Here is a 57,348-nt window from a genome sequence, read left to right on the forward strand (position 1 = left end):
CCAGTCCCAGAAGCGGGTGTTGTCGATCTCCTCGGAGGCGTTGCAGTGCCCGAGCCGCGCGTCGGCGAAGACCCCACGGGTGGGCAGCGTGATCAGCCGTTCGTCGAGCACGCCCGGGTCGTCCTCGGCGGGTTCGAGCACGCCGGCGATGCGGGTGCGCCACGCCTCGTCGGTGCAGGGGAACGCGATGAAGTCCCCGTCGCCGGTGCTGACGAACTCCAGGGGCCGGTTCTCCACGTGGTCGAGCACGCCGGAGCCGTCGGCGAGCCGGATCGTCTGCAGGTACCGGGCCCGCTCGCCGGGGTTCTGGTGGAACATCACGGCACGCCCGTAGTGCGCGGCGTTCTCGCGCAGGTGCGCCAGCAGTTCCAGCGTCCTCGCCTGATCGTCGAGAACGTCGGCCGGGTACCCGGGCGGCGCCGGCGGCGCGGGAGGCGGCGGCAGCAGCGGCAGGGTGAGCTGCGTGCTCTCGCTGATGACGAGATGGCCGTTCGCGTAGCTCTGGTCGAGGACGACGTGTTCGTGGCGGCCGGGGCTGTCGACGCCGATCACCTTGATGTGCTTGAACGAGATGAACGTCCGGCTGAGATTGACGGCCAGCGCCATGCCGTCCAGGTCGGCCCAGTTGACGGGTCCCGGCGCCTGCGGCATGGCCACGAACCGCTCCACCGCGTCCTTCTGGCCGAACGCGCCCGGCGGGTCCAGCTTCGGGCTCGGTCCGCCCGCGGCCGCCTGGTTGACCAGTCGCACCGACGCACTGCCGAAGAGGCTGGCCTCGATGTCGACGTCGGCGTCGGAGCGGTCCTCGACGGCGATTCCGCCGACGGTCATTTCGAAGATGAAGAACCGGAACCGCACGGCCGGCGCCGGTGGGGCGGCCGGCAGCGGCGGCAGCGCGCCACCCCGACGGATCCACCGCTGCGCCGCCTCGAACGCCGGGTCGAGGCGCGGGTCCAGCAACGAGGCCCGCAGCGCCGCCTGGTGCCGCACGGCCGTCCGCGCGGCGTCCAGGTCGGTGCCGGCGAAGTGGTCGGCGCGCACCTTCACCAGCACGGCGGGGCTCTGCGCGGTCAGTTCGGTGACCAGGCGCAGGTGTCGCAGCACCTCGTAGTAGAGGATCGTCAACGCGTGCGAGTGGTTGTAGTTGACCACCGTGCGGGTCTCGATCGCCTCCTTCTCGCTCTGGTTGGCGTGCACGACGACGGTGCTGCGCAGCTCCCGCGACGCGGCACTGGCCTGCGCGACGCGGTCGCTGAGCTGCTGGACCGTGGTCGCGCTCAGGTCCCGGCTGCCGCTGCTGTCCGACGAGGCGCCGCCGATGGCGCCCGAGAGGCCGAGCGCCGCGCCGGCGACCCCGATGCTGCCGCTGGCGCCGGCGGATGCCGCGAAGCCCGCCATGGAGCTGCTGCCCGCCTGGTACTCCCGCAGCGCCGCGTCGACCGTCTCGGTGATGGCCCGCTCGCGGTGCTGGCTGTGCACGAGTTGCTCGTCGACCTTCGTGTCCTCGGTGCGTTCGGCGTCGGTGGTGTGGGACCAGTCGACGACCGCGATGTTGACCGACTCGCCCGGCGCCAGCGGCAGGCTGTAGAGGATCGGGCCGAGCGAGTGCCCGAGGTGGAACCAGGCCATCCGGTACCGGTTCACGACACCGGCGCGGATCAGTGCGGCGGCGTCGCCGAGTCCCGGCGGCTGCGCCCCGGGGTCCCGCAGCCCGACCGCCTGGTAGAAGCGGAACTCCTGCACCGCCACGTTCGCCGGCAGGAGGGTCTCGCAGCCGCCGTCGCCGAGGATCGCGGCGCCGTTGACCGCGAACGACACCGGCGACAGCTCCCAGTCGACGAGATCCGGCCGCTGCAGTGCCGGGAAGCCCAGCCGGGCCGCCTGTGCGGTGGTGTGCGGCGGGGTCAGCGCGAGCCGCGCCACGACGGCGTGCCGGGTGAAGCGGCCCTGTTCGAGCGCGTCGATCGGCGGCACGCCGGCCGCCAGCGGGTACAGCCACACGGTCAGGTCGCGCGGCGCCGTCGGCGTGTCCCGGCGGGTGCGCACGGCGTCGTGCAGCGCGGCGCGCACGCCCGGGGGCAGCCGGGTGAGGTCGAACGAGAGATAGCCGGCGTGGTCGGTGGCGAGGATCCCCAGCGGGTGGGCCCAGGTCACGGCCGCCGCGTCGGGCCCGGTGACGCCGAGGTCGCGGCGCTGCGCCTCGGCCCGGATCGCGGCCTTCAGCGCGCCGCGCAGCTCGTCCGGGCGCGCGTCGGCCAGCCGGCGGCCGAGGGCGGTGCGCGCCCCGCGCAGCGCGTCCGTCAGGAAGTCGACCTTCCGGTCCCGGTCGGCGGCGAGGGTGTCGCGCGCCGCCGGCGTGAGCACGCGGGAGATCTCCACGGCGAGCGTGCCGACGATGCGCCGGCGGGCCGCGTCGCCGTCGTCGCTCTCCTCGTCGGCCCGGCGCAGCGCGGTGACGAGGTCGTCGTCGGCGAAGCGGGGGTCGACCTCGCCGGGCGTGGCACCCAGGCCCACTTCGGCGTAGACGGGTAGGCGCGACACCGGTGCGTGGGGCGCCGCCGCGTCGACGATGAACAGGCCCAGATGGGTCAGGTCCAGGGTTCCGTCTGTCAGCACAGCGCACCGCCCCTCGGCATGGAAGATCGTGGTGCGGCGACCATCCGCCCGGCGCCCTTCGAGGGGCAAGGCTTTTGTCGGATATACTCTTTTTGCGGCTACGCTTCTGCTACCCGGATCCGGTGCGCAGTTCCGGCAGGCGGGACCAGGCGAGCACGACGTGCACCCGGTCCGGCACCCCGAGCTTGCCGAGGATGTTCGACACGTGCGCCTTGACCGTGTAGCGGCTGATGCCCAGCCGCCGGGCGATCTCGTCGTTGGACAGGCCGGCGGCGACCAGTTCGCAGACCTGCCGTTCCCGCGGGGACAGGTGACGCACCGCGTCGAGCAGCGCGCGGTCGTCCGCGGCGGGCAGCCCCGGCCCGAACGCCTCGATCATCCGCGCCGTCGCCTCCGGGGCGAGCACCGCCTGACCGGAGGCGACGATGCGGATGCCGTCGCGCAGGCGTTCGCTCGGCGCGTCCTTGAGCAGGAAGCCGCTGGCGCCCGCCGCGAGCGCCGCGTAGACGTAGCTGTCCAGGTCGTAGGTGGTCAGGATGAGCACGCGGGAACGCCGCCCGCCGACGATCCGCCGGGTGGCCTCGATCCCGTCCATGACCGGCATGCGGATGTCCATCAGCACCACGTCCGGCCGCAGCCGTTCGGTCGCCGCGACGGCCGCCGCACCGTCCGCCGCCGTGCCGACGACCCGCAGGTCCGGTGCCACCGCGATGAGCCGGCCCAGCGCCTCGCGCAGCAGCCGTTCGTCGTCGCAGACCAGCACGTCGATCGGCTCGGTGCCGCTCATCCGGCGTCCCGCACCGGGAACGTCGCCCGCACCTCGAAGCCGCCGTCCGCGCCCGGCCCCGCCGCGAGCGTGCCGCCGACCAGTTCGACCCGCTCGCGCATGCCGACGAGGCCGAGCCCGCCGCCGCTGCCGGGGACGCCGGTGCGCCCGGGGGCGTTGGCCACCCGGACGGTCAACGCCCCCGGCGCGAACTCCAGGCACACCCGCGTGTCGACGGAACCGGCGTGCCGGATGACGTTCGTCAGCGACTCCTGCACGACCCGGTACGCCGCCTGCCCCACGCTCGCGTCGAGCGGCCGGGGCGTGCCGAGGCGTTCCAGGCGCACCCGTGGGCCGCCCTCGGGCAGGTGCCGCAGCAAACTGTCCACATCGGACAGACCCGGCAGGACGGCGAGCGGGTCGTGGTCCGCCCCGTCGCCCGTGGCGCGCAGCACCGCGAGCAGGCGGCGCAGTTCGCCCAACGACTGGCGGCCGGTCGCGGCCACCCGGCGCAGCGCCGCCCGGGACTCGGTGTCGTCGCCGGTCTCGACGGCCGCGTCGGCGTCCAGCACCATCGCGGTGACCGCGTGGTTGAGGATGTCGTGCAGTTCCCTGGCGAGCAGGACCCGCTCGCGGTCGGCGGCGCGGCGTTCGGCGAGGGCGCGTTCGGCCTCCAGGCGGCGCGAGTAGCGGTTCAGCTCGACCAGCCGGCGCAGGTGGCCCGCGCTGAGCCGCCCCACCGACCAGAACCCGGCGAAGAGCGCGGCCAGCGCGCCGAGGCCGGCGACCGAGACGCCCGGCCGGTTGCCGCCGCCGACGCTGAGCACCAGCCCGACGCCCAGCAGCCCGAACCCGAACGCCAGCCCGACGCGCTGCTGCCACCGCCCGCCCCACGCGCCCAGTGCGCAGGCCGCCGCGAGGAACCCGACCAGCAGTTCCAGGTCCCGGGCGACCAGCACCACCTCGAGGGCGGCGACGACGACCAGCACCGTCAGCGGGAACCGGCGAGACCACGCCAACGCCGCCGACTGTGCCAGCACGACGCAGAACAGCAGCCACACGGGCGTTCCGGCGCGGCTGTCCAGCACGGCCACGAGGGCCGACAGCGGCGGCAGGGCGACGAGCAGGAGCGCACTCATCCGTTCCAGCTGGAACCGATCCGCCGCCGCACCGGCCGGGTGCGGATCCACCGGTGGGCCAGCACCAGCGCGGCGACCGCCCAGGGCAGCAGCCCCACCGTCCAGCTCAGCGCCGGCGGCGGCCCCGGGCGCGGACCCGCGGTGAGCGCCAGCTCCGCCCGCGACGTGCCCTCCGGTCCCCGAACGGTGAACTCGAAGCGCCACGTCCCCTCCTCCGGCAGTGCGACCGCGTCGAGTCCCCAGACGTCCGGGTCGCGCGGGTACCGGGCCAGCGTCATGTCCGGGTCGCCGGCCAGCAGCCCCACGATGCCGAGCTGCGTGGCCGAACCGCCCGGCGAGACGGCGCGCACCGTGCCGCCGCGGCCCGCGATGCCCTCGGCCGGCGCGAACGTGAAGTCTAGCGACCGGTCGGCGCGCAACGGCCAGTCGCTGAACGACACCGTCAGCGTCGAGCCGCCCAACGGCAACACCTCGCTGTGCACCATCCGGGGCGGCGCAACGGCCGCGGCGGGCGCCGCACCGACCAGCAGAAGGACCGCCGTCAACACGCTCCCGAACAGGAACCGCCTCATCGGGCCACCCCCGCGACGGCCGGTGCCCGCAGCAGCGCCGCGCTCTGCCACCCGAACCAGCACAGCCCGGCCCCCACCACCGCGACCACGGCGAGGTCGGCCAGCGCCCCGACCCCGAACCCGCCGGAGACCACCGCCTGCGCCGCCATGGCCGGAGCGGTCACCGCGCCGACGGCGAGCATCACCCCGCGCGGCCCGAACCCCTTGCGCCGCACCGCGAGCACGACGGCGGCCACCGCCGCGGCGACCAACGGGAACACCATCGGCAGGGTCAGCCCCACGATCGACAACCCGAGCGCGTTGTCCCGCTGGCGCAGGTCGATCGCGTCGGCGTAGACCTGCGTGGCGTACGGCGGGAAGAGCATCGTCGCCGCGAGCACCGCCAGGAACGCCGCCCCGGTCGCCACCAGCCACCGGTACCGCAGGTCGGCGCCGACCAGCACCCCGAACACCCACACCGCGCCGCAGCCGTGCCCGATCAGCGTCAGCGGGAAGCCGAACAGTTCCCCGTCGAGGGTGATCGCGGCGCTGGCCACGAAGAGCGCACCGGCGACGGCCGCGCCCCAGCGCCCGGAGCGCCGCGACCGCAGCGCGAGGAACGCCAGCACCAGCCCGCCCGCCTGGGTCTGCAACGCCAGTTGCAGGCCGATGTGCGAGGGCGTCAGCTCGAGGATGTCGAACCCGTAGACGGTGTGCCACCACAGGTCCGTCGCCCCGTACAGCAGATGCCCGGCCGAGCCCGACCCGGTGACGAGGAACGCCAGCGGTGCGCGCAGCCGCCCGACGGCGACGACCCGGCCGCTCGGCGCCGCCGCGGTGGCGTCGCGGGTCGTGGCCAGCACGACCGCCAGCGAGGTGAGGCCGATCATCGCCGCGCCGAGGTAGAACATCAGGTGCGGCGCGGTGAAGAACGTGTCCGGCCCGACGTCGACGTGCCACTGCCCGTCCCAGGCGACGCCGAGCCACAGCAGCGTGAAGCCCAGCAGCACCACCCAGGCGCCGGTGCGCTGGGCCGGGCTCGGGCCCGTTCGGGTCTCCATCTCATCCACCTCCGTTGTCCACGCGGACGTCGACGGTGATCACGTCGACCACCGCCGCTGTCCGCACCCGAATGTCGAGCTGCCACGCGCCGGGCATGGCGAACAGTTCGCCCCGCGCGTGGAAGCGGTCCGGGCCGACCTGCCGGCCCGGAAGTTCCGCGGTCACGTGCCCCATCGCCGGCATGGCGGCGGCGACCGTGACGGTGACGGCGTCGGCGGCCGCGCCGTCGCGGCGTTCCACGGCGATGTCGGCCTCGACGGTGCCGGTGCGCGCCCGGTCCAGGCGCACCGTCGCCGCGTACCGTTCGCCGATGCCGTGCAGCCGCAACGGTTCCGGGGCGGAGCGGGCCGTCTCCAGCGCGGCGAGGCCGAGCAGCGTGAGGACCAGGACGGCCACCGTCGCGGTCAGGGTCCGCGGCCTCATGCCGGTTCCGCCCGCACGTTCACCGCATAGGGAACGGTGACCAGCCGCAGGTCCCGCACGTACTGCAGCCACACGAGATAGCGCCCCGGCGCGGGGAACGTGAACGCGAAGCGCAGCGTCGGCCCGTAGGCGGCGACGGTGTCGTCCGGCGGCGCGAACCCGGCCGCGTCGGCGTTCATCGAGGCCAGCTCGTGCGCGTGGCCCAGGAAGGCGCCGGCGTCGTCGCGAACGATCAGGTGCCCGGCCATGCCGAGCCACGGCTGGATCCGACCCGGCCCGGTGTCGATCTCGACGCGCACCGGCGCTCCGGCGACCACGTCGCGGGGCACGCCCGGCAGCGGCTGCGGAAGTGGCGGCGCCGCGACGGTTCGCGCGTCGCCGGTCACCTCGAAGCGGCCGGACACCAGCTGCCCGCCGGACTCCGCCCGTTCGACCTCGACGGTCACCACGTGCGGCCCGGGACGCGCGGCCCGCAGCCGCACCTCCAGCCGCCCGGGCGCCACCCGCCGCGGGTGCACGTGGTGGAACGCCGTCCCGTCCAGCGACGTCACCACCGCGTGCGCCAGTGCGGCGTGGTGCGGCACCAGGTCGTCGACGGGACGGCCGGTCGAGCCGTCGGTCAGTTCGACCCGCAGGGTGAACTCGTCACCCACCGCCGGCGTCGCCGGCTCGGTGCGGATGCGCGCCTGCGCGTAGGGCCGTCCCTGCGGGCCGGCCGTCCCGGTCAGGGCGGCCCCCTCGGGCGCGGCCGGCGGCAGCGTGGCGGTCAGCAGCGCCACCGTCGCCGCCACCACGAACGCCGTCGCGCCGGCCCCGCCGAGCAGCCCGGCCAGCGCCCGCCGGCCCGTGACGGCACCGGCGAGTGCGCACGCCAGCAGCAGCCCGGTCGCCGCGAAAGCCCCGGTCGCCAGCCACCCCGCGGTACCCGCCCGCGGCACCAGCACCCGGAACGGCAGCTGCGACACCTCGCCGGGCGCACGCAGTTCCAGCCAGTGCGCACCGGTGCCGCGAACGGTCAGCTCCACCGGGTAGGTGCGCGCGGTGTCGCGTTCCACCGAAACGGTCACGGCGTCGACCGGGTCGGAGGTGACCGGGCGCACGGAGACCGCGATCGTCACGGCGGCGGCCGGCAGGTGCGCGATCAGGTCGACGCGCAACGGCCCGGGCACCCGCTCCGGATGCCGCAGCGCCACGGTCAGCTCCGTACCGGCGAACGTCTGGGCCAGCACGGTGTCGGCGGCGGCGTCCGGCGCGTGCGCGGCGGCCGGCACCGCGGCGACCGACGACACCAGCAGCGCCAGCGCCGCCGCCGTCAACGAGCGGATCGACATGCCCACGGACGCTAGGCAGCACGCCGACCCCGCGCGTAGGGCCCGGGATCGACGGGGCTAGTTCCCGGGAACTAGTTCAGATGTTGAGGTTCTCCTCGATCTGCCGGAGTTGGTGACGCGCGAGGGCGAGGTTGGCCCGCGACCTGTTGAGGGCGAGGTAGAGGAAGAGGTTCTGCCGGTTGCGGCCGGTGAGCGGCCTGATCAGGTGGTACTGGCTGCCGAGCGTCACGAGGATGTCCTCGACGGCCTCCCGGAGATTGAGCATCTCCATCGTGCGCTGCTTGGCGCGGATGACGTCGGTGTTGCCCGCCGCCGCGATCGCGAGGTCCAGGTCCTTGCCGCCGCCCGCGATCCCGAGGGCCATTCCGCTGGTGACGTCCACCAGCGCCACCCCGAGGGAACCGTCGATCTGCATGGCGTCTTTGAGGGCGATGTCCATCTCTGGCATGGCGATGTCCTCCGGAGAGTGTCTGTGCACCGGTCTGCGTTCGTTCGCCGGCCGAGCCTGTCCCACGAACGGACCGAGCCGCCGCACACCGCGTCCGGCGCCGCGCCGGCGGCCGGTGCGACTGTTGCGGTGAACGGCGGCGACTTGAAAAGTTCCGCAACTCCGAAATGGTTGTATGGCACATCTCGTGGAGACACCCTCCGGGTCTGCCACCGACCGGCACGAGGTGGTCAGATGGCAGGAGGAGGTGTGCTGCGATGTCGGTGCCGCTGTATCAGGCCAAGGCGGAGATGTTCCGCACGCTCGGCCATCCGGTCCGGATCCGGGTGCTGGAACTGCTGCAGGACGGGCCGCGGCCGGTCCGGGACCTGCTCGCCGAGATCGAGGTGGAGGCGTCGAACCTCTCCCAGCAGCTCGCCGTCCTGCGCCGCGCCGGGATCGTCACCTCCTACCGCGACGGCCAGCTGGTGATGTACGCGTTGAGCACGTCCGACGTCGCGGACCTGCTCGCCGCGGGGCGGCGCATTCTCGGCGCCGTGCTCAGCGACCGGGACGGGCTGTTGATCGAACTGCGCGCCCGCGGCCGCTGAGGTCGTTCACGACGGCCGTCAGGCGACCCGCAGGACGATCTTGCCCCGGGTGTGGCCCAGCTCGCCGTAGGCGTGCGCGGCGCCGGCCTCCTCCAACGGGAACACCTTCGCCACCTCGACCCGCACGGCGCCGTCGTCGATCAGGGCGGCGATGGTGCGCAGCGCGGCTCCGTCCGGTTCGACGAGAATGGGCGTGGCGCGGACGCCGACCCGCTCGGCGGCCGCGACCAACTGCGGAGACACCCCGCTCGGGACGGCGATCAGCAGCCCGTCGCGGCGCAGCGTCCGCACGATCTCGAGGTTGTCGCCGATGAGGTCGACCGCGACGTCCGCGTCGCGCACCGCCTCCTCGACCCGCACGGCGCCGTAGTCCACGACCTCGTCCGCGCCGAGATCGCGCAGCCACTCCTGGTTGCGCGCCCCGGCGACCGCGGTCACGTGCGCGCCCAGATTCTTGGCGAACTGGACCGCGAGGTGCCCCACGCCACCGGCCGCGGCGGTGATCAGCACACGCTGCCCCGGGCCCACCGCGGCGGTGTCGACCAGCGCCTGCCACGCCGTCAACGCCGCCAGCGGCACCCCGGCCGCCTCCTCGAACGACGCCTTGGCCGGCTTGCGTGCGAAGTGCCGCGCCGGCGCCGTCACGTACTCGGCGTAGGCGCTCGCGGCGCGCGGGAACCACGGCATCCCGTACACCTCGTCGCCCGGCGCGAGGGTCGTCACGCCGAACCCGACGCGCTCGACCGTTCCGGCGACGTCCCAGCCGAGCGTGAACGGCGGCCCGCCGAGCACGCCGGCCATGCCACCGCCGCCGCGGGTCTTCCAGTCCACCGGGTTGACGCCGGCGGCGCGCACCCGCACCAGCACCTCGGTCGGCAGCGGCTCCGGCCGCGGCACGCGGCTCACGGTGAGCACCTCGGGACCGCCGAACGCCTGCTGCGTAACGGCTTTCATCGTGTCGTTCGTGTTCATGGGAGCAAGTCTGGCCACGATGATCGCACGGAAACAGTGGCTCGAAGGGCATCGTGCGTAAGATTCGTGCCATGCCCCGACGTGCCGCTCCGCATCGTGTCGCCGTGCTCGCGCTCGACAACGTCGTGCCGTTCGACCTCGGCATCCCGGCCCGGGTGCTCAACGAGGCCCTCGACGCGGACGGGCGGCGCCTGTACGAGGTGATCACCTGTTCGATCGGCGGCGCCCCGGTGCCGACGAACGCCGGTTTCGCCGTGCAGGTCGACCACGACGAGACGGTCCTCGCCACGGCGGACACGGTCGTGGTCGCCACCCAGGAACCCACGCCGGGCCTGCTGCGCGACGGCACCGCCGACCCGGCCACGGCCGCCGCCCTCGCCCTCGTACGGCCCGACGCGCGGATCGTCAGCACCTGCACGTCGGCGTTCATCCTCGCCGCCGTGGGCCTGCTCGACGGCCTCGCCGCGACGACGCACTGGGCGCTGAGCGACGTCTTCGCGCGGATGTTCCCCCGCGTGCGGGCCCGGCCGGACGTGCTGTTCGTCGACGCCGGCCGGATCCTCACCTCCGCGGGCGCGGCGGCCGGCATCGACCTGTTCCTGCACATCGTCCGCAAGGATCACGGCGTCGCGACGGCCAACGCGGCGGCCCGCCGCTGTGTGGTGGCGCCGTGGCGCGACGGTGGGCAGGCGCAGTTCATCGACCGCCCCACCCCTCCCCCGTCGGCGCTCGGCACCGGACCGACCCGCCAGTGGGCACTCGGCCGCCTCGAACAGGCCATGACCCTCGCCGACCTGGCCGCGCACGCGTCGATGAGCAAGCGCACGTTCAGCCGGCACTTTCTCGCCGAGACCGGGGTGACGCCGGCGCAGTGGCTCATCGCACAGCGGATCGACCGGGCGCGCACCCTGCTGGAGACCAGTGACCTCCCGGTCGAACGGATCGCCGCCGAGGCCGGCTTCGGGAGTGCCACGCTGCTGCGGCAGCACCTGCACGCGACGCTGGGGGTGACGCCGCAGCGGTACCGGCGCACGTTCCGCAGGCCGGTCGACGCGACGGCGAACGTACCTACGTAACGGCCGATAGGCATCGTTCGCCGATGCGTCCCCGGCCCCGGTCCCGTGAGGATCGGTCCCATGATCTACCACCCCCTGCGGGCCCTCGGGCACCGGGCCTGAGGCGAGGCGCCGGACATGCGAGCAGCGCGCTTCCACCGCTACGGCGAACCCGACGTCCTCGCCGTCGAGGAGGCCCCCGAGCCGCGTGCCGGGGCGGGCGAGATCCGCATCCGGGTCGCCGCCACGAGCGTGAACCCGATGGACTGGAAGATCCGGGCCGGCCTGCTCGCCGAGGTGATGCCGGTCGAGTTCCCGGCGATTCCCGGCGCCGACGCGGCGGGTGTCGTGGATCAGGTCGGGCCCGGGGTGGACGGGGTGCGGCCCGGCGACCGGGTGTTCGGGCTGACCCGGGCCGGCGCCGCCGAGTTCGCCGTCCTCGCCTTCTGGGCGCCGATCCCGGACACCTGGTCGACCGAGCGGGCCGCGGCGGCCGGGCTGGTCTCGGCCACGGCGATGGCGGGCCTGGCACTCCTCGGCGACCTGGCCGGTCGGACGGTGCTGATCGAGGGGGCGGCCGGTGGGGTGGGCTCGGCGGCGGCGCAGATCGCCCACGCGCGGGAGGCCACGGTGATCGGCCGGGCGAGCGAGGCCGGGCACCAGTATCTGCGTTCCCTCGGAATCACCCCGATCGGGTACGGCGCCGCCGCGGCCGGGGTGGACGCGGCGCTGGACACGGTCGGCTCGGGCTCGCTGGCCGAACTCGTGGCCGTCGTCGGTGACCCGGGCCGGGTCGCGACCGTGGCCGACCATCGGGCGCACGCCCTCGGGGTCGCGTTGGCGGACCCGCTGACGAACGCCGCCGCCAACCTGGCCGAGGTCTCCTGGCTGGGCGGCCGGGGCGCCTACACGCCCCGGATCGACACCACCTTCCCGCTGGAGAAGATCGCCGTCGCGCACGCGTACGTCCAGCAGGGCCGCACCCGGGGCAAGGTCGTCCTCACCGTGTGAAGTCGCCGCAGGTCCGGCGCATCGGCAACAGTTGCCTATCCCCGGCGCATAGGCAACACCCTCGGGTGCCGGGGCCGCCGCGATCCTCTACGTTCTGCCCATGCAGCCCGATGCGCTCCTCGGCCGGGAGAAGGAGTTCCGCCAGGTCACCGACGTCGTCGCGGCCGCGTCGTCCGGCGCGGGCGGCGTCCTGGTGCTCAGCGGCGAGGCCGGCATCGGCAAGACCGCGCTGCTGGAACGGGCGGCGCGCGCGGCGGCGGGTTTCCAGGTCCTGCGCGCCTCCGGGGCCGAGTTCGAGCAGGAGCTCCCGTACGCCGCCCTGCACCAGCTATGCGTGCCGGTGCTGCGCCACGCCGGCGAGATCCCGCAACGCCATCGGGAGGCGCTGCGGGTGGCGTTCGGGCTCACCGCCGGCACGCCGGATCCGTTCCGGGTGGGCCTGGCCGTCCTGGAACTGATCGCCGCGGCCGCCCGGGACCGGCCGCTGCTGTGCGTGGTCGACGACGCGCAGTGGCTGGACGCGGCGTCGTCGAAGGCGCTGGTGTTCCTGGCCCGCCGCATCGCCGCCGACGCGATCGCCATCCTCCTCGCCGTCCGCGCGCCCGTTCCGCCCCTCTCGTCGAACGGCCCGGCCGGTGAACTGGCCGCGCTGCCCGAGCTCGTCGTCGGGGCCCTGAGCGACGAGAGCGCCCGCCAGCTGCTCACCGCCCGCAGCCCCGTCGCGCTGGACGAACGCGTCCGGGACCGGCTCGTCGCCGAGGCGAACGGCAACCCGCTGGCGCTGCTCGAACTGCCCCGGGCCGGCGGGTTCGCGCTGCCCGAGACCGGCTCGGTGTCGAACCGCGTCGAGCAGGCGTTCCAGGGCCGCCTGCGGGACCTGAGCGCCGGCGCCCGCCTGCTGCTGACCGTGGCGAGCGCCGACCCGACCGGCGATCCGGCCCTGCTGTGGCCGGCCGTGCGGCTGCTGGGTGTCGCCGCGGAGCCGGCGAGCGCCGAGGCCGAGGCGACCGGGTTGGCCGAGTTCAGCACCCGGGTCCGGTTCTGTCACCCGCTGGCCCGTTCGGCGGTGTACCGGGCGGCCGGCGCCGCCGAACGCCGGGCCGCGCACGGGGCGCTCGCCGAGATCACCGACCCGTTCACGGCACCCGACCGCCGCGCCTGGCACCGGGCACAGGCCACCGTCAGCCCGAACGCCGAGATCGCCGCCGACCTTCAGCGATGCGCCGCCCGGGCGCAGGCGCGCGGCGGGATGGCGGCGGCCGCGGCGTTCCGGCAACGGGCGGCCGAACTGACACCGGAGGCCGGCGAGCGGATCGACCGGACCATGGACGCGGCCGAGGCCCATCTGGCGGCCGACGACACCGGCGCGGCCGAGGCGCTGCTGACGACGGTGGAAACCGCCGACCTGGACGACTTCCGGCGCGCCCGCGTCGAACTGCTGCACGGACGGATCGCCTTCACCCGGCCCGGCGACGGCACCGGCCCCGCGCTGATGGCCGCGGCCGCCCGGCGGCTGGCCGCCCTGGACGTGCGGCGGGCCCGCGAGTGCTATCTGGACGCGCTGGAGGCCAGCCTGCTGGCCGGCCGCGGCGGCGGGTTCGTCCCGCGGATCCTCACGGCCGCGCGGTCGGCTCCCCCGGCGGACTCGCCGGACATGCTGGCGGCGCTGCTGCGGCTGGACGCGGGCGAGCACCGCGCGGTGGCGCCGATGCTCGCCGAACTGCTGCACGCCGACCGGCGTCCGATGTGGACCCGATGGGCCGGGCTGGCGAGCATGATCTCCACCGAACTCTGGGACCCGCACGCGACGGCCATCATCGCGCAGTGGCTGGTCAAGGCGGGCCGGGAGTCCGGCTCGCCGACGCAGCTGCGGCTCGGCCTCGCGCAGACGGCCACCGACGCCACCTTCACCGGCAACATCGGCCTGGCGCTCGCGGCGCTCGCCGAGGAGGGCGCGATCGCCGACGCCGCGGGCGCCGCCCCGCTGGTCTACCCCCGGCTGCAACTGGCCGCGCTGCGCGGGCGCCGCGCGGAGGCCCGCAGCCTGTTCGAGGCGGCCGGCCGGGCGGTCACCGCCGACGGCGCCGGCCAGGTCACCAACCTGGACTGGACCACGGCCATGCTGCACAACGGGCTCGGCGACTATCCGGCCGCGCTGGCCGCCGCGCGCCGGGCGACCGCCCCGGGTCGGTTGTTCCTGGCCGGGGTGGCGCTGCCGGAGCTGATCGAGGCGGCGGTCCGCTGCCGGGAGGACGCGCTCGCCGCCGAGGCGATGGCGTCGCTGACCGAACGCACCGAGGCGAGCGGAACGCCGGCCGGGCGGGGCATCGCCGCCTACGCCCGCGGGCTGGTGACCGGCGTCGAGGACCATTTCCGGGAGGCCGTCGAACGGCTGGCCGAGACACCGCTGGTCCCGCACCGCGGGCGGGCGCACCTGCTCTACGGCGAGTGGCTACGCCGACAGGGTCGCCGCCGCGACGGCGTCGGTCAGCTCCGCCTGGCCCACGAACTGCTCGACGCGGCGGGCGCGGACTCCTTCGCGCGGCGCGCCGCCGAGGAACTGCGCGCCTGCGGTGAGGGGGTGCGCCAGCGCGCCGAGAAGTCGTTCGACAGCCTCACCGCGCAGGAGGCGGCCGTGGCCCGGCTGGTGGCCTCCGGCGCGACGTCGAACGAGGCCGCCGTGCAGCTGTTCATCAGCAAGCGCACGGTCGACGCGCACCTGCGCAACATCTTCCGCAAGCTCGGGGTGAGTTCGCGCCGGCAGCTGAAGGGACATCCCGCGGTGCTCGCCGTTCTTGCCTAGGTTGCCGGGTTAGGCAGTCGTTGCCGAGGCGGCCGGCCGCGGCCTGCCCGACCGTGGTGCGGTGCAAGCGATTCTGATCTACGCCGACCTGACCCTCGCCCTGCTGACGCTGATCGCGGCGCCGATCGCCGGGGTGAAGGCCACCCGTCGATGGCTGCTCGTGCCGGCCGGCCTGGCCGCGGGCCGCCTGGTGCTCGCCCTCCTGCTGTTGCTGACCGGAGGCCTGCTGCTGGCCGATTCGCGGCTGAACGTGCAGGTGCCGCTGGCGTTCCTGCCGGCCGCCTTCGCGGTGTGGAAGCCGGGCCGCACCGCCGCGCACGTCAGCGCGGCCGGTGGAATGCTGTCGGTCTGGTGGGTGCTCGCGCCGTTCGCGCCGCAGCACACGGTGTGGGTGTTCGCCGGTTCGGTGCTGGCCCTCGCGGCGATCGCCGCGCTGTCCGTCGCGGTCGTGCGCCGGCGCGCGTCGGGGTCCCGGTTGTCCCGCCTGCCCTGGCTGACCGCGGCCTTTCTCCTTGTCCCGGGAACGACGCTCGCGCTGGCCGCGCAGGCCGGGCCGACCCACCGGCACACCGGCGGACAGGTGAGCGTCGCCCAGCTCACCGGTCCCCGCGAACAGGCGCCGGACGTGCGGCTGACGCTGACCGCCGCGAGGACGCAGGTGCGCCTCGACTCCGGCGCCACCGTCGACGGGATCACGTTCAACGGCACCGCCCCGGGCCCCGAGATCCGGGTGCGCAAGGGCCAGCTGCTGGAGGTGACGCTGGTCAACACCGACGTCAGCGAGGGCGTCACCGTGCACTGGCACGGCGTCGACGTGCCGAACGCCGAGGACGGCGTGCCCGGGGTGACGCAGCAGGCCGTCCCGCCGGGTGGCCGACACGTCTACCGGTTCGTCCCCGACCGGGCCGGCACGTTCTGGTACCACACCCATCGCGACGGTCTCAGCAACGTGCGGAAGGGCCTCTTCGGGGCGCTGATCGTCGAGGACCCGGCCGCCCCGGCCGGCGGGCTGGACCGCACGGTCTTCACGCACGCCTGGGCCTCCGGCACGGCCCTCGACCGCTCCGACCGGCCCGCGCGCCAGGCCGCCCCGGCCGGTGGCGACGTGCGGCTGCGGATGGTCAACAGTTCCGAGGAGCCGCAGTCGGTCCGGCTTTCCGGCGCGCCGTTCCGGGTGGCGGCGATCGACGGGAACGCGGTCGAGGGCGCGACGCCGCTCAGGCCCGGAACGGAACTGCTGCTCGCCGCGGGCGGCCGCTACGACGTGACGTTCACGATGCCGGCCGGGCCGGTGACCGCCGCGCTGGTCGCGGAGCCCGACGCCTCGCTCACGTTCAGTCCGGACGGCGCCGCCGGACCGGTCTCGGCCACCGGCGGGGACGAGTTCGACCCGCTGACCTACGGCTCCGGCGCGCGCCCGGCGGCCGGCCGCTATCAGCGAACGTTCGACCTGCGCCTGGACGACGGCTTCGGGTTCAGTCAGGGCCGGCTCGGCTTCGTCAGCAGCCTGATCAACGGCCGCCTGTATCCGGCCGTGCCGAACCTGGAGGTGGCGCACGGGGATCGGGTCCGGGTGCGCATCGCCAGCCGCAGCACCGTCAACCACCCGTTCCACCTGCACGGTCACCGCGTGCGCGTGCTCTCCCGCAACGGCACACCGGCCACCGGCAGCCCGTGGTGGACGGACACGCTCAACGTCGGCACCGGCGAGGTCTACGAGATCGAGTTCGTCGCGGACAACCCCGGCATCTGGACGGACCACTGCCACAACTTCCAGCACGGCGCGAACGGCATGGTCCTGCACCTCGCCTACACCGGCGTCAGCTCGCCGTTCACCGACGACGACCACCTGCCCGAATGAGCGGCCGCACACATGTCTGAAGGAGTCAGCGTGTCCGACAACAACCTCGCGACCGAGATCGTGCTGCCCGGCGTCGTGGACCCCGCCGCGCTGCTCGTGCGCAAGCGGGAACTGCCGCCGCCCGGGCCGGGCCAGGTGCTGCTGGACGTCGAAGCCACCGGCGTCTCGTATGCGGAACAGCAGATGCGCCTCGGCAGGTACTACGGCCAGCCGGCGTTCCCGTTCGTCCCGGGCTACGACGCGGTCGGTACGGTCGCCGCGGTCGGGCCCGACATCTCCGGCGGCCTGGTCGGACGGCGGTTCGCGATCGTGACCAAGGTGGGCGCGTGGGCCAGCCGGATGCTGGTCGACGCGGCGGACCTGATCCCGGTTCCCGACGGGATCGACCCGGCCGCGGCCGAGACGGTCGTGGTCAACGGCATCACGGCGTGGCAGATGCTGTTCCGGCTGGCCCGGGTCCGGGCCGGGCAGACGATCGTGGTGCTCGGCGCCAACGGCGGCGTCGGTTCGACGCTCGTGCAGTTGGCCCGCCACCACGGAATCACCGTCATCGGCACCGCCTCGTCCCGGCACCACGAGGTGGTGCGGAAGCTCGGTGCGATTCCCGTCGACCACCACGACCCGCAGATGTACCGACGGATCGCCGAACTCGCACCAGACGGCGCGGACGCGGTCTTCGATCACGTCGGCGGCGACGGGCTGAAGCGCTCCTGGCACCTGCTGAACAAGCGCGGAACCCTGATCTCGTACGGAACCGCGGCGGACAAGGACGGCCGGGGTTCGCCGCAGGCGACGTACGTGAAGCTCTTCGCCCGGCTCTGGATGTGGAACGGCGCGCCGAACGGCCGCAGCGCCCGCTTCTACAACTTCTGGGCGGGGCTGCGCCGCAAGGACGAGTTCCGGGCCCGGCTGCGCGAGGACCTGACCGAGGTGTTCACGCTGCTCGCCGACGGGGTGATCACGCCGCAGATCGCCGCGACGATGCCGCTCAGCCGGGCCGCCGAGGCGCTCGCGCTGGCCGAGTCGCGCACGGTCGCCGGCAAGATCGTCCTGGTCCGGGACTGAACCCCGACCGGTTCCCGGACGACGGCTTCCACGGCGAGGAGACCGGGGGCGCGGCGGGCACCAGCGGGCGCCGCTGGATCGTCGACCCGATCGACGGCACCGCGTACTTCGCGCACCGGATACCGATCTTCGGCCTGAATCTCGCGTACGAGGACGAGCACGGCCCCGCGATCGGTGTCTGCCACCGCCCGGCCGCCCGCCAGATGGTCTACGCCGGCCGGGGTCTGGGTTGCCGCATCCGCACGGGCGACGTCGAGGTTGCGCCCGCGCTCCGCGACACCCCCGACCTCGGCCAGGCCCGGGTGGAGATGGTCAACTTCGACTTCTGGCCCACCGAGCTTGTCGTGGCCCTGCACCGGGCGACCCACGCCGGTGGCTACGTGTTCGGGGTCGCCGCCCTCCTGAGCGGCCACACCGACGCGATCCTGATAGCCGGCGACGAGATGGGCTACGAAGACCTTGCCCCGCTCCCCGTGATTTTCGCCGAGGCCGGCGCCCGAGCAACCGATCTGCGCGGCGCGCCCCTGCTGTCCGGCCCCCGCACCGCCCTGTTGAGCACGGGCCGTTTCCACGACGAACTTCTCGCGCTGACCGCGCAGGCCTTGCGCCGACCGGTCAACGGTTCCCGGGCCGGATCGTGAACCGCAGCCGAACCGTGGCGGACCCGGGCCCGGCGATGCCGGTCACTCCGTCGCAGAGCCGTTCCACGATCGGAAGTCCGCGGCCGCGTTGGGCCTCGGGCGCCGGCATCGCCCGGCCGAACGTGGGCAGCGGTCCGCTGTCGGCGACGTCGCAGAAGAGTTCACCGTCATCGGCCCAGATGCGCACGGTCCCGCCGCCGGTGGTGTGTTGAAGGGTGTTGGTGACCAGTTCGTTCACGGCGAGCGTGAGCAGTTCGACCCGTTCGGGGGCCAACAGCAGGGCGCTGGCCTGTGCGCGTACGAACGTCCGCACCGTCGGCAGGTGCTCCGTATCGTCGAACGCGATCACTGCAGCGTCGGGGGGCGGGGCATCCGCGTCAGCCATCGGGGTTCTCGGCCGCTCTCGGGATGCCCACCTGCGACCGCTCTGCCGGTGGCGCGAGAAGTGCGATCACGCCGGTGATCTCCAGCATCGCCGCGACCGATCCGGCGGCGTTGATCACGTGCACGTTCTTGGCGTCCTGGCGCGCGGCCAGGTGCGCCGAGACGAGGGCGCGCAGATTGCTGGAGTCGAGGAAATGGACCCGCGCCAGGTCCACGACCACCACCGTCGCCACGTCGAGCGCGGAGCGCAGGGCCGCCGCGAGCACGTCATGACTGCGCAGGTCGCAGGTCCCGTCGAGGGTCACGACAGCCCTGTCCGCCTCCACGACGGTTTTCACCTCAAGGTCGGACATCGCAGAGGTCTTCCGGGATCGGGAGTCGAACTGTCACGTCGTCTCCGTCAGCTTCCTCGAAGGGCGAAACCGCTGTCAATCGCCGGCGGGTAGGTCACCGGCGGCGGTCGCCACGGTCGGGTACGGGGCACCGGTGAACTGGATGCACAGGATGACGGTGTCGTCGCCGAGCACCTGGGCGCCGGCCCCGTGCCGCAGCAGATGCCGGCACAGCCCTTCGGGTTCGCGTTCGCCGCAACGGCCCGCGGCGTCGGCGAGCCGTCGCATGACCTCGGTGACCGGTTGGCCGTGACGCTCCACCAGGCCGTCGGTGTACCAGACCAGCGCCGCGCCGTGGGGCATGAGTCGTTCGCCCTGCTGCCGTTGCCGTTGACCGAGGCCGATCGGCAGGGAGCGGCCCTCCCACAGGTACTCCGCGCCGCCCTCGGTGACCAGCAGCGGCGGGAGGTGTCCGGCGCAGGCGTAGCGCAACAGCCCGGTGGCGGGGTCGTAGTCGGCGAACCCGACGGTCGCCATTCGCGAGTCGGCGATGAGCACGCTGGCCCGGTCGAACTCGTCGAGCACGCGGGCCGGGTCCGGCGCGGTTTGGGCGATGACCCGCAGTGCCGACTGCAGGCGGGCCATCGCGGCGGCGGCCGCCAGGCTGTGGCCGACGACGTCCCCGACGGCGAACCCGATCCTTCCGCCGGGTACCGGGAAGACGTCGTACCAGTCGCCGCCGACCTGGTGGGCCACGTCGGCCGGCCGGTAGTCCGCGCTGACGCGGATACCGACCAGGCCACCGCTGAGTGCCGGCAGCAGCGCCTGTTGCAACTGGTGGGCGGCGTCGAGTTCGCGTTCGTAGATCTGCGCGCGGCGCAGGGCCTGCGCGCTGAGGTTCGCCAGCGTTTCGGCGAACGTGATCACGTCGGAGTCGACACCGTGTTCGCGCTGGAAGCCGAAGGCCAACGCGCCCAGCGGTGCGCCGTCGGCGGTGCGGATCGGTACGCACACGATGCTGCCGACGCCGAGCGTCCGGTAGCCGTCGGCGAGTCGCGGGTAGGCCGCCGCGAGGTCGGCGGGTGTCTGGTGCACCACCGCCCGGCCGGTGCGGACGGCGTCGGTGTGCGGGGTCGCCGCGTCCAGCGGGATCCGCCGGTTCCGCTCGGCGAGGTCGTCCCGCCGGCCGGCGGCGGTCCACACGGCGAGTTCGTCCTCAGCCGGTGAGACGACGGAGGCGCTGCTGTAGTCGGCGAGCAGCCCTACCCCCTCCCGAACGATCGCCTCCGCTATCGATGTCGAGGTGGCGGCCTGCGCCAGGTCGGCGGTGAGGATCTGCAGGGCGTTGAGACGCAGCCGCGCCGCCCGTTCCACCGAGGTGTCCCACCGGGCGCGGTCGCGCTCGGCCACTCCCACCGCGAGCGCCCACGCACCGAGGATGGTGGTGGTCAGGAAGACCTGCAGCGTCAGCGTGATGACCTGATCCGAGGTGTTCAGCGCCGCCCACGGGCCGTGGCCGGCGCTGGTCATCAGGTTGGCGGTCACCGTGGTCGCCGCCCCGGCGGTGAGCGCGACGGTCAGCGGCTGACTGAACGCCAGCCAGAACAGCACCGGAATCGGCAGGTAGAACAGCGGCACCTGCGGTGGCCAGAACCCGATCACCGTCGCCGCGGCGGCCAGTCCCGCGGCCAGTGCGGCCCTGGCCACGACGGGCCTGCCGGCGCCGTGCCGCCAGGCGAGCACACAGCCGCCGACGGTCAACACACCGGCCGCGTCGCCGGCCCAGAACGACAGGAACGACCGGGGCACCGGCAGGCCGGCGCTCAATGCGAGCGTCGTCGCGCCGATCAGGCCGCCGACGACCGGGCCGGCACCGACGCAGCAGACGAGGAACGCCAGCAGGTCCCGGCGACGCAGCAGGTTCACCTTCGCGGGCACGTAGCGGCGCAGCAGCAGCGCACCCACCAGTGGCTCCGCCGTGTTGGCCAGCGCGAATCCCCAGACCCACCGCGGCGACAGGCCGTGGGACAGATCGACCGCCACCTCCGTCGCCGCGGCCGCGAGAAGGATCCACGGCCATCGGCGGCGGGGGCTGAGCAGCAGCGCCGACAGCGTCACCCCGGCCGGCAGGAACAGCACCACGATCGACTGGGCCCCGAACCCCAGGAAGGCCAGTGACGCCCCGGTGCCGTAGGTAACCACGACCAGCGCGAGGATCAGCCACAGCGGTCGCGGGCGTTCGCTCCCCGACGGCGAATCCGAGCGGAGGCCGCCATTCGCAGGCTCTGACAGGGACATCGAACGGCACACCCCATAGGTGGCAGCGTTGCTCGCCAGGTCGACGCGACCGGGCGGCGCACGGTAACGAGGACGCGAGCGTACCGCGACGTTCCGCCCGGCCGACCAACCCAACGGACGAATGACAACGCCGCTGGGGCCAGACACCGCGCCGGGCGGCAGCCTGACCCCAACACCTCAAACGTTCATGGCCACATCGTCCGGCGCCGAGCCGGTCACCCGACCCCGACCGGCTCCCGCCCCTTGGTCACACCGACCACCCGGACGGGCGACGGCTCCACCCGCAGCAGACGCGCTACCGGGGCCGGCAGCCACCAGTTCCATCGGCCGAACAGCGACACCAGGGCCGGAACGAGCAGGGCCCGCACGATCGTGGCGTCGAGCAGGATGCCGGCACCCAGCGCAGTGGCCAGCACCTTGACGTCGGTCTGCGGCGTGGATGCCAACGCCGCGAACGCGAAGAACAGGATCAGCGCGGCGGAGGTGACCAGCCGGCCGGTACGGCCGAGACCTTCTTTCACCGCGACCGAGGTGGAGCCCGTGCGGTCGTACTCCTCACGCATCCGGTGCAAGATGAACACCTCGTAGTCCATCGACAGCCCGAACAGGAACGCGAAGATGACGACCGGCACCCAGAACGTCATCGCTCCGGTCGCCGGCACGCCGAACAGCGCCTCCGACCCGTTGCCGTCCTGCCAGAACCACGTGGTCAGACCGAATACCGCTGCCACGCTGAACAGGTTGAGCAACACCGCCTTGAGCGGCAGCAGGATCGACCGGAAGCTACGGACCAGCAGCACGAACGTGACCAGCGCGATCACCACGAGCACGTACCAGAAGTTGTCGTACACCGCGTTCTGCCAGTCCAGGACAATCGCACCGACGCCGGCCACACCGACATAACCGGGCAGACTCTTCGTCGCGTCGCGCACGGCGGTGACGACCGCGATGCTGGTGTTGTTCTTCGTCTCCCGCTCGGGCAGGACGACCACCTCGGTGTGGCCGTCCGGGGCGGCCGGGGCGGCGACCGCGGCGCGTACACCCGGAACCTGCTCCGCGGCATCCACGATGGACTTCGGGTCGCCGCCCGGCCGCACCAGCACCACCATCGGGGTCAGCACCCCTGAGCCCACTCCCCCGTCGCGCAATGCGGTCAGCGCCTCGTGCGCCGCGCCCTTGGTGGCCAGCGAGTCGGCGCCGGGCTGGCCGATCTGCATCCCGAACACCGGGACCACCGCGACGGTGAGAGCGGCGAGAGCCACCGTGGCCGCCACCCAGCGGTGCCGAATCACGGCCCGGGCCCAGGCCGACCAGCCACGGGAGGCACGCGTCTCGGTACGGATCCGCGGCCAGTCCACCCGCGGTCCGGCCAGACTCAGCACGGCGGGTAGCAGGGTCAGCACGACCAGAGTGCTGACCAGCGGGATCAGCATTCCGCCGTAGCCCATGCTGCGCACCGCCGGCACCGGGAGCACGACCAGCGCGGCCAGGCTGATCGCCACGGTCACACCGGAGGCGAACACCGCACGCCCCGCCGTGCCGACCGCGATGACCACGGCCTCCGAATTGGCAGCCCCCCGGGACCGTTCCTCACGCCATCGGGTCACCACGAGCAACGAGTAGTCGATCGCCACGCCCAGGCCGATCAGCGCTACCAGGAACTGCACCATGAACGAAACGTCCGCGAACGTGGTCAGGACCAGCACCACCAGGAACGTCGACAGGATCGCCACAGCCGCGATCAGCAGCGGCACCAGCGCCAGGAACGACGCGAAGACGAACAACAGCACGACCAGGGCGCCGGCGGCACCGATCAGTGTCTCGCTCAGCACGCTGGGTTCCTCGGCGGCCGCCGCGTTGCCCTCGCTGAGCAAGCTGTCGCCGGTGAGCTGGAGCCGGTAACCGACCTGGTCCGCCGCGCTCCGGCCGGCGCCACCGGCCACTGCCTGCGCGACCGGGTCGTCCGGCCCGGACCCGCCGTAGACGAGCAGGAACGTACTGCGCCCGTCGCCGGTGAGAAACGCCCGGTCGCCGGTGCCGCCGTAATCGAGGACCAGCGACCCGGGAACCCGCCGGATCTGATCGGCCACCGCGGTCACCGCCGCACGGTCGATGGTGGCGCCCTCCGGAGCGGTCAACACCGGGATGACGCTGACGTCGGCGGCGACGCCGTACGACCGGGCGATCCGCTGCTCGGTCTCCGAACCCTCCTGGCCGGGCAGCGCGGTGTCGCCGGTGAGCCGATCGGCGACCTGGCCGGCGCTGATCCCGCCGGCCATCAGGGTCACCGCCCAGAAGCCAATCACCCACCAGCGGTGTCGGAGCACGAAATTTGCGAACGATTTCATCGAGGGCCCCCGCTCATGACCTGTTGGACATGGCCGGCAGGCCCAGGCGCTTCTCGTCGGCCGTGCCGTCGGGCTCGCTGCTGATGACGACGTTCGTCACGTGATGAGCGACGGGGTTCCCTGGGCCGAGGCGCAGTGCGGCCGAATCCGGTGTCGTTGACATGGGTCTGTCCTCTCGGTGGCGGTGTCTGGACTGAGTGCTTCACGCATTGGCCCGTCGCCGCCCCTGTAGGAGACGGCTCCTTTCGGAACCTCCCGCGGGTAGGCGCGCATGACCTGTTCTTTCGGCGCCCGGTCAGTGACCTCGGTGAGCGCCACGGTCTCGCGGCGACGTCCCGGGGAGAGCCGGCCGCTGCCCGCGGCCCGGACGCTGCGGGCCCGATCGGAGTCCGGCGGTCCCGCCACCACGTACGTGCGGCCGCCAACAGTCAGCGGCGGGACCGGGGTGGAACGCGGCTTGCCGGAACGCCGTCCGGCACCGTGCGCGCGCAGAGCGGCCCCATCGCGAACCGCGAAACGCACCAGACGCTCGTTGCACGGTCGCGGCGCGGAGCCAGCGCCGCAAAGGCCTAACGCCTGGCAAGGTAAAGCTTCCCGTTGAGTGCTCTAGTCGATGGCGATTTCGTCGAGTTGTACGACGCCCTCGGACTGTGCGGTGCAGAGGTCGGAAGCGGCCGTGACGAAGTCGTGCACGTGCTGAGTCCGGAGGTGCTCGACGAACGCGGCGGTACTGGCGTAGACCTCGTAGAGGTAGAACCGCTCGCGTGTGTCGCGGGCCTGGTAGGCGGTGAATTCGAGGCAACCGGGCTCACGCCGGACCTGCCGGACCAGCTCGACGACTTTCTCGCGGAGCTGGCTGGTCATGCCCGGCCTGGCGTCGAGGATCGCGATCATCGGCCGAGGGCGGGAATCGTCGGGGTCGACAGGGAGGCTGAGCTGGTTGAGGGCTTCGCGGACGTCGCTGTCGTCGACCGGCATGGTCAGGTCTCCGTTCATGGTCAGGTGTCCGTTCATGGTCGGGTGTCCGTTCGTGGTCAGGTCTGCGTTTCAGGCTGGACTCAGGGGGTGACGGTCAGCGGCTCTCCGGGGCTGATGACCTTGACGGGGACGTCGGGGATCAGCCGGCGGGCTGCCTCGACGAAGCGGGCGGGACCCTTGTCGGACTTGAGGAAGAGCCTGTCGGCGATGGGGCCGCCGGTGAAGGCGTAGTGCTGCGGCACCACCAGCCCCGGGCGTAGGGCGTGGGTCAGCTCTGCGGCCTCCTCGGCGTTCATGACGACCTGCTTGTTGCCTGCCATCCGGATGCGCAGGCCGTTGACGGGGAGCAGCGCCACGTCCAGCGGCCCGTAGCGCTCGGGCAGGGTCCGCAGCTCCGGGACGAGCAGCGTGTCCCCGGCGAAGTAGACGTTGCGCCCGCCACCGCTGATGACGAACGTGACCTCGTAGACCCCGTGCAGGCCAGGGGCGGCGCTGACGGTCAGGTCTCCGATCCGGGCCGACTGCCAGGGCTCGAGCGCGCGGACGTTGCTGAATCCGGCCTTGCGAGCCTTCTCGAGGACCGGCCCGGCGACCAGCAGGGGCACGTGCCTGTCGCGGTAGCGGCGGAATGCTTCGAGGTCGCAGTGGTCGTAGTGCTCATGGCTGATCAACACCGCATCCAGGTGCGGCAGGGTTTCCGGCTGAAAAGCGACCGGCTCACCCGGGTGGTAGAAGGCCTTCTCCGAAAACCAGGGGTCGGTCAGAACCGTCTGGCCGCCGATCTGGATCAGATGGCAGCTGTGGGCGACCCGGGTGACAACGAGCGACTCTGTCATGACCCTACCTAACATCACTAGACAGGCGTAAGTGGACGACTGTCTTCCTGAATATAAAGACGGGTGTATGGTTAGTCAAGTGAGCGAGCAGCGGTTGACACGGGCCCGGAACCGGCGCGGCGAGGGAACAAAACTGCGGTCGGAGTTGATCGAGGCGGCTCGGCGGCTGCTGACAACGGCCGAACATGAATCCGAAGTCAGCATCCGCGCCGTCACCCGCGCCGCCGGAACCGCGCCGCAGAGCTTCTACCTGCAGTTCGCGAACATAGAAGAGCTGCTACAGGAGGTGTACGCACTCGAGTTCCAGCTGCAGCGCGAGGCCCTCCTTGCCGCCACCGCCGACGCTTCCGACCCCATCGCCGCCCTGCGCGCCCTCTGCCGGGCCTATTACGACTACGCCCAGCAATACCCGGGACGCTATCGGGCGATGACCGCGGTCCGCGGCCGCGCCCACGACGCCCTGGACCCCGCCCAGTTCCCCGGCATGCCGATCTTCGCCCTGACAGTCACGGCCGTGGACGCGGCCCTGGCTGCCGCCGGCCGCCATGACACCAACCCGCACACCGCCACCGCCAGCCTGTGGGCCTGGCTGCACGGCATCATCGTGCTCAGAGCCGACCGCCCGGCCTTCCCCTGGCCGCCCGCGGACGACATGCTCGACGGCATGATCGCCCATTTCCTGGCCGCCCCGTACCCGCTACTGCCGTCTCAGTGAGCCGGCCGGGCGCGCACCGCATTTAGGAACGATCGTTCTTGACTGATCGTTCCTAAAACGGCTAGCGTCTTCGGCATGGGACGACCGCGGGGGTTCGACGAGGAGGCCGTGACCGCCGCGGCCGCGGCACTGTTCGCCGCTCGTGCCTACGACGGGGTCGGGGTCGACGACCTCGTGCAGCAGTTGGGAGTCCATCGCAACAGCCTGTACAAGACCTTCGGCAGCAAACGAGGGCTGTACCTGGTCGCGCTGCGCTGGTACTCGCGACACGTTCTGGTCCCGCTCGCCGATCGCCTCGCGACGGGCGCGGACACCGAGCGATGCATCGCCGACCTGGTCGGTCGGAACGACCTCGACCTGCTGCTCCTGGCCGCCGTCGAGCGGGCCCCGGCCGACGCCGAGGTCGCGTCGGTGGTGGCCGAGACGCTGCAACTGCTTCAGCGGGCCCTCGACCGGGCGTCCGCCGACCGCGGACGGATCACCCTGAGCGAGATTCTGGGCGAACGGCTGCGCGCCCGCGCGGTGTTCGCGCCGTCGGACGACGATTCCGTCGACTGAACCGAGCGCGTCGACAACCCCGGGCGTCGACGGTGCCCGTAACCGCCATGCCCGCCGACCGGTGTTCGCGGGCCGCAGAAAGGACCACTCGTCATGGCTCGCGTCAGCATCGACAACGGCGACCTCATCGTGGAGATCGAGGGCCTGGACAAGCTCTGGTCGCTGAAGAGCCGGCTGGCCATCCCGCTCGGCAACGTCCGCGGCGCCACCGCCGACCCGGGAATGGCCAAGGAGCCCAAGGGTTTGCGGGCACCCGGCACCCATCTGCCCGGCGTGATCACGGCAGGCACGTTCCACCAGGACGGCGAACGCGTGTTCTGGGACGTCCGCGACGGCGCCCGGGCCGTCGTCATCGAACTCGCCGACGAACGCTACGCCCGGCTGGTCGTCGAGGTCGCCGACCCGCACGCCACCGTCGCCCTGATCGAACGGGCGATCACGCGATGACACCGCGCCGAGATGCCGAACCCGCTAACCCGCCGACATCGGGACCTGATCGTCCCGGTAGCCGGCCGCCTGACGGCGGAACAGGCGCGCGTAGCGGCCCTCGGCGTCGAGCAGTTCGTCGTGCGTTCCCCGTTCCGCCACCACGCCGTCGTGCAGCACCACGATGACGTCCGCGTCCCGGACGGCGTTGAGGCGATGCGAGATGAGCAGCGTCGAACGGCCCGCGCGATGCTGCCGCATGGCCTCGTGCACCTCGTGTTCGGCGTCGACGTCGAGGCCCGAGCTGGGTTCGTCGAGGATCACCAACTCCGGGCTGCGGCGCATGAACGCCCGCGCCAGCGCGACCCGCTGCCATTGGCCGCCGGAGAGCAGCACCCCGCTCATCGTCGCGCCGGCACGCGGGCCGACGGGCAGGAAGATCCGGCTCAGCAGGGTGTCGTAGCCGTCGGGCAGGCCGGCGAGGGTCGCGTCGACACCGGCTGTGCGGGCGGCCCGACGGATCCGTTCGCGGTCGGCACAGGAGTCGATGTCGCCGACCGCCACGTTCTCGGCGGCGGTCAGGTCGTAGGTCATGTAGTCCTGGAAGACGCCGCTCATCCGCGCGCGCAACTCGGCGACCGGCACGTCCCGGATGTCGACGCCGTCCCACTCGATCGTGCCGCGGGTCGGGTCGTAGAACCGGCACAGCAGCTTGACGAGCGTGCTCTTGCCGGCCCCGTTCGCACCGACGAGAGCGGTCGAACTGCCGTGCGGGAGGAACAGGTCCACGCCGCGCAGGATCCACGGATGGCCGTCGCCGTAACGGAACCACACGTCGCGCAGCCGGATGCCGCGGGCGAGCACCGGCAGCGGCCGGGCCGGTTCGACGACGGGCAGGTCGGGCTCGACCCGTTCCACGGCAAGGTAGTGGTCGAACAGCAACAGCGACTGGTGCGCGGAGGCCAACGAACCGATCAGCGAGTACAGCGCCGTCTGGACGGCGGCGACGGCCGCCAGCAGAACCGTCACGTCGCCGGCGCCGAGCCGGCCGGAACGCGCCGCCGCGACGGCCCACCCGAGCGCCGCCGCGGCGACGAGCGCACCGAGCGCGCTGAGCCCGCCCTCGATCGCGGCCTCCCGCCGGTCGAGCGCGGTCTTCTCGGCGTCGGCGGTGCGGCGCTGCGACTCCAGGCGGCCGCGCAGGAATCCGCCGATGCCGAAGAGCCGCACCTCCTTGGCCGCCTGCACGGTCGTCAGCAGGTTGGCGTAGAACATCTCGCGGCGTTCGGTCGGGCCGAGGCGCAGGTGCAGGGCGGCCCGGCGGCGGGACAGCCGCAACTGGGCGAGGAACACCGGCAGCCCCGCCAGCAGCAGCGCCACCGTCAGGACCGGGCTGATCGCCAGCAGCGACCCGACGAACCCGATCAGCGTGAGACCGCTGCGTCCCAGGCCGAACGCCGACGACGCGAGCATGCCGCAACTGCCGGGCGCCTGTTGGGCCAGCCGCAGCCGGTCGGCGAACAAGGGATCCTCGAACCGGGCGAGCCCGCCCAGCCGTTCCGTGGCGGCGAAGAGCCGCAGGGTGGCCAGCAGGGCCGCACGACGTCCGAGAACGTTGCCGAGCAACAGCGTCGGCGCGGGCAGCACGGCGGCGAGGACTCCCACCACCGCCAACGACGCGGCAGGAACGAGCACCGGCCCACCGCCGACGAGAGCGTCGATCACGTGTTTGGTGAACCAGGCCGCGGCGACCGGCAGCATGGCGTCGACCGCCATGACGGCGAAGTACAACGGCAGCAGCGCACCCGTGGCGGCCCAGGTGAGCCGGGTGACCGCCCAGGCCGCCCGGCGCACGATGCCGGGCGGCGGGGCGGTGCTCTGTTCAGCGGGCACCGGCAGGCACCCCGGTCGGGACGGACGTCAGCGCGTCGGCGCCGCCGCCGGCCGCGAGCACCCGTCCGGTGGCGTCGATGAGATACACGGCCGGGTAGGCACGCACCTTGAAGGCGGTCCCGATCGGCCCGTTCCCGTTGTCGAGGATGATCCGCGCATTGCCGGTGAACCGTTCGCCGTATCCGCTGTCGCCGCCGAGGATCACCAGAAGCACCCGTTCCGCCCCGCCGGGATGGCTCGCCACCCGCTCCGCCAGCGGCGGCAGCAGTTCCTCGCAGGGCGAGCAGCCCGGCGCCAGGAACGCCACGAGCGTGTCACCGGTCAGCCCGTCCCGGCTGACGGTCGAGCCGTCGACAGCGGTGGCGGTGAACGCCGGCACCTCGGTGCCGATCGGCAGCAGGTGCTGGGCGAACGTCTCGGCGGGCCGCGCGGTCTTCGGGCGCGGTTCGGCGGCGAGCCGGTTCACCCGACGCGCCAACGCCGCGAGGAACACCAGATTGGCCAGCGTGGCGACGGCGAGCACCAGAACGGCCGTGGTTTCGTACGACAAGGCTCCTCCTCACTGCTTCGCCGCGCCGAGGAGCGCGGCGAGGTCGTCCCAGGCGACACAGATGACCGCGAGGCCCAGGCCGGTGCCGACCGCCAGGACCGTTCCGGCCGGTTCGACGACACCCGCCGGTGCCGCCGTCGCGAGCAGGCCGGCCACCGCCACCGAGGCGAGGACGGCGTTGCGCACTATCTGGGGAACGCCGGCCGGCACCGGCGAGTAGCCGAAGCAGTTGCACGCGACGGCCGCCCCGCGCGCCCGCGCCACCGCCGCGGCGAACGCCGTCAGCAACAGCGCCGCCGCGCCGAGCCCCCATCCCGCGGCCGGTGTCCAGACCAGCGCCCCCACCACCGCGAACTCCGCGGCGACCAGCGCCTCGGCCAGCCGCGGCAGCCCGCGCAGCGGACCCGGTGCGAGCGCCGTCACCGACGAGCGGTACGCCTCGAACGCCGAACGCCGCATCACCTTCGACGCCGCGGCCGCGAGGAACACCGCCCCGACCGCGCATCGGGCGGTCAGCGCGAGCACGTCGGCGAACTCGTTCACGACCCGTCTCCCGTCCGACGCGCGGACGGTGCCGCCGACGGAAACCCGCCGACCGCACCGCCCTTCCCCGTCACGCTCAACAGGATCCGCAGCTGTAGTTGACCGCGCCGCAGCCGTCGGGACAGCAGAGTGTCACGACATACCTGAGGTGATGGCCCGCGTTGCAGCTGACGCACGCCGTGCTTTGCACCCAGCACATGGGATGCCCCTCTCCGTCGGTGATACCGATGGTAGGAGTCTGGACCGAGGCCGTTGCACCGGCGATGTACCGGCATTGCAGATTTGATGACAGCGCTCGATTCACCCGGGTTGATAGATTCGGCTCACGGGGGAGGGGCCGATGGCCGTGGAGTTCCAGCTGCTCGGCGAGGTACGCGCGCACCGGCCGGACCGGCCGGTCGATCTGGGCAGCGCACGGCAGCGCAGCCTGCTGGCGATCCTGCTGGTGGACAGCAACCGGGTGATCCCGGTGCACCAACTCGTGGACCGGTTGTGGTCCGAGGATCCCCCGCCCACCGCCCGTCCGACGCTGCGGAGTTATCTGTCCCGCCTGCGTTCGGTTCTCGCCGATGACGAGACTGTTTCGTTGGAACGCTGTACGAACGGCTACCGCCTCCGGGTCGACCCGGCCCGGATAGACCTGCACCGCTTTCGCGGCCTGATCGCACAGGCCCGCGCGGCGGCCAACGACCGCGGCCCGGGCGGCGATCGACGCGCACTGCGCCTGTTCGACGACGCGATGCGGCTGTGGTCCGGCGACGTGTTCGGCGGCCTCGACTGCACCTGGCTGGCCGACCTGCGCGAACGCCTGCACGGCGAACGGCTCGCCGCCGAGCTCGACCGGGTGGACGTGGCACTGCGCGGCGACCGTCCGGCCGGCCTGGTGGCCGGCCTGGCGGAGCTGTCGGCCGCCCACCCGCTGGACGAACGGGTCGCCGGACAGCTCATGCTGGCGCTGCACCTGTGCGGGCGGCGGGCCGACGCCCTCGGCGCCTACCGTGCGATCCGTCGTCGCCTCGCCGACGAGATGGGCGTCGAGCCCGGCCCGGCGCTCCAACGGCTGCACCGCCGGCTCCTGGCCGGAGACCCCGCACCGGTGGTCGGCCCGCCGGCGAACGACCCGTCGCCGGCGGACCCGGTCCCCGATCCGCGACCGGGTGGGCTCTCCCCCGCCGAGTTGCCGCCGGACCTACCGGCGTTCGTGGGTCGCGAGCACGAGCTGGCCCAGCTCGACGGCCTGCTGCCGGCCAAGAACGCGGACCGGACCGCGGCCGTCATCGCCACGATCACCGGAGCGGCCGGCGTCGGCAAGACCGTGCTGGCGGTGCACTGGGCGCATCTGGTGCGCCACCGCTTTCCCGACGGGCAGCTCCACGTCAACCTGCGCGGGTTCAGCCCGGACTCGTCCGCGCTCACGCCCGCCGAGGCGCTGCGCGGCCTGCTGGGCTCGCTCGGCGTTCCCCCGACCGGTCAACCGGCGGACCTCGCGGGGCGGGTGGGGCTGTACCGGACGCTGCTGGCCGACCGGCGGATCCTGATCCTCCTCGACGACGCCCACAGCGCCGAACAGGTCCGACCGCTGTTGCCCGGCGCACCCGGCTGCCTGGCCGTGGTCACCAGCCGCGATCAGCTCACCGGCCTGGCCGTCGCGGCCGGGGCCCATCCCCTGCCGCTGGACCTGCTGAGCGCGGCGCAGGCGCGGGACCTGCTCGCCCGACGGCTCGGCCCGGCCCGCGTCGCCGGCGAGCCGGACGCCGTCACGCAGATCGTGGAACGCTGCGCCCGGCTGCCGCTCGCGTTGACCATCGTCGCCGCTCGTGCGGCCCGGCAGCCGCACTTCCCGCTCGGGGCCGTCGCCGCCGGACTGGTCGGCGACGACCGGCTGGACGTCCTCGGCGACGGCGATCCGACGACCGACCTGCGCACGGTGTTCTCGTGGTCGTACCGACGGCTCGGCGCACCGGCGGCCAGGCTGTTCCGGCTGCTCGGACTGCTGCCCGCCGGAGAGGCGTCGGTGGCCGCCGTGGCCAGCCTGGCCGGCCTGCCGCCCCGGCGGTTGCACGCTCCGCTCGGCGAACTGCGCCGCGCCAGCCTCGTCGACGAACCGGCACCCGGCCGGCTGAGCCTGCACGACCTGCTGCGTGCGTACGCCGGCGAACTGGTCGAGGAGCACGAGCCGCCCGACGCTCGACGGGCCGCCGCCGGCCGCCTGCTCGACCACTACCTGCACACGGCGCACGCGGCGGCCGTGGCGGTCGACCCGCAGCGCGACCCGATCCCGTTGCCCGCCGCACGCCCCGGCACGGCCCCGCAGGAATTCACCGGATCCGCCGCCGCACTCGCGTGGTTCACCTCGGAGCAGCAGACCCTGCTGAACGCCGTCATCCGGCCGGAGCCCGGCTCGGAGGCGCACACCTGGCGACTGGCCTGGTGCCTGGTGAACATCCTGGACCGCCGCGGCCTGTGGGTGGAGCAGGCCGCCGCCCACACTGCCGCACTCGCCTGCGCCGAACGCCTCGCCGACCCGGCCGGCCAGGCGCACACGCTGCGCGGGCTCGCCCGGGCATACGTCCAACTCGGCCGGTACGACGAGGCGGAGCGGCACTTCCGCGTCGGGCTGGAACGCTGCCGGGACGCCGGCGACCGGGTTCTCGCCGCGCACCTGCACCGCAATCTCGCCGAACTGGAGGAACGCCGTGACCGGTACGCGACGGCGGTGCGGCACGCCGCGCGGGCCATCACGCTGTTCCGCGCCGCCGGCCACCGGATCGGCCTGGCCAACTCGCTCAACCAGTTGGGCTGGTACCTGACCCTGCTCGGCGAGCACCGGCAGGCACTGTCCACATTGGAACGCGCGATGGTGCTGCTGACGGCGATCGACCACCGCTACGGTCAGGCGGCCGCCCTGGACAGCATCGGATACGCCCACTTCCGGCTCGGCGACCTCGAACGGGCCGTCGAGTGCCTGGAGCGGTCGCTGGCTCTCTTCCGGGCGGAGGGCGACCGGTACTACGCGACCGTGACGATGGTTCACCTGGGCGACGCGCACGACGCCCGGGGCGACGCCGACGCGGCCCGCGCGGCATGGCAGGCCGCCCTGGAGATCCTCGTGGAAATGCGCCACCCGGACGCCGAGTCGGTCCGCAAACGGCTCCTTCCCGGCGTGTGCGGGTCGACCACCACTTGATCAGCCGTACGGGACGGACGGCCCTGTGGACCGGCGGGGAGCCAGCGAACCGAGCCGCGTGAGCGCTTCCTGCCGTGACACACGGCGGTCCTGAGCACGTTCCGCTCCACTAGCCTGCGGTGGTGACAGGAACCGAACTGGCTGAGTTGATCGTGGCCGACAGCGGGGCGCTGCGCGCCTGGCTGTCGGACAACCACCGCACCTCCCCCGGTGTGTGGCTAGCGCTGACCAGGAAGGGCGGCTCCGTCACCACGCTGACCTGGCAGCAGGCGGTCGACGAGGCGCTGTGCTTCGGCTGGATCGACGGCCAGGCCCGCAAGCGCGACGGGGAGAGTTCCTGGATCCGGTTCACCCCGCGCCGGCCCCGCAGCATCTGGTCCCAGCGCAACGTCGCCAACGTCGCCCGGCTGGAGGCGGCCGGCCTGATGCAGCCCGCCGGCCGCGCCGCGGTCGACGCCGCCAAGGCCGACGGGCGGTGGGCGGCCGCCTACGCGCCGCCGTCGGAGGCGGAGGTGCCGGCCGACCTGCGCGCCGCGATCGCCGCCGACCCTGCGGCGCAGGCGATGTTCGACGTGCTCACCAAGACCAACCGCTTCGCCCTCATCGGCCGGGTCAACGCCGTCAAGCGGGCCGAGACGCGCACCCGCAAGATCGCCGAGTGCGTGGCGATGCTGGCCCGGCACGAGACGATCCATCCGCAGCGAGCCAGGCCGGCCGAGCCGCCGACGTGAGCGGTGTGCCCGGATGAGGCGTGTCCCGCCGATCACGGCGGTCCTATCGGCCGGAATCCCGCTCCCGGCCCCGGAGCGCGGCGTCGATGAGTGCCTCGGCGGCCTGTCGCGCCTGCCCCGCGGCATCGTTCGTCCCGGCGATGGCCGCCGTCGTCTGTGCCCCCTCGGCGAGGATCGCCAACTGCGGCCCGAGCGATGCGGGCGCCCCGGCCTCGGCGACGATCTCGGTCAGCCGCGCCTGGAACTTCGCCTTGTGCGCCCGCACGATCTGCGCGACCCGTGGCGCCGTCGCGCCCAGTTCGCCGAAGGAGTTGATGAACATGCAGCCGCGGAAGTCGTCCTGGTCGAACCAGCGGGCCAGCATGTCGTAGATCGCGAGCAGGCTCTGCCGGGGGTCGTCGGTGGCGGTCGCGTCGTCGACCAGTGCGTCCCACATCTCGTGCCGGCGGAGCAGGACCTGTTCCACGATGGTCTCCTTGGAGGGGAACAGGCGGTAGAGCCGCTTGAGCGAGACACCCGACTCGGCGCGCAGCATGTCCATGCCGACGGCCTGGATACCGAGCGTGTAGTACAGCCGGTCGGCCGCCTCCAGCACCTGCTGCCGGGCCGCGTCGTCGTCCAGCGTGTGGGCTTGCGTGGTCACTATTCCCCTCCGTCGCCGAGTCCCGCGGTGACACCTCTCACCCAATTCGTCACGCCTGAGTGGTGCGCCGAGAACGATCGTTTTCTAGGCTACATGACAAGCGGAGAACGTACGTTCTCCACCATCGCCGGGAGGCACAGATGCCGTTCATCACCGTCGGCTCCGAGAACAGCACCAGCATCGACCTCTACTACGAGGACCACGGAGCGGGTCAGCCCGTCGTCCTGATCCACGGCTACCCCCTCGACGGGCACTCGTGGGAGAAGCAGAGCGCGGCGCTGCTCAAGGCCGGTTACCGGGTCATCACCTACGACCGTCGCGGCTTCGGACAGTCGAGCCAGCCGACCACGGGCTACGACTACGACACCTTCGCCGCCGACCTCAAGGTCGTGCTCGACACCCTCGACGTCACCGACGCCGTCCTCGTCGGCTTCTCCATGGGAACCGGCGAGGTCGCCCGCTACCTGGGCAACTTCGGATCGCAGCGGATCGCCAAGGCCGCTTTCCTCGCCGCACTGGAGCCGTTCCTGCTCAAGACCGACGACAACCCGACGGGCGTGCCGCAGGAGGTCTTCGACGGCATCCTCGCTGCCGTGACCGCAGACCGGTACGCCTACTTCACCGACTTCTACAAGAACTTCTACAACACCGACGAGAACCTCGGCACCCGCCTGTCCGAGGAGGCACTGCGCAACAGTTGGAACGTCGCCGCCGGCGCCTCGTGGTTCGCGTCCTCCGCCGCCGTGCCGACGTGGATCACCGACTTCCGGAACGACATCCCGAAGATCGACGTGCCCACGCTCATCCTGCACGGCACGGCGGACAACATCCTGCCCATCGACGCCACCGCGCGCCCCTTCCGCAACCTGCTGCCGAACGCCGACTACGTCGAGGTCGACGGCGCCCCGCACGGCCTGCTCTGGACGCACGCCGAAGAGGTGAACGAGGCCCTGCTCGCCTTCCTGGCGAAGTAGCCGGTCACTCAGGACGCTCACGGCCCGTCAGTTCGGCTCCCTGCGAACTGACGGGCCGTCGGCCCAGCCGGCCGCGGATCCACGCGCCCGTCCGGTCAGCGGTTGAACTTCTCGATCGCCTCGGGGGTCACCGGGGTGAAGAAGTTGACCAGGTTGCCGTCGGGGTCGCGCAACAGCAGGGCCCGGTTGCCCCAGGGCATCGTGGTGGGCACGTTCACGAACTCCGCCACGACACCCCGCAGGCTCTCGTAGAGCGCGTCCACGTCGTCCACGAGAAACTCGATGATCGCGGTGTGGTTGTCGGCCGGCCGGGCCGAACCGGGCGCGAACAGCGAAACCGTGCGGGTGCTGCCGATCGCCAGCGTGCCGTGGGCGGTGCGCAGTTCGGCGAAGTCCTCGTTGCCCCAGACCGCCGGCACGCCCGTGACCTTCTCGTAGAAGCCGACGAGGCGAGTGACATCGCCGCTGATGAGGCGAATCGAGACGAGGTCCATGGTTCTCCCTGACTAATGTGGTCCGTTTGCCTGCCGGGATCGAACGCTACGACGAATACTGGACAGAATCGGTCCAGTATTCTGGGTAAAGTCCCGATCATGGCGCGGCCGACAGCTCAGGTACTCGCGTTGCTGGAGCTCCTGCAGTCCGGCGGCGTGCTGACGATGGCCGGGCTCGCCGACCGTCTCGGTGTCGACCCGCGCACCGTGCGGCGCTACGTGGATCACCTGATCGACCTCGACGTTCCGGTGGAGTCGGTGCGCGGCCGCTACGGCGGATATCGGCTCGCCGCCGGTTATCGGCTGCCGCCGCTCATGCTCAGTGACGACGAGGCCCTGGCGGTGCTGCTCGGACTGGTCGCCGGCAGGCGCGCCGGGCTGGCAACGAGCGCGGGCCTGGACACGGCGAACGGGACGGCCGCCGCGAAGATCCGTCGCGTGCTGCCGTCGCGGATCGCGGATCGGCTGGACGCCGTACTCGAATCCCTCGCCTTCACGGCCGAGCCCGACGACGTCCCTGCGCCGCAGACAGGTGTCCTGCTCACCGTCGCCCACGCGGTTCGCCACCATCGTCCGATCTCGATCCAGTACATGTCGGGCGGCGGTCGGCGCAGCGTTCGCACACTGCATCCGTTCGGGCTGGTCAACCACTCCGGCCGGTGGTACGTCACCGGTGCCGACCCGCAGCTCGGCGAGGATCGGACCTTCCGGCTCGACCGCATCGCGGACGCCAGGACGTTGCCCGGCTCGTTCGAGCCGCCCGCCGGCCTCGAACCCGCAGAACGCGTACTCACCTCGATGGCCCAGGCGCCGTACCGCCATCAGGTGACGCTGCGGATCCAGGGCACGCCCGCGCAGATCCGCACGCGGCTGCCGGCCAGCGTCGCCGAGGTGCGGGAGCACGAGGAACCCGGCTGGCAGTCGGTGGAGATCCGGGTGGAACGTCTCGACTGGTTGCCCGCCGTGCTTGCCGCGCTCGACCTGCCGTTCGTCATCGATCGCCCGGACGAACTGCGCGGCCTCGTGGTCGCGCTCGCCGACCGGCTGGCGGCCTCGGGACGGCGACTGCCGTAGCGACGTCGCGCGCGAGGAGGTCTTCGACGGCGCCCGATAGCATCGACCGGGATGAGAAGTCGGCGGTGGATCTACGCGCTCGCGCTGGCCGGCGTGCTGCTGGCCGGCTACGGTTTCCTCGTCCTCAATCCCGAGCCGACCCCGCTCCAGCGGGCCCAGGCCGCGGCCGAGGAGCTGCGCGCGGCGGCCGATCGGGTCACGTCCTACCGGGCCGATTTCACCGCCACGTTCCGACAGGTGGTGTACAGCGCCGATTTCGGCTGGACCGGATCGATGCGGGCCACCGGCCGGGACTGGTCGGCGACCGGCGACCTCAAGCGCAGCGGCAAGGACTGGGCGCGCCTGGAGTCCGTGCACCACGGCGACGCGCGCTACCACAAGCAGACCGGCCAGCAGCTGACCCTCACCCAGTGGCACCAGTTCCAGGGCCCCCGCGCCACGAACTACTTCTGGTACATCGGCCACGAAGGCGTCGACACCCCACCGCAGCCGCTGCCGGAGTTCGAGCCGCTCGCCTACCTCAGCGTCAACAGCGCGACCGAGGTCACGCTCAGCGACCTGCCCGGCGGCGGCCGCCGGTACGCGTTCGCCGGCAACCGCTGGATTCCCGGCGGCAGGATGGCGGCGACCTTCGACACGTTCCCCTACATCTCCTACATACCGCTCGTCGTAGACCTGGACCGCGACCGGCGGCCCGTCCGGGTCGAGGTCGGACCGTTCAACGGCAGCACGCTCGACGACATCACGATCACCATCACGCTCCACGACATCGGCGCGGACGTCACGGTCGCCCCGCCTCCGGCCGACCAGGTCGTGCCGGAGCGCTGACTCTGCCCGGCGTAAGCCTCCGCGACGCCCGGTCGCTATGCGCCGTTGTGGAGCGTGTCGGGAGGGCTCAGGTCGATCGGGTGAGGGCCGGTCAGCACGCCGCCCTCCACAGGCAGGGTGTGGCCGGTGATCCAGGCGGCGTCGTCGGAACCGAGGAACGCGACCGCCGCCGCGATGTCCTCCGGTTCGCCGACGCGGCCGAGTGGGTACATCGCCGCGAGGCTCTCGAGCGCTCCCGGCTGAGAGTCCCAGTTCGGTGTCCGAACGGTGCCGGGAGCGACCACGTTGAACCGCACGCCGAGCCGGCCGTAGCGGGCCGCGTAGTTCTGTGACATCGCGATCTGGCCGGCTTTCGCCGCGGCGTACTCGATGTTGCCGAACGCCGCGACGGCGTTCACCGAGCTGATGGTGACGACGTTGCCGCGGGTCTTCACCAGGTGCGGGACAGCCGCCTGGATACAGCGTGCGGCGCCCACCAGGGTGAGGTCGAGTTGGCGGTGCCAGTCCTCGGTCGACGTCTCCTCCGGCATCGAGTCGACGATGCAACCGCCCGCGTTGTTCACCAACAGGTCGAGCCGGCCGAACCGTTCCAGCGTCGCGTCGATCGCGGCGTCGACGTCGGCGCGTGAGGTGACATCGAGCTTGACCGCGAGCGCGTCCCGCCCACTGAACTCCGAGGCTGCGACCACGGCCGCGTCGCGCAGCAGGTCCGTGACGACCACCGCGCCGCCCTCGGCGACGATCCGGCGGGCAACCGCCTGCCCGATGCCCTGTGCCGCCGCCGTGATGATCGCGACCTTGCCCTCGAATCGCCGCATCACCCATCCTATGCGGCGGACGTTCGGGAACCGGCGCGGGTGCGCACCGCGTCGCGGGAGGCGGTCACCTCGCGGCGCAGTTCGTCGAGGTCCACCGCGCACAGGTGACCGTCCCGCTTGAGGGTGCGGCCGGCCACCAGCACCGTGGAGATGTTGCGCGGGTCGGCGCCGAGGACGAGTGTGCCCACGGGGTCGTTCAACGGCATGGTGTTGATCGCCTCGGCCTCGACGACCAGCAGGTCGGCCTGCTTGCCCGGGGTCAGGGACCCGGTCGTCGATCCCAGGCCGATCGATCGTGCGCCGTCGACGGTGGCGAAGCCCAGAACGTCCCGGGTGGTGATCCGCGGCGCGCCGGAGCCGATCGCCCGCATCCGTTGCACGGCAAGCAGAACCCGCATCTGGGTGAACATGTCGCTGACGAGCGCCACCTCGACGTCGACGCTGAGCCCCGGCCGCACACCGACACCGAGCGCCTCGTCGATCGCCGGGATCCCGGTCGCCAGACCGATCTGGGTGTCCGAGGTCGGGGCCAGCGAGACGGCCGTGCCGCTGTCGCCGATCGCCCGCCACGCCTCGCCGGTGAGGCCGGTGGCGTGGATGAGTGAGAGGCCGGGACCCAGCAGGCCCTGGCGCGCCCAGTCGAGGACCGCCGTCGAGGACGCGTGGCCGAGGACCGCGTCGACGCTGACGTCGATGTTCAGGTCGCGGGCGAACGCCGCCAGTCGGGGGCCGTAGGCGAGGGTGGGGCCGGCGACCTCGGCCGTGGCGAGCGCCGCGAGCCGCAGCGTCACGAGTTCCGGCAGCCGGTCGCGGAGGCGGTTCAGGTCGGCGGGCCACTGCCGGTCCCAGTCGCCGAAGTGCGGGGCCATCGAGGCGTGGACGCCCCGGATCCCGGTCTCCGCGAGGCCCCGGATCGCCGCGTCCGAGTGCGCGGCGCTGCGCGAGTTGTGGGAGAAGTCGAGCAGCGTGGTGATGCCGGCGTCCAGCGCGGAGAGCGCCGCGAGACGGGTGCCCACGTACATGTCGTGCGGCGTGTACGCCGGTGCGATCCCGGCGAGCGTGGACGAGACGTAGGCGCCGAGGTCCCCGACGTCCGGGATGGTGCGGCGGAACTGCGCCTGCCAGGCGTGGCGGTGGGTGTCCACGAAACCCGGCGCGACGATGCGGCCGGTGGTGTCCACGACGGTGGCGTTCGCGGCGGCGGGGTGTGTGCGCAGGTCGGGGCCGACGGCGGTGATCATGGTGCCACTGACCAGCACGTCACCGCGGGGCAGGTCACCGAGTAGCGGGTCCATGGTGACGACGGCGCCACCGGTGAACAGGGTTGTCATGACGTTCACTCCTCAGGAGTAGAGGGCTCACGGCGTTCCACCGAAAAGAGCGACGGAACCACCCTCGGTGGACGGAACCGGCGCAACCAGGTCGAACCCTGCCGGGGTGCACCGCACCCTGGCTCGTCGGCCGGCGGCCTTCTAGGGTCGGACCATGGCTGCCACCCGGCTCGGCGCGTTCCTCGCGGCCCGGCGCGCCCGACTGACCCCGCAGGACGTCGGGATGGCGACGACCGGCACCCGCCGCGTGCCCGGGCTGCGCCGCGAAGAGGTCGCCGTGCTGGCCGGCGTCAGCGTCGACTACTACACCCGGCTCGAACAGGGGCGTGAGCGCAACCCGTCACCCGCCGTCCTGGACGCGATCGCCCGCGCGCTCGACCTCGGCCCGGACGCCCGCGACCACCTGTTCCGCCTGGCCGACGCCCCGGCCGGCGCCGCCCCTGCCCCGGCGAGCCCGCAGGTGCCGCGCGAACTGCGTGAACTGCTCGACGCCTGGCCGCACACGCCCGCGGTCATCGTCAACCGCCGCCTCGACCTGCTGGCGCGCAACGCGCTCGCCGACGCGCTCTACCGCGACTTCGCCGACCCGGACAACTACGCCCGGATGACGTTCCTGGATCCCGCCGGGCGGACGTTCTTCGCCGACTGGCAGCGGGCCGCGCAGTCCACCGTCGCCAACCTCCGCCTCGCGCTCGGCCACGACCCGCACGACCGCCCGGCGCTGGCCCTCGTCGCCGAGCTGAACGAACGGGCGCCGGAGTTCCGCGCCCTGTGGGAACGCAACGACGTGCGGGGCAAGACGCACGCGGTGAAGACGTTCCGCCACGGCGCGGTCGGCGAACTGACGCTGTCGTACCACGCGTTCGACGTTCGCGGGGTCGCCGACCAGCAGCTGATCGTCTATCGGGCCGAGCCGAACAGTCCCAGTGCCGATGCCGTCACCCTGCTCGGCCTGCTGGCGCCGGTTCGCGAGTGACGCCTCGTGCCATGACGGGATCCCCACCGCCGGCACCCGCGCGCGCTCTATTCGATAGGCACTGACCCTCCCGGTGCGGCATCATGGCTGCGTGCACAAGGCGGACTCCGAATGGGTCTTGGTCGTCAGTGGTGAGAACCTCCCGGGCCTCCCCCGGCCGCAGGCCGCGCTGCGGTTTTGACTGCGTGAGCGCGGCATCGACTGGATGCCGTTCGCCGAACTCGACGTGCGGATCGGCCTGGCCTGCGGGCCCGATGCCACCGGCAGATGGCGCGGCCACTACGCGTTGCACGTGGCTGCCGACGCGCTGCGCAAGCTCGGGCTGCATCCCGATCAGCCGACGGCGGCCGTCGGCGATGCGACGCCGCCGGCGTGGTGGCATGCCGCAGCCGAGCGATCGTGGCACAGATCCGCCGACCGGTCCGACGAGCCGCGGCCGATGGGTGAAGGTCAGGGCCGGCTGTGAGTTGTCGGGAGGTTGAGCCGCCGTCGCCTGTGTTCGATCATTTCGACGATGCGGCGGCGCGCGGCAGCGGGGTCGGCGACGAGCCCGAGCAGGTCGGAAGCCTGTTCGGCCAGCGAGTGTTCCCAGTCCACGTGGTGCGGGGCGGACACGACCTTCGTCAGGGACTCGCCGGCCGCTGCGGCGTCTCCGCCGAGGGCCGCCGCGGCGCCGCTGTGAAACGCGTGCCACAGCGGCGACTCGTCCTGACGGGTCGCCCGGGATCTCAGGCGCGCGGCCACCGTGCGCGGGCTCGGGAACTCCGTGCGCAGCTGCGTCACGCGGCGCGCGGCGACGTCGGCCAGCAGTTCGACGTCCCGGGAGAACTGCTCGACGTCGCGGAAGTCCACGTGCTGCTGCCAGCCGCGCTCGCCCAACGGCGGCGTGGAGGCGAAGGATCCGTCGGCGCGCCAGTACACGCGGGACCCCTCGTCGAACGCCCAATGGTCGCCGCCCGCCCACAGCCACATGGCACCGACGTTCAGGTAGGTGCCCGGACTCCGACCCGACGGGAACTCCACCACGATCAGCGACCAACCGCGGTCGTCGTACCAGATCCGGGTCCGGCGATGACGCACCAGCCCGAGCGGGCCCAGACGATCCCGGGCCGCCACCGCGATCAACCGGTTGATCGTCCGACTGTCCACACTGCGATTGTCGTCGTGGCCTCGCTGCACCACGACCTCGGGCCGGCAGTCGGCCGACGGGTAGCGTGAACGGGTGAGTCTTCCGTCGCCGGGCGATGAGATCCTCGACGCCGTTCGGCAGGTGCACTGGTCTCAGTTCGACGACGCGGATCCGGGTCGGACCGAACTGGCGTTCCGGCTGGTGCTCACCGCGCGGTCCGAAGGCGACGGAGAGACCGCCTACGACCGCCTCGTCGATGTGCTGGCACACGAACACTCCGGCTGGGTACGGCGTTCGGCGATACCCGCCGGGCCGCTGCTCGTCCGCGTGGTGGAGCAGTGCGCCGGGATCCCTCGCAGCACCGCGTTGGCGGTTCTCGTCGACCTGGTCTCCTGGTCTACGGCCGGGTCGGCCTCCGTCGAGGTCGGCGAGGCGTTGCGCGGTGCCGCGCAGCGGCTGACACCACTGCTGAACCGGCTCACCGCCGGTCGACAGAACAAGGCGATCGCCCGGTCCGCCGGTGAGCTGTTGCGGGTCCTCGGGTAGGCGAAGTCCGTCGAGGCTAGGGATTTCCTGTGAACGGCGCAGGCGTCGCCGGTTCATCACGGCCACGCCACGCCTTGCGACGAGCGGTTCGCCCCGCGCCGGGGACCGGCCGGCAGGACGTCTCACGGGTCGCGCGATCCGGCCCGGACAAGGCATAGTGACCGGCGGCGTTATGGACCGGCGTTGCTTGTCACGGAGAGTTGGTTGTAAATGACGATGCGTCTACCCGCCCGGTGGGCTCGAGCCGTCGCATTGATCGCGCCGATCGTCGCGACGCTCGCCGTGCCCGCGACACCGGCGGCAGCCGCAGCGGCAACCGTGCGCATCGTGAGCGTGTCGGCGGAGAACGTGCAGTCCGGCGAGACGGTGCGGCTGAAGTACCGCGTCACGAACAACGGGCAGCGAGCCGAGACGGCCATCATCGTGATCGGTGGCGGCCTGTCGTGCAACACCGGATGCCGCGCGGAGCCGAATCTCGGAGCCGGCCGGAGCCAGGACTTCGAGGCCACACTCGTCGCGCCGAAGGCTAATCCGGGCGAGGTCACCGGTCTCAACATCTCGGTCGGGGTGCGGCTCGCCGAGGAGAACACCTACGACCACAAGATGGTCTACGTCCACGGCCCCGGCACCTCGATTCCCGGCGCGGGCAAACCGACGCCCACACCGGGCAAGCCGACGCCCAGCCCGGTCAGGCCGTCGCCCAGCACGGTCACGCCGCCGTCGTCCGGGACGTCGGAGAGCGCCGGCGTCGCGGCGAACGAGGCCATCCAGCGCGAGTCCGGCACACCGGTCGCGGCGCCCGATCTCAAGGCCGTCAGCGACGAGGGCGGCCAGACGCTGCTCTTCGCCGTCCTGGGCGGCCTGCTGGTCGCCGCGTGCGTGGGCGCGCTGGTGCTGGTCCGCCGCCGGAAGGCTTCGCACGAGCCGGTTCCGCCCGCGGCGACCCCGTAGCTGTCCTATGTGGACGATGGGCTCACCACCCGGTTCCGGCCCTGGCGTTTGGCCTCGTAGAGCTCGGCGTCGGCGGACTTGAGGAGCTGTTCCGGTGTGGCCACGGCGGCGGAGGGCACGGCCGCGGCGACGCCGATGCTGATCGTCACCGTGCCGCAGGTCGAGCGCTCGTGCGGCTCGGCGAGTGCGGCCACCGCAGCCCGCACCCGCTCGGCGACGGCGACGGCGGCCGCCTCGTCCGTGTTCGGCATGACGACGGCGAACTCCTCCCCGCCGTAACGGGTCACCATGTCGGTCTCGCGGACGTTGCGGCCGATCGTGCCGGCGATCGTGCGCAGGCACGCGTCGCCGGCCGGGTGGCCGTAGAAGTCGTTGTACTGCTTGAAGTGGTCGATGTCGATCATGGCGATGGCGATCGGCGCCGCGGAACGCAGGGAGCGCCGCCAGTCCGTCTCGAGGAACTCGGTGAGCCGGCGCCGGTTCGCCAGGCCGGTGAGCGGGTCGGTGACGGCGAGCAGTTCCAGCTGTTCGTTGGCCGCCTCCAGGGCGCTGGTCCGCTCCGCCACCTTGCGTTCGAGTTCGGCGTGCACGAGGGCGTTCTCCAGCGACACGGTGAGCTGTCCGGCGATGAGCTGTACCGCCTCGAGGCCGTTGGTGCCGAAGGCGCTGCGGCTCACCCGGTTCTCCAACAGCAGCATCGCGTAGGGGCCGCCCGGGCTCTGCACCGGTACGACCAGCAGCGCGCAGGTGGACAGTTCCGCCAGGTAGGGGTCGTGCGAGAACCGGTCGTCGCGGGTGGCGTCGTCGACGACGAGCGGCTGCTGGGTGCGTTCGACGTAGCGGAGCACGGACTGCGGCACCAGGCCGGCGTGCGCGGGATCGGTGAGCAGCAGCCGTTGTCCGGCCTGCGGGAGATACCAGCCGTCGTCCGGTGCCCGGATCACGAGTCGGGCGGAGTTGGCTCCGGTCAGCGAGCAGAGGACGTCGTTGACGCTGTTCTGCAGGCGGTTCAGGTTCGTCTCGGAACTGAGTGCCTGCGAGGCGCGCAGGATCGCGACGATGTCCATCGTCTGCGACGAGACGGCGGAACTGCTCCGGAAGTTGCTGGGGCGCCTGGTGTCGGTGCGCGGCTCGTCGACCGCCCGCAGGAACGGGAACTCCCCCGCCAGCTGCTCCACCTTCGCGGTCGCACCCCATCGTTGGTAGTGCCGGTGGGCCTCGCGCAGTGCGGTCCGGCCGGCGTACTCCAGGCCCCGGGAGAGGTGGAAGCGGCCGAGCCGCTCGGCGACCAGTGCGCGCTGCCACGGTCGCTGGCGCGATTCGACCTCGTGCTGTGCGGTGTCGAACGCGCGCAGTGCGCCGTCGACGTCGCCCAGCAGCCAGGCCCGTTCGGCGTCCAGCAGCGCGTGCAGATGCCGGAAGTTGCCCGGTGTCTCGGCCGCCCGGTCCGCCGTCCAGCCGTGGTAGCGGTCGAACTCGGCCAGCAGTTCCGCCCGCGCCTCCGGGCCGGCCTCGCGCGCCTGTGCGGCGAGCGCCAGCGCCTGCAGGAACTGGGCGACGGTGGTGGCGTGGGTCCCCTCGTAGGCGGGCATCATCGCGGTGCCGACGGCGGCGTGCCGGATGAGGGCCGGCGCGTCGTTGAAGACGGCGGCGACCAGGGCCGCCAGGATGTGGTAGTTGCCGGCCGCGGTCGGGTTGGCGGCGAGGCTCGCCAGATGCGCCTCCTCGTCGAACGACGCGTCGCTGAGGTCGCCCGGCCCGTTCGTCTCGCCCCGTAGCGCCCGCGCGCTCTGCCGGTACGCGACGATGAACGCCTCCACGTGCCGGTTGCCGGTGCGGGCCACGAACGACATGCCCGCGTCGATCTCGACCTGCGCCTCCTCCAGGGTCGGGGCGCATTCGAGGTTCCCGCACACGGTGGCGTAGAAGGTGAATCCGGCGTTCTGCAGGTCGCCGCCGCGCAGCAGTCCCTCGCGGGCGCGCTGCGCCATGCGGACGCACTCCTCCAGCGGTCGAAACCACGGGCCGGCGCTCAGCGCGTAGAGCATCCGGGCGTGCGAGGTCTCCGGTTCGTAGCCGAGCGCTTCGCTGACCGACAGGGCGCGTTCGACGATCGCGTGGCCGGTGCGGTAGTCCCGGCGCACCACGATGGTCACGAACGCGGCGTGCGCCAACGGGCCGACCAGTGCCGCGCAGGGGCCGCCGGCGGCCCACAACCGGATCGCCGAGGTGACGAGCCAGGCCATCAGCGGGGAACCGGAGAAGAAGGCGGCCGGTAGCATCCGGCTCAGCATCCTGGCGACGGCGTCGGTGTGCGGGTCGGTGTTCTCGCCGCGCCGCACGTCCTCCTCGGTGCTGCTCGTGGCGACCCAGGTCTCCAGCATGTCCATGCCGCGGGCGATCTCGGGGAACAGCTCGTCCGCCTCGGGTGCCGGGTGCGCCAGCTCGGCGAGCACGCCCAGACCCAGTTGCAGGGCGTCGGCGGGCCGGCCCCTGAGCATGAGGCTGCCGGCCTGGACGCATGCCGCGCGGGTGAGCAGGATCGGGTCGGTGCGGTCCCGTTCGATCCGCTCGTAGAGCGTGTCCGCGTCGTCGAAGCGACCGACACCGAAGAGCGCCTCGTGGCGTTCTACGTCCACTTCCTGTCGCGCGCGCGGCCCGGCGTCCGGGGCCGTCCCGGCCGCGAGCAGGTCCGCGGCGGCCGAAAGGAAGCGTTCCATGAGCGCGTAGTTGGCCAGCAGGCGCGCGTGTCCGGCGGCGTCGCGCAGCAGCGGTACCGCCCTGGCGCGCTCCGCGGGGTCGGTCAGGTCCGCCAGCGCCGCGTGGTAGTGCTCGGCGGCGACCCGGTGGTACCGGGGAACCTCGGCCAACCGGCGCGCCATGGCCAGATGCCGGGCGCGGCGTTCGGCCTCCGGGAGGCTCCGGTAGGCGGCCTGCTGGATGCGGTCGTGCGGGAACCGGATCGACGCGGGCACGCCGCGCTCCAGCACCAGCAGCCCGTCCTCCAGGGCCGGGGCGAGGTCGTCGGTCAGATCGGCGTCGTCGCGTTCGGCCATCCCCAGCGCGCTTCGCAACAGGTCCAGTTCGACGTCTCCGCCGAGGCTGGCCATGTCCAGCAGGATGTCGCGTGCCGTGTCGGGCAGGTTTGCCAGGCGCCGGGTGAGCAGTGCCAGCACGTCGCCGGACCCGATGTACCGGCGCACCGCACGGGTGTCCCACGTCCATCCGCCGTCGGTGGAGGTCAGCACCCCGTCGCAGCGCAACGCGTTCACGAACTCGACGGTGTCGAACGGGTTCCCGCCGGCGTGCGGACGAATGCTGTCGGCCAGCTCGGCCGCCTCGGGCACCGGTATCCGCAGCATCTCCGCCAGCATCACCCGAACGTCCTCGGGCGGCAGGTTCTCCAGGCGCACGTGTGGCGGGTAGGTCTGCGCGCCGGTCCATCGCGACAGCAGCGCCGACAGCGGATGCGCCGAGTCGATGTCCGACTCGCGATAGGCACCGATCACCAGGACGCCGCGCAGGCGATCGTCGGTGAGCACCGCGTCGAGCAGACCGACCGGAACCGGTCCGGCCCATTGCAGGTCGTCGAGGACGACGACCAACGGTCGGGATTCCGCGATCGCCCGCAGCACCTCGACGGCGCCTCGTTGCAGCCGCGCCTGAGCCTGCGCCGGGTCGTCGGCGCCGACCTCCGGGGCGGTGTCCAGCAGCCGCGCGAACTCCGGTACCGCCGCCGCGATCACGCCGGCGTTCGACCCGACCGCGGCGCGCAGGTGCGCACACGTCGCCGCGAGCTCCTCCTCCGGTTCGGCGAACAACAGCCGGCCCAGCGCGCTCAGCGCCTGACTGAGCGAGTCCGACGCGGAGTCCTGGCGGTACTGGTCGGACTTCCCGGTGACGAACCAGCCCCCGGCCGCGGTCACGGACGAGCGCAGCTCGTTGATGAGGACCGTCTTGCCCACGCCGCCCGGACCGCTGACGAGGACCGTGCGGAGGCGGCCGGCGATCGCGTCGGTCAGGGACTGCCGCAGGGACTCGATGGCGTCCGTTCGCCCGACCGGACGGGCCGGGGCGGCCAGCCGCCACGGGAAGTCACGTTCGCCCAGGGGGAACGCGGCGGCGTCGCCCTGCGCCCGCCGCAGGTCGTACAGCACCCCCTCGGCGCTCTGGTACCGGCGGTCCGGATCCTTCTCCAACAGCCGCCCGATCACCGCGGAGAGGATCGGCGTCACGGCGTCGTTGAGGGCGGACGGCGGGGCCGGCACCCGGGTCAGGTGGTCGTGGATGAGCCGCAGTTCGTCCCCGTCGCCGTCGCCGAACGGGGGCGAGCCGGTCGCCATCTCGTACAGGGTGGCGCCGAGGCTGTAGAGATCCGCGCGCTCGTCGACCGGCCAACCGGTCCGGCCGGTCTGCTCCGGGGCGATGTAGGGCAGGGTGCCGGTGATGTCCTTGTGGTGGGTGAATCCCGGCCGCTCGAGGACGAACGTGGTGGCGAGGTCGTAGTCGATCAGCACGGGGCGCGGCGGCGTTCCGGCCACCAGGATGTTCCCCGGGTTGATGTCCCGGTGTACGACGCCCCGCCGGTGCAGCGCGGCGACCGCGGAGGCCAGGTCGACGGCCAGGTCCGACAGGACGCGCGCGCTCAGCGGACCGCCGGCCAGCAGCCGGCTGAGCGGCTTTCCACCGGTGTCGGCCATGGTGATCGCGTACGGGTCCGCCTCCTCGTCGGCGACGAGACGGGGCACGGCGGGGAGGTCGGCCAGGCGGCTCAGCACGGCCCGTTCGTGGCGGCTGCGCCGGATCGCGTTCGTGCCGCGGTACTCCTTGCGGATGACGGTGCCGGCCTCCGCGTGAGCGGCGCGGCTGACCCGGGTCCGTTCGTTCTCGAACAGCACATCGCCCACCGAGGCGCTCCTTCCCCGCATGGGCGACCGCGGTGCCTACTACCGGACCTGCGGCCGTCCGATGGCGTCCACCGCACCCATCGGCCCGCGCCGCCGGCGGCTGAGCGTTTGCCGCCGGCGGTTCTCCGCCCGCGCTCAGTCGACCGCCGTGGGCACGGTCAGCGGGAGTTCGGCGCTCGACGGGCCGATGTTCAGCAGGAACGTGCCGCTCTCGGTCCGCCAGGCACCCTCGGCCCAGTGGTGGAACGCCCGCGGCGCGAACGTGACGTCGACGGTGGCCTCGGCGCCCGGTTCCGCCGAGACGACGGCCCAGCCGACCAGCCAGTGCGGCGGCCGCTCGACGGCGCTGTCCGGACGGCTCGCGTACACCTGCACGATCTCGCGGCCGGGCCGCCCGCCGCTGTTGCGCAGCCGCACCGACACCCCGCCGGTGGTCGCCTCGGCGGCCAGGTACTCCCAGGTGGTGTAGCCCAGCCCGTGCCCGAACGCGAACAGCGGCGCGCGGCCGGCGCGGTAGCCGACCGCGAGTCCTTCGTCGTATCGCAGCACCCCCTCGACCGGGGTGGTGGAAGGCAGGTCGTCCTCGCCGGCCGGCCAGGTGACGGGCAGCCGACCGCCCGGTTCGACGGCTCCGGTGAGGACGTCGCCGAGCGCGTTGCCGAACTCCTGTCCCGGGAACCACGCCAGCACCACGGCCGCGACCTCCTCGACCCACGGCAGCAGCACCGGCGCGCCGGAGTTGACGACCACGACCGTGCGCGGGTTGGCCGCCGCCACGCGGCGCACCAGTTCGTCCTGGCGTCCCGGCAGGGCCAGACCGGTGCGGTCGAACCCCTCGCTCTCCACCTCCTCGGTGGTTCCGACGACCACGACCGCCACGTCGGCGTCGGCCGCCGCCGCGACCGCCTCGGCCAGTTCGGCGTCGTCGTCGCTGTCGCGCTCGACGTTGAGCTGGAACGTCACCGTCTCCGGCGGCGCACCGTCACCCGGCAGGTACCGCACGAGCAGCTCCGCCTCCTCCCCCGCGGCGAGCGCGACCGGTGCCAGGACCTGCGGCGGGCGCATGATGCCCTCGACGAAGTCGGCCCCGGGCGGCAGCGTCAGGTGCTCGTCGGCGACCGTCACGCCGCCCACGTTCAGCACGAACCGGCCGAGGCCGGACGCACCGACGAGGTAGCTGCCCGCCCGCGGCGCACGCAGCCGGGTGTGTACCTCGGCGAGCGCACCGACCCGTCCGGCCAGCCGGAGCAGCCGTTCGACCTTGTCGTCCACAGTGGACTCGGGAACCTCGCCGGCGCGCACCGCCGCGACGAGCTGTTCGCCCCAGGGGCCGTTCGGGCCGGGCATGATGAGGTCGAGTCCCGCGCGTGCGGTGGCGAGCGAACGCCCGGCGAACCAGTCGGTCATGGTGAGGCCGTCGAAACCCCACTCCCGCTGCAGGATGTCCCGCAGCATCGGCGATTCGGTCATCGGGTGGCCGTTCACCCCGTTGTAGGCGGCCATCACCGCCCACACCCCGCCCTCCCGCACGATCGTCTCGAACGGCGCCAGGTACAACTCGCGCAGCGTGCGCTCGTCGGCCACGACGTCGACGGTGAGCCGTTCGGACTCGGAATCGTTGGCCACGAAATGCTTGACGGTGGCGGCGACCCCCTGCGACTGCACGCCGCGCACATAGGCGGCGCCGATGCGCCCGCTCAGCAACGGATCCTCGCTCAAGCACTCGAAATGCCGACCGCCGTACGGGGTGCGGTGCAGGTTCACCGTCGGGGCCAGCAGGACGTCGACGCCCTTGCGGCGCGCCTCGGCGGCCAGCAGACGGCCGATACGTTCCACACGCCGCTGGTCCCAGGTCGCGGCGAGCGCGGTCGGCGAGGGAACGTTGGCGGAGGTGTCACGCTCGTCCCAGGTGCGCCCGCGCACGCCGGCCGGACCGTCGGAGACGACGATCGCGCGCAGGCCCACGGCCGGTTCCGGACGCAGGGTCCAGAAGTCGGCGCCGGTCAGCAGCGCGACCTTCCGTTCGAGCGAGAGTGGCTGGGGATCCATGGCGCTCCTGCGGTCGGTCGGACGGTGCGGCGTACGACCAGTGTCCGCGACAGGGAGATCAGGCGGGCGGCGTCGCTGCCCACCTGTCCGACGCCGAACGCGTCGACCCGTCGGTTCACCGGCGTAGTTGTTCGGTGATGCTCCGGTCGGTGATCCGGCTGTCCCCGGCCAGCAGGAGCGCCTTGCTCAGGATGACGGCGAGCATGCGATCGCCCTCGAACGGCAGGAAGACGCCGTCGGTGCCGCGTTCGGCGCCGCGGTTCGGCACGATGCACAGGTACTGGTTGTGCGGGCTCATCAGGACGTTGCCCGAACCCAGATGGATCCGGTACGTGCGAAGGTCGCCCCGCACCACCAGGAACCGGCTCTCGACGGTGGCGCGGTCGGCGATGGCGAGGCGAGGCACCAGCCGGGTGAGCAGTTCGCGGCGGGTCTGCGCGGTCGCGTTGAGTTCGCCGAAGCTGTAGGAGGCCCAGTACTCGCGGAACCGGCCGCCCGGGCCGCCGTCCTGCCAGGTCGGGTCGTTGCCGACGCTGGCGACCCCGACGAACAGGTCGACGTCGCGCAGTGCCTCGCTGAGGACCAGCGGCGGGATGCCGGTCAGCGGTAGCGGGTCGGCCGACGCGGCGTTCATGCGATAGAACCGCACCTGGTCGGTGGTGATCCGCAGGTACGCGCCGGAATCGTTGGTGTCGGTGTCCCATTCGTCGCCGATCCCGTCGACCCAGAACTCGACGCGAAGGTCCCACTGCGGCAGTTCCCGGGTGGGCGGCGGAAAGTCGTCGTCGACCATCATCCGGAGCCGGTCGTGCCAACCGCGGATCGCGGCGAGCGCGTGGAACTGGTGCTGGCGAAGGACATGGCCGGCGAAGCGGTTGGAGTACACCCCGGTCTGCTCCTCGGCCGGCGTGAGCAGGTAGACCTCCCGGTGCGCCTGCTTGAACGGCTGGGTGACGCGGTGGCGTTCCAGCCACGCCCGCCAGGCGATCACCTCGTCGAGTTCCCGGCCGATCGGGTGCCACAGCCGCACCGCCGCGTCCGGTGCGGGATCGATCGGCTTGTCGTCCGGGCCGCACAGGGCGCCGTCGAGGTAGCCGCACGGCTCGTCGCCGACGAGCCAGATCAGGCGCCGGGCCAGCGTGCCGACCAACGGGTGGTCGAGATAGCGTTCCCGCCACGGCGCGAACGGCCAACTCCGCCGGGCGAGTATCTGCCGGTCCAGTCGTTCGGACTGCGCGGTGAGCATCTTGTCGATGTCCTTCGCGGCGGCCTGGAACTCCTTGAGCTGTTCGGCGTGTCCGGCGCGGACGGCAGCGGGGACGGACTTCACGACCCGGCCGCTCGCCGCCCGCCACGTGGCCGTGGTGGAACCGCCGACGACGGTGAGTTCCGCCGAGGCCTCGCCGAACACGTCCACCCGCCGGCCGACGTCGACAAGCCCGTAGGTCGGGACGGCGAGTTCCTCGATCTCGTCCCGGTCGAGTCCGAGCGCTACCGCCCGGGCGTCCAGGGCGGCGTTGAGTTCCTTGAGCGTGCCCTTGAGCGTCACTCCGGTGGCCAGCCGGGCGAGCTGCCCGAGGGCCGCGTCCGACCGCAGCCGGGACAGCGCGTACACGGCCGCGTTGGCAACCTTCGGGCTACGCGGCCCGATGCCGGCCACCCTGCGCAGCGACGTCTCGACCAGCCCGCCGAGCAGTCGCGCGGTTCCCGGGCGCTCGGGCAGCAGCGCCGTCAGCCAGATCAGGCCGCGGAGCGGGTCGGTGTTGCAGGGGTCGAACATGTCACTGGCGTCGATGTCGTGGCGGAGTCGCTCCAGCGGTCGCGTGCGCGGCTTGCCTACCGGGGCCAGCCAGTCATGGAGGCGTTCGCCGGCGGCCGGCTCACCGAGCGCCGCCAGGAGGTCGCGGCCACGCTGCTCCCAGCGGGCGGACGGCCTGGCGCTGGTGGCCCTCGCCGCGTGATCGAGCAACGCCCGCCAGGGCGCGCCGAGCGCCGACACGTCCGCGTTGACGCGGTCCGCCCATGCCTCGCCGCAGTTCAGCGGCGGCTCGGTCAACGAGGCCGCGAACGCCGCCAGGTCCTTGGTCGCGTAGTCGCGGCTGGTTCGCCGGATGACCGCGACCGCCTCGTCGGTGAGTGTCCGCCCGGCCCGGATGAGCGCCTTGCCGGAGACCATGAGCTGGTGACCGGGTTGGTGGATCCAGAACCGGGCCGCCGTGGCGAGTACCGCCTCGGCCACGGTCGGCGACACGTCCCGGGACAACTGGTGCGCGGCGTCCAGCACCAGATCGCTCAGTCGGGCCCGCAGCTCGGGCTCGGCGACGGCGTCACGCCGCTGGACGAGGTCCAGCACCAATCCCTCGAGCAGTGGCTGGGGCAGGCCGTGCACGATCTTCAGGATCTTGTCGCCGTACCGGTGAAGTCCTCCGCCGTCGACGGTGATGTCGATCAGTTCGTCGGCCAGCGACGCCATGTCGCCGGCCGCGGCGAACCCACTGACGGCGGCGATCGGGCCCGGCAGCCGCCCGAACAGGGCCATCAGCCGCCGACCAGCGGGACGAGCTTCAGGAACGTGATCTCCGTCCTCGCCCGCAGCTCCAGCGTCGTCTCCAGATCCTCGATCTGCTCGTCGTTGACCAGCACGACAAAACCGTTGCGGGTGAACGCCTCGACCGCGCGCTCGAACTGCGCCTCGGGATCGACCCGGCGCGGCCCGCTCATCCGGAAGCCGTCGCGCACCCGTTCCGTGTCGCTGGGCTGCACCAGGCCGCGAAAGGTCAGCGCCGAATTCGCGTTGTGCTCGGCAACCTCCTGAAACACCCGGCGCCGGATGAGCTCCCGCAGCGTGAGCCGCTCCTCGAAGATCTCCAGGTGCCAGGCGTCCGAACGCTCACCAGAGGTCGTCTCATCCACGAACGCCACCAACGCCATGCCCGTGGAGGTTACCGAAGATCGAAGAAAAATCGGTCGGAACTCGATCACGAGACCAGCGAACTCTGCGGCGGCTCCGCCCTACGTCGTCACGCCGCCGAGTCGTTGCCGCCGCTGCCGGACCGTCGCAGGTATTCGAGAACCTCGTGCACCGCGTCCACCACCACGACAACCCCCTGCCACGTCGACGGCGTGCCGTACAGCTGATTCAGCCTGAGGTTGCCCTCCCAGACCCGCACCACCGACTCGAGCCGGGACAGGTTGACGACGAGCTGCGGGTCATGCCCGAGCTGCAGAAACTGGGGAGCCAACGCGTCGCGGATCCGGTTCAGATTCGGCAGAACGGCGTCGTAGACCGGGCCGGCGCTCGATCCGCCGGAGACCAGCGCCTCGATGTTGGCCCGTACGGTGCTCCGCCGTCCCATCGCTGTTGCCGCTCCCGGTTCGCGAGCCGCTCGAAGATCAGGACGGCCGGCATCGCGCTGATCGCGATCCCCGCCACCTCGGACAGGACGTTCCCGGCGAACGATCGATGGTCAAGCAGGAAACCGGCGCCGAGCAGTACTACGGTGATCATGGACAGGGCGAGGTACCACCGCTTGTTCAACCGACCTCCAGCCCGGGCTGCGGCGAGCGGACGCCGGAGCGCGACCGCCGATGGAACGAAATGTAACGCCGTCACAGCATGGTGGAGATCATGAAGGGCCGGCGTCATCCGCGGCACCCGTCCATGCGGTTGCCCGAGGTCTTTCTCGCGCTTGGCGATCACCTTCGCGACACCGGCAGGAACGATGCCGACGGGGCCGAGTACCTGCTCTGTCCCGGCTGGGTCGAGGAGCGCCTGTTCGACCCCACTCCCGAGGATGCCGACCCGCGCGAGCTCGGCGGCGCCCCGCAGCCTGTGGAGATCGTCCCGTTCGGCTGGGCCGGTGGCGGAGGAATCCACTACGGATGGGTCGTCCTCGCCCCGGAGCTCGACCTCGACGACTTCCCGTGCGTGTTCTACGCCGCGCTCGACGGCGTCGCGTACTGGCTCGGTGACAACACCCGGCAGGCCTTCGAGAATCTTCTGCTGGGCAGGGTGGCCGAATGGGAGTGCGACTACTTCGGACAACGGGGCCGGAGCCCGGCACCCTACGACACTCCACAGTGGACGGCGTTGTGCGAAGCCCTGGCCCTGCGGCCGGACCTGAGCCTCGCGGTCCGCGAGGCGCGGCGGGAGTCCGACGAGATCGGCCCGGACGCGCGTTCCGCGCGACGTATCCGGCCCACCGCGCCGCCGGGCTGGCGGTACGAACCGACCCGTGACGGCATCGGCGTGCTGGCACCGGAGAGCGCATTCGATCCGGCATCCGCCGACGACGAGTGCCTCCCCACGATCGACATGAAGATCGACCGTGCCTCCGCCCTGCTCGCCGCCGGCCACCCCGCGTCGGCGTTGCACCTGCTCCGGAACGACGAACTCAACGACTACCTCGACGAGGAGCTGACCCGACAGGCGTACCTGGCACTCGGGCGGACCATGCACGCCGACCGTCTCGACGTCTGGCTCCGACTCACCGACCGGTGAGCCGCACCGGCCGGGTCTCGATCCCGCCGGTCGCGAACCTCCGTGACCGCCGGCCGATCCGCAGGAGCCGCGGGCCGCGGGCGTCCCGGTACGGAGCCGCCGGGCCGGGCTCGAGTTGCGGGATCGGGCATCGATGGGGTGTATTCGGCGGATGGGGAATGCGGTGCGGGGGGCGTTCGTCCGGCTGCCGTTGGGAACTGCCGTGGCGGTCCCGGCGAGCGTGGTCACCGCGGCGGCGCTCGCGTTGCCGTCCAGCGTTGAGGTGCGGACCGTTCCGCTGCCGGTTGTCGCCTCGGTCGCGGCGGTCGTCGTCTCGGCGTTCGGGTTGGTGATTGTCGAACGGCTGGCCGCCACGCACCGCGTCGCCGGCACGTTCGCCGCTGTGCTGCCGCGCTTGGGGCTGCTGGCCGCGGCGATCGTCGCCGTGTGGGGATGGTGGGCGTGCCTCGCGGATGACGCCGCCGGCTTCCCGTCGGTCCGTGCGCCGGTGCTGGCTGTGGCTGCCACGGCCGCCGCGGTCGGATTTGTGGTGGCGATCCGGGAGTGGCAGCACGTTCCGGCCGACGGCGATCCGGTCCCGATCGTGGCGCGGCTTCGCCGGCAGTGGCTGCCGCTGGGCGTCCTTGCCCTCGTCGTGGCCGCGTCGGTGAGCTATCCGTTCGTACGGCCGGCGGCGTGGACGGAACGCGGCGGCGGTTCACTCACGACCGATCGGGTCGACCGACCGTCCACCGTCGCCTGGCAGCGACAGTTCCCCGATCTGATCGATGCCGTCGCGGTCGCCGACGGTGGGGTCGTGGTCGTCCGGCGGCCGGGGGTCGTCGAGGCGATCGACGGTGCGACCGGACGCACCCGATGGACCTACACCCGGCGCCGTGCGCCGGCTACGACGAAGCGCGGCGCCGCTCGGGTGTCCCCGGACGGCCGCACCGTCGTCGTTCCCTTCGGTCGCGGCTCGTCGCCCAGATCGACATCGATGTACGTCGTACTCGACGGGCGCACCGGCGAACAGCGCTGGACGCTGCCGGCGACGAAGCTCCTGTACGCCGTCACCGACAACGCCGTCGTGCTACGTGATCACCGGCACCGTTCTGGTGCGATCCCCGTTTTGACCGGCTACGACGGCCGCGACGGGCGCCGCCGGTGGGCCTGGCGCGGAACGGAGATCGGGCCCAGGTGCGGGATCGGCGACACGGCGCCCGCCGCCCTGGCCGACCGGCTGGCCGTGTCGACGATCTGTCCGAACGACAACGGACGGCGCGCCGTGGTCGCACTGCTGTCCGACCGCGACGGGAGGCCGCAGGCCCGCCTCGACTACGACCTGGGCGGCCCACGCTCCGGACTGGACTATGTCGGGAACGGCGTCGCGCTGGAGGGCACCGGTCAGCGGCTCGTCGTCGGCATCATCCCGATGGGCGGGGATCGGAGCGTGCATCTCGTGGACGCGCTCACCGGCCGGGAGACGGCGGTCCTGGACACCGCGCACCACGTTCTGATCAACGTCGGCGCAACGGGCCTGCTCTGGTGGGACAACACCGCCGAGCGCGACAACAGCGGTCCGCGGATGAACGCGATCAGCGACCCCTCCGGTGGAGGGCGGGTCGTGCTGCCCGGAGTGCCGAACGGCGCGTGCGGTGACACGCGACCGGTGTGGACGCGGACCCACCTGGTCACCCTGTGCACCGGGACCGACCGACCCGTGCGGGTGGTGACGACCCGCCTCGACGGCACCACCGACGGGCAGTTCGACCTTCCCGCACCCGTGGGGGAAGCGGACCGGCCCGGGCGGCGCTGGCAGCAGGTGGTGCAGTTCGTCGACACCGGCGGCGGGTTCGCGACCCGCGGTGACAGCCCTCCGGTCGTCGTCGACGAGGCGCACAAGGTCTTGCTCGGGCTGCGTTGAGGTCCATCCGTTCATGCCGCTCGCGGCGTGCTGGCGATCAACGTCGGTCGTGACGCGTCTCCGCTTGCCGGCGGCGGGTCTGCTGGATGAGCACGGCGACGAATCTGGCCA

At 72.5% G+C, this 57,348-nt stretch carries 51 protein-coding genes (2 of these 51 only partly in view); 21 read left to right on the forward strand and 30 right to left on the reverse strand.

Going from position 1 to position 57,348, the window contains the following annotated elements:
- The 8 genes from Val02_RS14780 to Val02_RS14815 all read right to left on the reverse strand — a co-directional run.
- Positions 1-2,616 carry the 5' portion of an Ig-like domain-containing protein gene (locus Val02_RS14780; protein ID WP_203899617.1) on the reverse strand. 1,083 nt of this gene lie to the left of the window's left edge, so 2,616 of the gene's 3,699 nt are visible here — the first part of the coding sequence; its start codon is at positions 2,614-2,616; its stop codon lies beyond the left edge, outside the window.
- A 109-nt stretch (positions 2,617-2,725) separates the two neighbouring features.
- Entirely contained in the window at positions 2,726-3,403 is a 678-nt protein-coding gene (locus Val02_RS14785; protein ID WP_203899618.1) for a response regulator, read from the reverse strand.
- A complete protein-coding gene (locus Val02_RS14790) occupies positions 3,400-4,521 on the reverse strand; it encodes a sensor histidine kinase (protein WP_203899619.1) in 1,122 nt (373 codons plus the stop codon). Before Val02_RS14790 ends, Val02_RS14785 begins: the two co-directional genes overlap by 4 nt.
- On the reverse strand, positions 4,518-5,093 hold the full coding sequence (locus tag Val02_RS14795; RefSeq protein ID WP_203899620.1) for a hypothetical protein: 576 nt from the start codon (positions 5,091-5,093) through the stop codon (positions 4,518-4,520). The genes Val02_RS14790 and Val02_RS14795 overlap by 4 nt, the downstream gene beginning before the upstream one ends.
- Entirely contained in the window at positions 5,090-6,133 is a 1,044-nt protein-coding gene (locus Val02_RS14800) for a hypothetical protein (RefSeq protein ID WP_203899621.1), read from the reverse strand. Before Val02_RS14800 ends, Val02_RS14795 begins: the two co-directional genes overlap by 4 nt.
- 1 nt (position 6,134) lies before the next feature.
- Positions 6,135-6,557, reverse strand: coding sequence for a hypothetical protein (locus tag Val02_RS14805; protein WP_203899622.1), 423 nt, complete (start codon positions 6,555-6,557; stop codon positions 6,135-6,137).
- A complete protein-coding gene (locus Val02_RS14810; RefSeq protein WP_203899623.1) occupies positions 6,554-7,888 on the reverse strand; it encodes a DUF8832 domain-containing protein in 1,335 nt (444 codons plus the stop codon). The genes Val02_RS14805 and Val02_RS14810 overlap by 4 nt, the downstream gene beginning before the upstream one ends.
- Positions 7,889-7,964: 76 nt before the next feature.
- The gene (locus Val02_RS14815; protein WP_203899624.1) at positions 7,965-8,336 is read right to left on the reverse strand and encodes a hypothetical protein; all 372 of its coding nucleotides are present in this window, start codon (positions 8,334-8,336) and stop codon (positions 7,965-7,967) included.
- Positions 8,337-8,593: 257 nt separating this feature from the next.
- Here Val02_RS14815 and Val02_RS14820 point away from each other — a divergent pair, with 257 nt between their 5' ends.
- Positions 8,594-8,926 carry an ArsR/SmtB family transcription factor gene (locus Val02_RS14820; RefSeq protein ID WP_203899625.1) on the forward strand — a complete coding sequence of 111 codons (333 nt, stop codon included), beginning with the start codon at positions 8,594-8,596 and terminating at the stop codon, positions 8,924-8,926.
- Between the two features lie 18 nt (positions 8,927-8,944).
- Here Val02_RS14820 and Val02_RS14825 read toward each other — a convergent pair whose 3' ends face one another.
- Positions 8,945-9,898, reverse strand: a complete 954-nt coding sequence (locus Val02_RS14825; RefSeq protein WP_239152922.1) for an NADP-dependent oxidoreductase — start codon at positions 9,896-9,898, stop codon at positions 8,945-8,947.
- Positions 9,899-9,969: 71 nt separating this feature from the next.
- Between Val02_RS14825 and Val02_RS14830 the strand changes: the two genes are divergently transcribed.
- From Val02_RS14830 to Val02_RS14855, 6 genes are all read left to right on the forward strand, one after another.
- Positions 9,970-10,974 (forward strand): GlxA family transcriptional regulator, encoded by a 1,005-nt coding sequence (locus Val02_RS14830; protein ID WP_203899626.1) that lies wholly within the window; start codon positions 9,970-9,972, stop codon positions 10,972-10,974.
- A 117-nt stretch (positions 10,975-11,091) separates the two neighbouring features.
- Entirely contained in the window at positions 11,092-11,964 is an 873-nt protein-coding gene (locus Val02_RS14835) for an NADP-dependent oxidoreductase (RefSeq protein ID WP_203899627.1), read from the forward strand.
- A 100-nt stretch (positions 11,965-12,064) separates the two neighbouring features.
- Positions 12,065-14,767, forward strand: a complete 2,703-nt coding sequence (locus tag Val02_RS14840; protein WP_203899628.1) for an AAA family ATPase — start codon at positions 12,065-12,067, stop codon at positions 14,765-14,767.
- Between the two features lie 61 nt (positions 14,768-14,828).
- Positions 14,829-16,628 (forward strand): multicopper oxidase family protein, encoded by a 1,800-nt coding sequence (locus Val02_RS14845; RefSeq protein WP_203899629.1) that lies wholly within the window; start codon positions 14,829-14,831, stop codon positions 16,626-16,628.
- 30 nt (positions 16,629-16,658) lie between these two features.
- Complete coding sequence (locus tag Val02_RS14850; protein ID WP_239152924.1) at positions 16,659-17,693, forward strand: medium chain dehydrogenase/reductase family protein; 1,035 nt, start codon at positions 16,659-16,661, stop codon at positions 17,691-17,693.
- Positions 17,690-18,334 (forward strand): inositol monophosphatase family protein, encoded by a 645-nt coding sequence (locus tag Val02_RS14855; protein ID WP_239152964.1) that lies wholly within the window; start codon positions 17,690-17,692, stop codon positions 18,332-18,334. Before Val02_RS14850 ends, Val02_RS14855 begins: the two co-directional genes overlap by 4 nt.
- On the opposite strand, the gene Val02_RS14860 is transcribed toward Val02_RS14855, so the two are convergent.
- From Val02_RS14860 to Val02_RS14890, 7 genes are all read right to left on the reverse strand, one after another.
- Complete coding sequence (locus Val02_RS14860; RefSeq protein WP_203899631.1) at positions 18,309-18,719, reverse strand: ATP-binding protein; 411 nt, start codon at positions 18,717-18,719, stop codon at positions 18,309-18,311. The two genes, Val02_RS14855 and Val02_RS14860, sit on opposite strands and share 26 nt — an antisense overlap.
- Positions 18,712-19,071 (reverse strand): STAS domain-containing protein, encoded by a 360-nt coding sequence (locus Val02_RS14865; RefSeq protein ID WP_203899632.1) that lies wholly within the window; start codon positions 19,069-19,071, stop codon positions 18,712-18,714. The genes Val02_RS14860 and Val02_RS14865 overlap by 8 nt, the downstream gene beginning before the upstream one ends.
- Positions 19,072-19,146: 75 nt before the next feature.
- Positions 19,147-21,348 carry a SpoIIE family protein phosphatase gene (locus Val02_RS14870; protein WP_203899633.1) on the reverse strand — a complete coding sequence of 734 codons (2,202 nt, stop codon included), beginning with the start codon at positions 21,346-21,348 and terminating at the stop codon, positions 19,147-19,149.
- Between the two features lie 215 nt (positions 21,349-21,563).
- Entirely contained in the window at positions 21,564-23,654 is a 2,091-nt protein-coding gene (locus Val02_RS14875; protein ID WP_239152925.1) for an MMPL family transporter, read from the reverse strand.
- Positions 23,655-23,709: 55 nt separating this feature from the next.
- On the reverse strand, positions 23,710-23,859 hold the full coding sequence (locus Val02_RS14880; protein ID WP_203899635.1) for a hypothetical protein: 150 nt from the start codon (positions 23,857-23,859) through the stop codon (positions 23,710-23,712).
- Between the two features lie 443 nt (positions 23,860-24,302).
- Complete coding sequence (locus Val02_RS14885) at positions 24,303-24,710, reverse strand: putative quinol monooxygenase (protein ID WP_203899636.1); 408 nt, start codon at positions 24,708-24,710, stop codon at positions 24,303-24,305.
- 44 nt (positions 24,711-24,754) lie between these two features.
- The gene (locus Val02_RS14890) at positions 24,755-25,510 is read right to left on the reverse strand and encodes an MBL fold metallo-hydrolase (RefSeq protein WP_203899637.1); all 756 of its coding nucleotides are present in this window, start codon (positions 25,508-25,510) and stop codon (positions 24,755-24,757) included.
- 79 nt (positions 25,511-25,589) lie between these two features.
- On the opposite strand from Val02_RS14890, the gene Val02_RS48195 reads away from it, so the two are divergent.
- The 3 genes from Val02_RS48195 (at position 25,590) to Val02_RS14905 (ending at position 27,230) form a co-directional block, all read left to right on the forward strand.
- Entirely contained in the window at positions 25,590-26,225 is a 636-nt protein-coding gene (locus tag Val02_RS48195; protein ID WP_203899638.1) for a TetR/AcrR family transcriptional regulator, read from the forward strand.
- Between the two features lie 75 nt (positions 26,226-26,300).
- Positions 26,301-26,783 (forward strand): TetR/AcrR family transcriptional regulator, encoded by a 483-nt coding sequence (locus Val02_RS14900; protein WP_203899639.1) that lies wholly within the window; start codon positions 26,301-26,303, stop codon positions 26,781-26,783.
- A 93-nt stretch (positions 26,784-26,876) separates the two neighbouring features.
- Positions 26,877-27,230 carry a hypothetical protein gene (locus Val02_RS14905; protein WP_203899640.1) on the forward strand — a complete coding sequence of 118 codons (354 nt, stop codon included), beginning with the start codon at positions 26,877-26,879 and terminating at the stop codon, positions 27,228-27,230.
- A 24-nt stretch (positions 27,231-27,254) separates the two neighbouring features.
- On the opposite strand, the gene Val02_RS14910 is transcribed toward Val02_RS14905, so the two are convergent.
- Genes Val02_RS14910 through Val02_RS14920 form a run of 3 tightly spaced genes read right to left on the reverse strand, consistent with a single transcriptional unit; the run spans position 27,255 to position 30,195 of the window.
- Positions 27,255-29,102, reverse strand: a complete 1,848-nt coding sequence (locus Val02_RS14910; RefSeq protein ID WP_239152928.1) for an ABC transporter ATP-binding protein — start codon at positions 29,100-29,102, stop codon at positions 27,255-27,257.
- Positions 29,092-29,652, reverse strand: coding sequence for a TlpA family protein disulfide reductase (locus Val02_RS14915; RefSeq protein WP_203899641.1), 561 nt, complete (start codon positions 29,650-29,652; stop codon positions 29,092-29,094). Before Val02_RS14915 ends, Val02_RS14910 begins: the two co-directional genes overlap by 11 nt.
- Before the next feature lie 9 nt (positions 29,653-29,661).
- Entirely contained in the window at positions 29,662-30,195 is a 534-nt protein-coding gene (locus tag Val02_RS14920) for a MauE/DoxX family redox-associated membrane protein (RefSeq protein WP_203899642.1), read from the reverse strand.
- 340 nt (positions 30,196-30,535) lie between these two features.
- Here Val02_RS14920 and Val02_RS14925 point away from each other — a divergent pair, with 340 nt between their 5' ends.
- Both Val02_RS14925 and Val02_RS14930 read left to right on the forward strand, forming a co-directional pair.
- Positions 30,536-33,382: an AfsR/SARP family transcriptional regulator gene (locus Val02_RS14925; protein ID WP_203899643.1), complete on the forward strand. Its 2,847-nt coding sequence runs from the start codon at positions 30,536-30,538 to the stop codon at positions 33,380-33,382.
- Positions 33,383-33,504: 122 nt separating this feature from the next.
- Positions 33,505-34,113, forward strand: coding sequence for a YdeI/OmpD-associated family protein (locus tag Val02_RS14930; protein WP_203899644.1), 609 nt, complete (start codon positions 33,505-33,507; stop codon positions 34,111-34,113).
- A 43-nt stretch (positions 34,114-34,156) separates the two neighbouring features.
- Here Val02_RS14930 and Val02_RS14935 read toward each other — a convergent pair whose 3' ends face one another.
- Positions 34,157-34,756 carry a TetR/AcrR family transcriptional regulator gene (locus Val02_RS14935; protein ID WP_239152929.1) on the reverse strand — a complete coding sequence of 200 codons (600 nt, stop codon included), beginning with the start codon at positions 34,754-34,756 and terminating at the stop codon, positions 34,157-34,159.
- A 140-nt stretch (positions 34,757-34,896) separates the two neighbouring features.
- On the opposite strand from Val02_RS14935, the gene Val02_RS14940 reads away from it, so the two are divergent.
- Entirely contained in the window at positions 34,897-35,730 is an 834-nt protein-coding gene (locus Val02_RS14940) for an alpha/beta fold hydrolase (RefSeq protein ID WP_203899645.1), read from the forward strand.
- A gap of 95 nt (positions 35,731-35,825) precedes the next feature.
- Here the strand turns inward: Val02_RS14940 and Val02_RS14945 are convergent, their stop codons facing one another.
- Positions 35,826-36,224, reverse strand: a complete 399-nt coding sequence (locus Val02_RS14945) for a VOC family protein (RefSeq protein ID WP_203899646.1) — start codon at positions 36,222-36,224, stop codon at positions 35,826-35,828.
- A 99-nt stretch (positions 36,225-36,323) separates the two neighbouring features.
- Here Val02_RS14945 and Val02_RS14950 point away from each other — a divergent pair, with 99 nt between their 5' ends.
- Entirely contained in the window at positions 36,324-37,298 is a 975-nt protein-coding gene (locus Val02_RS14950; protein ID WP_203899647.1) for a helix-turn-helix transcriptional regulator, read from the forward strand.
- Between the two features lie 51 nt (positions 37,299-37,349).
- A complete protein-coding gene (locus Val02_RS14955; RefSeq protein ID WP_203899648.1) occupies positions 37,350-38,126 on the forward strand; it encodes a hypothetical protein in 777 nt (258 codons plus the stop codon).
- 35 nt (positions 38,127-38,161) lie between these two features.
- Here Val02_RS14955 and Val02_RS14960 read toward each other — a convergent pair whose 3' ends face one another.
- The gene (locus Val02_RS14960) at positions 38,162-38,944 is read right to left on the reverse strand and encodes an SDR family NAD(P)-dependent oxidoreductase (RefSeq protein ID WP_203899649.1); all 783 of its coding nucleotides are present in this window, start codon (positions 38,942-38,944) and stop codon (positions 38,162-38,164) included.
- 8 nt (positions 38,945-38,952) lie between these two features.
- Positions 38,953-40,275, reverse strand: coding sequence for an amidohydrolase family protein (locus tag Val02_RS14965; RefSeq protein ID WP_203899650.1), 1,323 nt, complete (start codon positions 40,273-40,275; stop codon positions 38,953-38,955).
- A gap of 154 nt (positions 40,276-40,429) precedes the next feature.
- Here Val02_RS14965 and Val02_RS14970 point away from each other — a divergent pair, with 154 nt between their 5' ends.
- Both Val02_RS14970 and Val02_RS14975 read left to right on the forward strand, forming a co-directional pair.
- On the forward strand, positions 40,430-41,251 hold the full coding sequence (locus Val02_RS14970) for a helix-turn-helix transcriptional regulator (RefSeq protein ID WP_203899651.1): 822 nt from the start codon (positions 40,430-40,432) through the stop codon (positions 41,249-41,251).
- A gap of 205 nt (positions 41,252-41,456) precedes the next feature.
- Positions 41,457-41,717 (forward strand): hypothetical protein, encoded by a 261-nt coding sequence (locus tag Val02_RS14975; protein WP_203899652.1) that lies wholly within the window; start codon positions 41,457-41,459, stop codon positions 41,715-41,717.
- On the opposite strand, the gene Val02_RS14980 is transcribed toward Val02_RS14975, so the two are convergent.
- Entirely contained in the window at positions 41,702-42,400 is a 699-nt protein-coding gene (locus tag Val02_RS14980) for a hypothetical protein (RefSeq protein ID WP_203899653.1), read from the reverse strand. The genes Val02_RS14975 and Val02_RS14980 overlap by 16 nt on opposite strands.
- Positions 42,401-42,473: 73 nt before the next feature.
- Here Val02_RS14980 and Val02_RS14985 point away from each other — a divergent pair, with 73 nt between their 5' ends.
- Together Val02_RS14985 and Val02_RS14990 are read left to right on the forward strand one after the other, a co-directional pair.
- Positions 42,474-42,926 (forward strand): hypothetical protein, encoded by a 453-nt coding sequence (locus tag Val02_RS14985; RefSeq protein WP_203899654.1) that lies wholly within the window; start codon positions 42,474-42,476, stop codon positions 42,924-42,926.
- 327 nt (positions 42,927-43,253) lie between these two features.
- Complete coding sequence (locus Val02_RS14990; protein WP_203899655.1) at positions 43,254-43,877, forward strand: hypothetical protein; 624 nt, start codon at positions 43,254-43,256, stop codon at positions 43,875-43,877.
- 5 nt (positions 43,878-43,882) lie between these two features.
- On the opposite strand, the gene Val02_RS14995 is transcribed toward Val02_RS14990, so the two are convergent.
- From Val02_RS14995 to Val02_RS15015, 5 genes are all read right to left on the reverse strand, one after another.
- The gene (locus Val02_RS14995) at positions 43,883-48,784 is read right to left on the reverse strand and encodes a diguanylate cyclase (RefSeq protein ID WP_203899656.1); all 4,902 of its coding nucleotides are present in this window, start codon (positions 48,782-48,784) and stop codon (positions 43,883-43,885) included.
- A 135-nt stretch (positions 48,785-48,919) separates the two neighbouring features.
- Complete coding sequence (locus Val02_RS15000) at positions 48,920-50,833, reverse strand: beta-glucosidase (RefSeq protein ID WP_203899657.1); 1,914 nt, start codon at positions 50,831-50,833, stop codon at positions 48,920-48,922.
- Positions 50,834-50,948: 115 nt separating this feature from the next.
- The gene (locus Val02_RS15005; protein WP_239152931.1) at positions 50,949-53,372 is read right to left on the reverse strand and encodes a DUF4132 domain-containing protein; all 2,424 of its coding nucleotides are present in this window, start codon (positions 53,370-53,372) and stop codon (positions 50,949-50,951) included.
- Positions 53,372-53,764, reverse strand: a complete 393-nt coding sequence (locus Val02_RS15010; protein ID WP_239152933.1) for a hypothetical protein — start codon at positions 53,762-53,764, stop codon at positions 53,372-53,374. Before Val02_RS15010 ends, Val02_RS15005 begins: the two co-directional genes overlap by 1 nt.
- Positions 53,765-53,853: 89 nt before the next feature.
- Positions 53,854-54,189: a hypothetical protein gene (locus Val02_RS15015; RefSeq protein WP_203899658.1), complete on the reverse strand. Its 336-nt coding sequence runs from the start codon at positions 54,187-54,189 to the stop codon at positions 53,854-53,856.
- 272 nt (positions 54,190-54,461) lie between these two features.
- Between Val02_RS15015 and Val02_RS15020 the strand changes: the two genes are divergently transcribed.
- Together Val02_RS15020 and Val02_RS15025 are read left to right on the forward strand one after the other, a co-directional pair.
- The gene (locus tag Val02_RS15020) at positions 54,462-55,334 is read left to right on the forward strand and encodes a hypothetical protein (protein ID WP_203899659.1); all 873 of its coding nucleotides are present in this window, start codon (positions 54,462-54,464) and stop codon (positions 55,332-55,334) included.
- Positions 55,335-55,497: 163 nt separating this feature from the next.
- On the forward strand, positions 55,498-57,237 hold the full coding sequence (locus Val02_RS15025) for an outer membrane protein assembly factor BamB family protein (protein WP_203899660.1): 1,740 nt from the start codon (positions 55,498-55,500) through the stop codon (positions 57,235-57,237).
- Between the two features lie 37 nt (positions 57,238-57,274).
- Here the strand turns inward: Val02_RS15025 and Val02_RS15030 are convergent, their stop codons facing one another.
- Positions 57,275-57,348, reverse strand: the end of a protein-coding gene (locus tag Val02_RS15030) for a hypothetical protein (protein ID WP_203899661.1). Its footprint extends 229 nt past the window's final position; 74 of the gene's 303 nt are visible here — the last part of the coding sequence; its start codon lies beyond the right edge, outside the window; its stop codon occupies positions 57,275-57,277.

Source organism: Virgisporangium aliadipatigenens (assembly GCF_016863615.1).
Classification (GTDB): Bacteria; Actinomycetota; Actinomycetes; order Mycobacteriales; family Micromonosporaceae; genus Virgisporangium; species Virgisporangium aliadipatigenens.

Bases quoted from the DNA above. Each gene is read 5' to 3' on its own strand.
- Val02_RS14815 (WP_203899624.1), bottom strand. From the start codon at position 8,336: ATGCCAGAGATGGACATCGCCCTCAAAGACGCCATGCAGATCGACGGT.
- Val02_RS14790 (WP_203899619.1), bottom strand. From the start codon at position 4,521: ATGAGTGCGCTCCTGCTCGTCGCCCTGCCGCCGCTGTCGGCCCTCGTG.
- Val02_RS15020 (WP_203899659.1), top strand. From the start codon at position 54,462: ATGAAGGGCCGGCGTCATCCGCGGCACCCGTCCATGCGGTTGCCCGAG.
- Val02_RS14970 (WP_203899651.1), top strand. From the start codon at position 40,430: ATGGCTGCCACCCGGCTCGGCGCGTTCCTCGCGGCCCGGCGCGCCCGA.
- Val02_RS14835 (WP_203899627.1), top strand. From the start codon at position 11,092: ATGCGAGCAGCGCGCTTCCACCGCTACGGCGAACCCGACGTCCTCGCC.
- Val02_RS15015 (WP_203899658.1), bottom strand. From the start codon at position 54,189: ATGGGACGGCGGAGCACCGTACGGGCCAACATCGAGGCGCTGGTCTCC.
- Val02_RS14950 (WP_203899647.1), top strand. From the start codon at position 36,324: ATGGCGCGGCCGACAGCTCAGGTACTCGCGTTGCTGGAGCTCCTGCAG.
- Val02_RS14805 (WP_203899622.1), bottom strand. From the start codon at position 6,557: ATGAGGCCGCGGACCCTGACCGCGACGGTGGCCGTCCTGGTCCTCACG.
- Val02_RS14880 (WP_203899635.1), bottom strand. From the start codon at position 23,859: ATGTCAACGACACCGGATTCGGCCGCACTGCGCCTCGGCCCAGGGAAC.
- Val02_RS14925 (WP_203899643.1), top strand. From the start codon at position 30,536: ATGGCCGTGGAGTTCCAGCTGCTCGGCGAGGTACGCGCGCACCGGCCG.
- Val02_RS15005 (WP_239152931.1), bottom strand. From the start codon at position 53,372: ATGGCCCTGTTCGGGCGGCTGCCGGGCCCGATCGCCGCCGTCAGTGGG.
- Val02_RS14860 (WP_203899631.1), bottom strand. From the start codon at position 18,719: ATGGCTGACGCGGATGCCCCGCCCCCCGACGCTGCAGTGATCGCGTTC.
- Val02_RS14810 (WP_203899623.1), bottom strand. From the start codon at position 7,888: ATGTCGATCCGCTCGTTGACGGCGGCGGCGCTGGCGCTGCTGGTGTCG.
- Val02_RS14885 (WP_203899636.1), bottom strand. From the start codon at position 24,710: ATGAACGGACACCTGACCATGAACGGAGACCTGACCATGCCGGTCGAC.
- Val02_RS14960 (WP_203899649.1), bottom strand. From the start codon at position 38,944: ATGCGGCGATTCGAGGGCAAGGTCGCGATCATCACGGCGGCGGCACAG.
- Val02_RS14965 (WP_203899650.1), bottom strand. From the start codon at position 40,275: ATGACAACCCTGTTCACCGGTGGCGCCGTCGTCACCATGGACCCGCTA.
- Val02_RS14800 (WP_203899621.1), bottom strand. From the start codon at position 6,133: ATGGAGACCCGAACGGGCCCGAGCCCGGCCCAGCGCACCGGCGCCTGG.
- Val02_RS15000 (WP_203899657.1), bottom strand. From the start codon at position 50,833: ATGGATCCCCAGCCACTCTCGCTCGAACGGAAGGTCGCGCTGCTGACC.
- Val02_RS14825 (WP_239152922.1), bottom strand. From the start codon at position 9,898: ATGAACACGAACGACACGATGAAAGCCGTTACGCAGCAGGCGTTCGGC.
- Val02_RS14900 (WP_203899639.1), top strand. From the start codon at position 26,301: ATGGGACGACCGCGGGGGTTCGACGAGGAGGCCGTGACCGCCGCGGCC.
- Val02_RS14785 (WP_203899618.1), bottom strand. From the start codon at position 3,403: ATGAGCGGCACCGAGCCGATCGACGTGCTGGTCTGCGACGACGAACGG.
- Val02_RS14890 (WP_203899637.1), bottom strand. From the start codon at position 25,510: ATGACAGAGTCGCTCGTTGTCACCCGGGTCGCCCACAGCTGCCATCTG.
- Val02_RS14870 (WP_203899633.1), bottom strand. From the start codon at position 21,348: ATGTCCCTGTCAGAGCCTGCGAATGGCGGCCTCCGCTCGGATTCGCCG.
- Val02_RS14840 (WP_203899628.1), top strand. From the start codon at position 12,065: ATGCAGCCCGATGCGCTCCTCGGCCGGGAGAAGGAGTTCCGCCAGGTC.
- Val02_RS14945 (WP_203899646.1), bottom strand. From the start codon at position 36,224: ATGGACCTCGTCTCGATTCGCCTCATCAGCGGCGATGTCACTCGCCTC.
- Val02_RS15010 (WP_239152933.1), bottom strand. From the start codon at position 53,764: ATGGCGTTGGTGGCGTTCGTGGATGAGACGACCTCTGGTGAGCGTTCG.
- Val02_RS14820 (WP_203899625.1), top strand. From the start codon at position 8,594: ATGTCGGTGCCGCTGTATCAGGCCAAGGCGGAGATGTTCCGCACGCTC.
- Val02_RS14940 (WP_203899645.1), top strand. From the start codon at position 34,897: ATGCCGTTCATCACCGTCGGCTCCGAGAACAGCACCAGCATCGACCTC.
- Val02_RS14975 (WP_203899652.1), top strand. From the start codon at position 41,457: ATGCCGTTCGCCGAACTCGACGTGCGGATCGGCCTGGCCTGCGGGCCC.
- Val02_RS14795 (WP_203899620.1), bottom strand. From the start codon at position 5,093: ATGAGGCGGTTCCTGTTCGGGAGCGTGTTGACGGCGGTCCTTCTGCTG.
- Val02_RS14905 (WP_203899640.1), top strand. From the start codon at position 26,877: ATGGCTCGCGTCAGCATCGACAACGGCGACCTCATCGTGGAGATCGAG.
- Val02_RS14830 (WP_203899626.1), top strand. From the start codon at position 9,970: ATGCCCCGACGTGCCGCTCCGCATCGTGTCGCCGTGCTCGCGCTCGAC.
- Val02_RS14865 (WP_203899632.1), bottom strand. From the start codon at position 19,071: ATGTCCGACCTTGAGGTGAAAACCGTCGTGGAGGCGGACAGGGCTGTC.
- Val02_RS14955 (WP_203899648.1), top strand. From the start codon at position 37,350: ATGAGAAGTCGGCGGTGGATCTACGCGCTCGCGCTGGCCGGCGTGCTG.